This window comes from Candidatus Omnitrophota bacterium, assembly GCA_040755155.1.
Taxonomy (GTDB): Bacteria; Hinthialibacterota; Hinthialibacteria; order Hinthialibacterales; family Hinthialibacteraceae; genus JBFMBP01.
Genome location: JBFMBP010000098.1, coordinates 57,440 through 99,476, shown reverse-complemented (window position 1 = coordinate 99,476; position 42,037 = coordinate 57,440). Strand labels below are relative to the sequence as shown.

Genomic DNA, 42,037 nt, shown 5'->3' with positions numbered 1-42,037 from the left:
GATTGTCTCCTATCCATATCGTATTGCGAACGGACTTTGCCGGATCAAAGTGGAAAAACCGTTCGAACTATCTTTCCTTGGAAAGACTCTTGCTGTCAATACAAACGGGGATTTAATAATGCAAACGAACTAGGAAAATGGCGCGATGAGAGATGCGACCTTTCAGCAATGATATAGGATACGGTATAATGAGAAGCAAAATTTTTCCTTCTTTTTTACTTTAACGATGCGCTCTTGTATTATAATAATATTATAGGAGCGGAAAGGATTGATCCGTAAAGACGCATCTACAGCATGAAAAGAAGAGAAAAAACAAAACACTATGTCTTCATAAGCCATAGCGCAACCGATACTTGGGTCGCGAAGCAGATTGCGCGTGAAATTGCCCTATGCGGAGCGGAACCGTTTTTAGATGAAACCGATATCGATATCGGAGTTGATTTTGAAGAAGATATATTGGCTTTTTTGGAGAAAACCCATGAATTAGTTGTACTTTTAACGCCTTGGGCATTAGAAAGACCCTATGTCTGGGCGGAAGTCGGAGCGATATGGTTTAGACGGAAGCCCATCATCGCTCTATTGCATGGAATCAGCGCCGGGGAATTGCAATCCAAACCAAAAGTACCCGTTTTTTTGAAAAAATGCAATTTGCTTGATTTGAACGATATCGATAAATATTTGCATCAACTGGCAAATCGAATAAAAAAGAAGAAGAATCATGAAAACGTCTAATACAATGACAAAACCGCAAGTTTTTATTTCCTATTCCTATTCCGGCTCCGATCTTCAATGGCTTCAGCAATTCGTACGCTCATTGGAAGAAAATGGCGTAAAAACATGGTTCATAGACAATGAAGTACGGCCAGGAGATTCCTTTCTGGAAGCGATGGAAAAAGGAATGCGCGACAGCGATATTTTCGTTTTTCTACTAAATGAAAAGAGCCTCAATCGTAAAAACCAAAATATATTCTTCGAATTAGGCGCCGCCATTGGCATGGGAAAAAGAATTATAGGAATTGTAACAGACGATATGGATATATCCCTCCTCCCCCAACCGTTTCGAATTCGGAAGTGTTTAACGCAAAAATCTCCAGAGGAGACAGCTATGGAAGTGGCGGCGGCAACCATTGACGAAGTTCAAGAGTAGATCGAAAACAAGATATCATCGTGTTAATTTGAACGAATCGCATCAACGAAGCATGAACCGATCATCATGCTTTTTGTTGACGGATTAGTACATAATTCATCGAAAATTTTTTCGAAAATTCTTACGCGGCGTTCTCAAACATCCCATATACTCCCCTTTATTTTTTTCTATGATGTGGACGGTCGGACCAATCCATTTAGAGGAAAGGGCAAACATGATGAGTAAAACAATCATTTTCTTCTTTTCGATCGCTGCAATTATCTTAGGAACATCGGTTTCTCAAGCGGGCATGACGTTGGCGCCGGGCATCTATTCCGCTGAAGATTTGACGGCGGCGCCTGAAGCTATAAATCTGACTTCCACCGGCACGGACGACATGGACGCCAGCACATATCGCAAATCCAAAACGGAGAGTTTCAACTTGGAAGTCTACGACTTGAAGCCCGGCGTATACTATTTTGCGAACGATTCGGCGGCGAAGACCGATCCCGCCGCCATGAAGTCCGACATCAATACGCTATCGATATCCTCGCTTATCGCCGATTCCGGCGCGGAAGGAATTCTCATCCGGGGAACGGGCGCCTATCCGGGCGAATGCGTCATTAGTTTCGGTTTATTGAACGAATACCCGGAACTGCCTATCGACGCCAACGGCGAATTCGATTACGACAAAGCGGCGGCGGAGATTGGACGCAAAATGTACGAAGGCCGCCGTTTATTCGACGTAGACGGCGTCGTCGCCGCGTTTGAAAACGTCTCCATCGGCGATCACGCCAACAATAATATGGGCGTGGTTCATACATTCGGAGGCGGGCGGACTTTTATGAAAGACGTATGGATTTACAACGTGTACGATGGAGTTTTCTTCGATGATGCGGCGGAAGGATATTTCGTCAACTGCATATTTCATCAAACCTACCAACCCTGGAACCTGATCGACGACGCCCTCGCGGCGGGATATTATACGGACGATTGGAACGCGCTCGTTCAACCCAACGGCAAGAGCGGCTCTACTTATGCGGAGGGAATAGGTTTGAGCGAAGAGGATTATCCCGATCTGGCGGGAGTCATTCTCGGCAACGACACCGCCTCCGGTTATAATATCAACCTGTTCGAAACGGAAGAAGCGAATCCCCAATATGTCTACTTGAAAAACTGTACGTTGGTCAAGCATCAAATCCGCGACTCCAACCGGTTGTGGCGGCACAACACGGGCGGAGGAGAGGGTGTTTTCGTCCTCATTGAAGATTCGATGATTCTCAGCGTCGATCTCAGCCCCAACGCCCAAGTGCGCATCGATACGGACGACGCCGATTTCTTCGGCGGCATGTTCAATACGAAAATATGGAATTACGCATCCAATAACGCTCAACTGACTGGCGTAGCGGCGCCTTTTTGGAACATCGATCCCAACGATGCGCTTTCGTTAACCGATGCGCAAGTAGACCTTGCCACTCCCGGCGGGCTTGATATCTCCGACGTAAGGGATCTTTTTCGCATCGATGGACGCCTTCTAACGACATTCGCAGCGAATGCTATCGAAACGACCTTGGCTATGGATGGCGGGCCAGTTGGATATCGTCTTCCCCAAAGCGCCCCAGCAGGTCCGTTGCCCGTTAGAACGGCGGGACAGTCGCCTGTTGGAGATTGGTGTCTCTATTAAACGGAATCTAACGTTTTACTTGAAGCCGATAGAGATAATGCGCATAAGAAAATAGGCTCATTATCCCGATTTTTCATAGGGAGCAATCCGTGCTCCTTGACCGGCGGATTCCCCTCTTATAAAATTCTCTTTTTTGTGGAGAAAAATAATCCACCTTCAACGCGCATGGTAAAACATGGGAGTTATTATGAAAACGCACATCGCCACGCCGGAAGAAATTCGATCCACTCACGCCTTTCACCTTGTCGATGCGAGTGGAATGACCTTGGGCCGATTGGCCAGCCAAGTCGCCCGTTTGTTGACCGGCAAGCATAAACCAATTTACACTCCTTTTCTCGATACGGGGGATCATGTTATCGTGATCAACGCCGAGAAAATCGTTCTGACCGGCAATAAGCTGGAAAAGAAGGAAATCATCCACCACACGATGTATCCGGGTGGATTGAAGCGCAAAACCTTCCGGCACGCCCTCGAACAAGAACCGGAAAAAGTCATTATGAGAGCGGTGGGCGGCATGGTTCCCAAATCCCGATTGGGACGGAAAATGATGAAAAAACTCCGGGTGTATCGCGGCGCGAATCATCCACATCAATCCTGCAAACCGGCTCCTTACGCGGCTAAATAAAGGAGAAAGAAGAAATAGATATGGCGGCTCAACATTTATCTTATGGAACCGGCCGGCGCAAAACTTCCGTAGCGCGGGTTTATATTAAAAGCGGAACGGGCGAAATCATCGTCAACGGCAAGAAATCCTCCGATTATTTTATGCGAAAAACACTGGAAATGGTTATCCGCCAGCCTTTCGATGTTACGGACACGAAGGGAAAATTCGACGTCTACGCCAACATCGCAGGCGGCGGGCTGAGCGGTCAGGCGGGCGCTCTTCTGCATGGAATTTCCAGAGCGCTTATTTCCCTGGATGTCAAATACCGCAATTCTTTGAAGCGGTCCGGCTTCTTGCGGCGCGATCCGCGCATGGTCGAGCGGAAAAAATACGGACGGCCCGGCGCCCGGAAGCGGTTCCAATTCTCCAAACGTTAATCCTTATGGATTTTTCTGTTTTCCTAAAACAAACAGGGGACGATCGAATGACCGTCCCCTTTTAACATTTAATACCCACTTGAATTGAGATTGTTTTTTATAAAATTCCTCTATTGGATTGAATCACGAAAACGCGAAGGAAAAAGTAGGACGCAAAAAAAGGCGAAACAAAAAAACGGTTAGCGTTAGGGATAGCGCCCCAAAAGTTTTTCTCCGAGAAATCCAAATCATTCATGATATCCGTGATTCGAAAATGAAAAAGAAATAAAACGCTCCTTCTACCCTTTAATGGGGATCCTAGGGCAAGGTTTGTTTGTAAGTTATCAAGAGATGCTGAACAATCTTATATCCCGCCGCTATGGTTGGGATTTCGATTTCAAGGGCTCTTAAGTCCTTGCGGGCTTCATCGGGAAATATGGAAATCGTCGTAGCCGGAACATAGTCAATGTCCACGATTTCAATAGGAAAACCTTCTTGCGCCAATTCCTGTTGGTACAGGCTGGCAAAGGCTGGATGTTCTACAACGGTAACGACTTCGTTGGCTCCTTGGAATCCGGGCGGAGTCATCCGGCGCAAACCCCGGCCCAAAGTCTGTTCGGGAAGGATGTTCGCTTTGGAAGAATAAGGGCGTAAGGGAACAATCGTTGTCACGTAGCGCACATCCCACCCTTCGCGCAACATGAGAACGGAAACGATGCAGTAATAGGGGCTAGCGTTGGCGTCCAATTCGCGGCTTAGTTTGCGCAATTCTTTTAGGTCATCATCGCTAATGTCTTTTTCGTTTTCCACAAACTCATAAATGACATTATCCCCTTTGCCCTTCTTCTTGATTTTTCCCTTCAAGTTCGTATGCAGGTTGATGGTTTTGCCGTTCAGTTCCGCAAACGCTTCATCGGTATTTAACCGCCGGGTAATTTGATCGGCGGCTTCCGTGTCGTTGCACATAACGAACAATAAGGCTTTTTTCTTGCTTTTTTCCCATTCCGTCTTGCTTTTCTTCCATCGTTCGTAGCCAAACCGTAAATGGCGTTCGTATTTGTACGCCGCATCATCGCTAGGTTCCTCGTCCAGTTTGTCTCCGCATTTGCCAATAATGGGAGTTTTCGTAATGCCCGCGTCTACGGCTTCCCCAAGCGGCGCATCGCATACGATATGCTTGAACAATTGCCCCTTGTTGTCCTTGGGCGTAGCGGAAAAATCCAACTGCGCTACTAATCCGCCGCCTGTTCGTGCTTTGATCGCGTCATGCAAAAACCGGATCGCTTCATTCCAAGCGGAATCCGGGTCCCAAACGTGATGGGCTTCGTCGTTCAAAACCATCACCCGTTGATGGCTGGTTATGCGGTCTCGCAAGGCTTCTCCGGTATCTAGGGCGCTTGTTTTCGATACGGCTGGCCCCATGAAAGAATAGGTTTCGCCGTCCTTCTTGGATTTCCGTTTTTCCTTATCGTAAAGATGATGAATATTCGTCAGGTAAAGAATTCCGCCGGTTGCGGCTCCGGCGGCTTCATCCTGCAAAACAACGCTCATGTTCCAATCGCCCTTCCATTCCGGCGGAATAAGCGGATCGTTGTCGAATATCTTGCCGTTTCCAAAGTCTTCTTTCAGGCGTTCGTAAACCGTAAGGTTCGGAGCAATCACCACAAAATGGCGGGCCATTTCGGAATCCGATTCCCGCATGGCGTGAAAGTAGCTCCAAACAATGGCAAGGCTCATCACTTTGGTTTTGCCCGCGCCGGTCGCTAGTTTGAAGGCGTAGCGGCTCCAGGCGTCTTCTTCTTCGGTAACGCCCAAAGCCTGAATTAATGCGTCCTCGCCGCCATATTCGCCGATGATTTGGGACAAGCATTGAATCTTCCGAACCTCTTTCAAATAAATGAGGGTTTCAACCGCTTCCCGCTGGCAAAAGTAATAACGGAATTCGAATTCATCCCCGGCGGGAGTTTTCATGCGATGAGGGCGTTCGAACCAATGATTCAATAGAATCCGCGTCGTATCGCTTACGCCTGCATAAAAGGCTTCCCGCCATTGCCGAACATCGCTGCGCAAGCGTTGAACGATGGCTATCCGAGACGGTCTGCGCCCCATAACCCTTTTCGCCGCTTCGCCCTTTTTGTCGGCGCGTTCGCGGCGGGCGTTCGGCTCTTCCCACGGTTCGAACAGAGGAGCGAGAGAATCGGGATTGACGATGGGGCTTTCTGCGGTTGTCATGAGATTGTCCACTCTTTTTAGAAATATCCGTTGACGAGCAGGCTTTTTTACGGTTATACTTTAATCAATCCGGTTAACCGGATGTGGATGGTATAAAGCCATCGGGACCCGAAAGGGTCTTTTTCATTTATTGGAACTTGCTGCTAAAGAAACGTTCTCCCAGCCTATCGAATTTCCCTGGTAAAATCGCAATAGATTCGATATTTCATTCGTTTCAAATCCTTATACTTTTGCGTCAAGCTAAATGTTTTTTTAATTTCTATTGACTTTCCCTATTTTGGAGAGTAAAAATAAAGTCTAGGCGGATATGCGCAGGATTTCTTGTAGGTCGTCCGCAGGACGGCAGCGCTCAGTACGTGGGTCCCTACAACCTGGAATCTGCATCTTTTTTTTTCCGGCTATCTAACCACTCCAAAAACGAAGCCGTCATACTTTCACCTCAACCGTGATGCTTGTATCGCAGCCGAACGTATCTACAACCTTTACACAAGCGGTATAGGTTCCCTTTTTCGGATAAACATGTTCGGCGCTGCTTACGGTTTTCAAGGAACGGTCTTTGCGCGTCCGGTAGTCCTGCCAATGGTGGTTGAAGGGCTTCCCCGGCTGTCAATCGAAATTGATCGCCCAAAAGTCGATGAAGTCGAATCCGCTTTTCATCGCCCGTTCTTTGATCGCTTCCAGTTCCTTGCTGGGAATCTCGGCCAATGATGGCATGAATTGCGTCAGTTTGATATCCACGGCGCGGCCTTTCTCCGCGTTTTTATAAACCGGCGCGGCTTCCAGAACCGCATATGAATATTTCTTAGGAAATACGGGGATTATATAAACTAGTGGAAGGTAGTAAAACATGCACTTCAAGACTACGGATCAGGAGGTTGGAGGTTCGAGTCCTATCCGGCGTGTTTTGATTTTATAGGACTTACGATGATTTAACCTCTCCTCAATTTTCTCGTTTTTGCCCAAATTATTGCTCCTCATTCTTACTGTTGCTTCCTTGATAGAGGCCGTTGAAGTGAGAGCCGTCATCCGTTCCATTTCTTTTCTCGATGTATTTGCCGTATACCCGGATCAGCATCTCCGTATTTTTATGGCCTAGCGTTTTCGCGATCCATAATGGATTCTCTCCGCTGTTCAAGGCATTCGTTGCGAAACTATGCCAGGTTTGCCGTTATCCTATCCGTCTCTTCCACCTCACGAATCCCTTGCGGCTTTTTCACTGCTGCTTCTTCTTATATGATTATGGATTGCTTATGGCGTTTGCTTTTAAGAGTATGAAAACAAACAGAGAAAGATGCGGAATATGGCTTGGAAGAAGAATTTAGTATTTTGTGCAGCGCTAATTATTTGCAGTAGTCTTGCCGGATCGATAGCATCCGCCGACGATCAACCGCAGTGGGGCGAGAAGCATTCGCGGAATATGGTTTCCAGCGAGATCCAGCTGGTTGACGATTTCGATCTCGCAACCGGCAAGAATGTTAAATGGAAGGCGCCGCTTGGCGATCAGACATGGTCTACGACGATTATCGCAAAGGGAAAGGTTTTTATTGGAACTAACAATAATCCTCCGCGAAATCAACGCCAAAAGGGCGATCGAGGCATCCTATTGTGTTTGAATGAAAAGGATGGAGCCTTTTTATGGCAGCTATCGGTTCCAAAGCTTGGGCCGGATCCTTATCTCGATTGGCCGCAAACAGGGCTAGTATCGCCGGTTACCGTCGAAGGCGATCGCGTTTATATAGTGAGCAATCGCGATGAGGTTATGTGCCTCGACATTGACGGCTTGAGCAACGGCAACGATGGACCCTATCGAGACGAGGGACGTCATATGGGACTAGGAGAAGGAAACACGATTGAAGTCTCGGCTACGGACGCCGACATCATCTGGCTCTATGACATTCCAAATCAGGCGGGGACTTATCCTCACGATGGCGCTCACGGTTCGATTCTCATCGACGGCGATTTTCTCTACGTCAACACAAGCAACGGCGTCGACAATACTCACAAAAAAATCAGAGCGCCGCAGGGGCCAAGCCTCATTGCGCTCGACAAGAAAACGGGACGGCTGTTAGCTCGGGATCAGGAAGGAATCGGCCCTAACATCTTTCATTCGACCTGGTCGTCGCCGGCGTTAGGCGAGGTGAATGGGCGAAAATTGATTTTCTTCGGCGGCGGAAACGGCGTTGTTTACGCGTTTGAGGCATTAGATTCGATGCCGCCGGAGGGAACGGTCGCAACGCTCAAGAAAGTATGGAGTTTCGATTGCGATCTTACTGCGCCGAAAGAGAATATCCACGAGTATCTCAGAAATCGAAAGGAAGGGCCAAGCAATATCAAGGGAATGCCGGTATTTTATGAAAATCGCGTCTATATAGCCGTCGGAGGCGACATCTGGTGGGGGAAGAATAAAGCATGGTTGAAGTGCATCGACGCGACAAAGCGTGGAGATATTACTTCATCGGGATTGATCTGGTCGGTGGATTTGCGCCAACATTGTTGTACTACTCCCGCAATCGCCAATGGATTGGTTTTCATTGCGGATTGCGACGGCGTTGTGCATTGCTTAGATGCGAAAACAGGGGAAACTTATTGGACGCATGAGACGAGAGAGGAGATATGGGCGTCTCCGATGGTTGCCGACGGAAAGGTTTATATCGGGACCCGGCAGAGAAATTTCCTTGAGTTAACGGCGAATCGCGAGAAAAAAGTAATTAGTGAGATTCGGTTGGATAGCCCCATTGCAGGAACAGCGACGCCAGCGAATGGCGCTTTGTATGTAGCAACGATGAAAACGCTTTATGCGCTCCAAAAGCAATCTGATGGAAAATGAAAGATCCATTCGATGGCTTGGGCGCAGAATTGGAAACCTGCGGATCGCGCGTTTTAATTTTTCATCTTGCACGTAACATGCGTTAAGAATATGGACTTTAATAATTTAAGCGAGGATAGGAGAAGAATTATGTTATGGAAGAAAATTGAGAGTAAACAAGTTCTTTTTTTATGGGCGTCTTTTTGTTCGTTTTTTTTAATACTTCCGTCGGGTTTTTGCGATTCCCAATGGGATTGGCCTCAATTTCATGGATCGCATAGGGATCGCATATCGAATGAAAGCGATTGGCTGTCGAAGTGGAGCGGCAAAGAGCCGGAAATAAAATGGACGAAATCGGCAGGAATAGGTTTCTCGTCTTTTTCCGTCAAGAACGGCCGCGTATTTACGATGGGAAATGAAAAAGATCGGGACGCGGTATGGTGTTTCGACGCCGAAACTGGCCAGGAGATATGGCGATATTCCTACGATTGCGAGTTGTTCCCCAACATGCATGAAGGAGGGCCGGGCTGTACGCCAACCGTCGATGAAGAGTCCGTTTATACTATCAGCAAGGACGGACAACTTTACTGCCTGGACGTAAAATCGGGAAAAGAGAGATGGAAGAAAAACATCCAAAAAGAATACAATACTACCATGCCAACCTGGCGATTCGCCGTTTCTCCTCTGTTGGATGGAGACCGAATTATTATAGACGTTGGTCCGACGGTCGCTTTGAATAAAAAAACAGGAGATGCGGTTTGGATTACGGAAAACTATGAATCGGCCTACTCCTCTCCCATATCCTTCTCGATGAACGGCGTTCAATACGTGGCTGTTCTTCCTAAATACGGCCTGGTTATCCTCGATCTGAAAACGGGGAAAGAGTTTGGAAAGTTCCCTTGGGAAACTAGTTATGGCATTAATGCCGCCACCCCGCTGATATTTGAAAACAAAGTATTCATATCATCGGGATATAGCAAAGGCGGTTCTCTATTGGAAATCGCGCCTAGCGGCGAAATGAAGGAAATCTGGCATAACCGTCTTTTGCGAAACCATATGAACGCCTGCGTCCTGTGGAAAGGCTTTTTGTATGGATTCGACGAATCCACCCTTAAATGCGTCGATGTTAAAACCGGCAAAGACGTTTGGATGGATCGCAGCCTTGGCAAAGGTTCGCTCATGCTAGCGGACGGCAAATTGATCGTCCTTGGCGAAACCGGCGAGTTAGCCGTCGCCGAAGCCAGCGAAAAAGGATTTGCTCCGACAGGGCGAAAAAAAGTATTATCGGGACGGTGTTGGACTATTCCCGTCTTATCGAATGGCAAGATATTTTGCAGGAATGCAGCTGGCGACGTCGTCTGCCTGGATGTGAAAAAGAAATCTTAGTTCGATAGACGCTACGTTTGTAGATTATCGTATTCGAGCGTTGTTTATAAAAATCGGATTAGGTATGACGCGCTCGAGCAACTTATGGAACCATTCATACGACGCTGTTGCCAAAAGCCTCAGTAAGGAGGCTAACTATGAATACAGAGAGATCGTTATTTCCATGCGCAAATTGATTTCGATGCGACTTGTTATGAATAGAATTCATTGGTATCTAGGCGCAGCGCTGGTAATGGCGTTTTTGTGCAATGCCGGTTTCTCGTCGAACGAAGCGAGCTCGTCGAATCAGGATTGGCCTATGTATCGAGGCGGCCAGCAGCAGCTTGGAGTTTGCAACGGAACGCTCCCTGCTGAATTGGAACTTGCCTGGAAATTCAAAACCGACGGCCCGATCGCGTCCTCAGCGGCCGTCTCGGATGGAACCGCCTATATCGGTTCTGGAGATGGGAAAATTTATGCCCTTAATATCAACAATGGCGAGAAAATCTGGTCGTTTCAAACAGACGGCCCGGTGGAAGCGTCTCCCATGATTCTTAACGACTCGATTTATGCCGGTTCGACGGACGGCTTCTTTTACTCCATCGATAAAAAAAATGGCGCCATGAACTGGAAATTCGAAACCATCGACAAAATCGTTGGTTCTGCCAATTGGGCGAAGATGGCTACCGATGAGAATCCGCTCATTCTTGCCGGCAGTTATGATGGGAGGCTTTATGCGCTCGACGCCGTCTCGGGAAAAGAACGATGGCGCTACGAATCGGGAAGTTATATCAATGGCTCGCCAGCCGTTTATGACGATTGGGCTATTGTGGGCGGATGCGACGCCTGCATTCATTGCGTTTCCTTGACGGATGGAAAACCCGCTTCGGTTTTTGACACAGGCGCCTATATCGCGGCTTCCATTGCTTTCGATGGACGACGGGCGTATGTCGGCCACTATGGAAGCAAATTTATTTGCGTCGATGTTTTGAAGCGCGAAATCGCATGGGAATACATGGATCGGGAATTCCCCTATTTTTCCTCCGCAGCGGTTTCCAACGATTTTGTCGTCTTTGGCTGTAGAGACAAGCGGGTTCATTGCGCTAATCGGAAAACAGGAGAGCGAATATGGATATTTCCTACAAAAGGTCAAGTCGATTCGTCTCCAGTGATTTGCGGGGGGGACGTATTCGTCGGTTCAGAGGATGGCCGCTTCTATCGTTTGCGGTTATCGGACGGCGAAATGACATGGTCTTATGAAATCGGCTCGGCGATTATCGGTTCGCCAGCGATTGCGTCTCATAAAATCATCGTCGGGGCGGACGATGGTTTTGTGTACGCCTTCGGAAAATAATACGATATGCTCTTAGGTTTGATGCGCGAGCTGCGGAAAGGCTAGGAGGGTGAGCCTCCTGGCGAACCATTGCATCTATATGGCTCGGCGGGAGCCTCGCCCCAATGTCATTAAGTTAAGACATAACGTGACGAAATTCCATTCCCTCGCCCTCTGGGAGAGGGTTAGGGTGAGGGATTTTAAATTCAACAAATTCATGCTATTAGATTTGTTGATATTTTCGATTAAGGAATTAGTCTATCCTTAACTTAACGACATTGAGCCTCGCCCTCCCCTCAATGATGTTGGCATATACCTCAAATCAAATGGCAAACGGTATAAATGCCATTGAGGACTACTCGGAACGAAGCGCTTTTAACAGATTTTCGCTCAATGCAAGAACCGTGGAAAAATAAACGGATGCAAAGCCGCTTGCCGCAATAAAGATCAGAGTTAGGAGCAGCGAGGCAAAGGGAAATGAGGAGGATTGCAGTCGCAGCGAGGGCAGCGCCGCAATCAAACCGGCTAACAGCCCGCAACCCAGCCCAAGGGCGACGAGAACGGCGTGCTCGGAAACGATGGCGCGGCGAATCGAAGCCGGAGTAAATCCCACTGCGCGCATAAGGGCGAATTCGTATTGGCGTTCGAGGATATTGCGCGATACGACAACTCCGATGCCCGCGCATCCAAGAACCAAACCCAGGCCGCCTAGAAATTGGAAGATGGCTAAATAAGTATTTTCCACTTCCAAGAACGCCGCCAGCCTTTCGGAAGCGGGCGTCATTTCCAACCCGATATTCTGAAGGGCATTCATCAGCTCGCCGCGAACCTTGGAACGCTCGCCAGCGGGAATATCCATCAAAGCCAACCGATACCCTCCAGAGGAAGGATAACGCTGGAGAAAATGTTTTTCGGAAATCAGCACGCTTCCCTGAAAGATGGAATCGGACAGGAATCCAACGACGCGAATATCGAACGCTTCGCCTCTCTCGTCCGTATAGGTCAGCTTATCTCCAATCGATTTTCCCAACGCCCACATCGCCGTCGATTGGTCGATGACGGCGGGAATCGAACCGTCCTCCTCGCTTTCATCTAAAAGGCGCCAAGCTTTTTCCGGCGCCGTTTCTCCATTGATGATTTTCACGAATCGAAACGCTCCCAGCGAGGCGAAGCTTTCGGCGTTTACGCCAATCAGTTTGGGATTCTGGGCGCGATTGAGATTCAAGCAACTGGCGTCGTCTCCTTCGCGAAGTCGTAAAGGATATACGGCGAGGTCGGGCGCGTCCGAACGGGACAGACCGAATTCGTTGCAACCCTTTTCGGTATTGAGATCGTAAAGAATGGGAATCGTGGTTTCGCAATAATAGGCGAATCCGCCCGTTCCCGAGGAGCGCGAATCGGCGTCGGTCGACGCATCGCGCCGGTTGGCGCCTACCGCGATGATAATAAAACATCCGCTGGCCAATACTCCGATGACAGCTAGGCTGCGTCCCCGCCGCCTACCGATGTTTTTCTTTCTAAGGCTGGCTAAGGAAAAATACCTTTGATTGGCGGCCTGCGGCGTTCTAGCGAGATAGGCGTGACAGGCTCCCAGTCCGCCTATGAGCAGCAATGCTCCAATCCCGAAAAACTGTCCGGCGGAGGCAGCAGCGTCGTTTGGAGATACGAAAAATAATAGCGCGAGCGCCACGGCGAATGATGCGGCCGCAAGCCATACTCCCCAGCGGCTCTTTTTTACCGCCAGGGCGCTTTCCTCTCCGCGGACGGAGAGAAGGGCGCGAACCGGCGCTTGGGATTGCCTGCGAACCGCAAAGCCGATGGCGGCGGAAGATACCACCATTCCAATTATGAATCCTTTGAGGATGGTTATCGGCGAGTAGGTCATTACAAATTGGATGCCAGCGACGGCGCCGCTCCAAACCGTCGATAGCGCCCAGACCGCGCAGCGCGAATAAAGCAGCGCTGCGATGATTCCCAACGCGCATCCGACTGCAGAAAGGATGATTCCTTCGCCAAGTAGCAGTCTCCGAATTCGTTTTCGATTAAAACCGATTGCGAACAGAATGCCCATCTGACGAGCGCGCCGCTCGGTGGACAGAAAAAACAAGAGCGCGGCGAGCGTTACAGCCGCCGCAATCAGAAAAAAACTCAAACTGACAAACAAGGGGGCAAAATTCATGGCTTGGTCGACAGCTCTCAAGGCGATCTCGCGAACCGGCTGGAATTGCAGGCCAATAGCATCGGGCGACAGATAGCGGGAGAGATTCGCTTCGATTTGCGAAAGGCTGCTGGATTCGTCTTGGAAGCGGATGGCGGTTAATTCTCCAAACCGATTGCCCCATATCTCTTGGCCAGTTTTCAGCGAGATAAAAGCCTTGGGCGTTCCTCTATACGCGTTCCAATACTCTTCGTCTTTATCGCGTATTTTTTTTAGATCGATCAAGAAGCCGGGATCCCATTCGCGGCAATGTTCGCTTGTAGAGATTCCCGGGAAATCGGGCATGAGGGATGGATCGCAGAGCGGATGCGACATGGGAACGATAGCGTGAACGATGAAAGCGCGCTTTCTTTCGATGAGTTGTCGCATGGGGCCAAGAACGTTGTACGTCAGCGTCAGCTCGTCGCCTATGCGCGCATTGATATCGTTCGCCAGCCATTCGTTGATGACGATTTTGTCGCCGGGAAGATTCTGCAATTCAGGATAGGCAGCCTCTTTTCCGTTGCTTTCTTCGATGGCCGCAACCATAGAGTAAGGAGCGCTTCGCTCGCCTACGCGAAATTCGTTGACGAAATAGGTAAGGACTCTCGCCCAGGGGCGCATTTTCGTATTTTGTTCGATGCCTTCACTGACGCCGCGCAAAACGTTCGGCTCCAGAAAAATCCGATCCGTATGAATTTCGTAGGTTCCCTTCCGGGAAAGCGGTTGGCATTCGAGCTGGACGTCTTCCAAACTCCATTGACTTTGCAGCGCGGCGTTCAGAGAATTCGCCGTTATCTCTGTATTTTCATTTTTACCGCCTGCCAACAACATGTTTATCTGGCTATGCTTGCCGGTTTTATCCTGCAGAAATTTCAATGGGACGAACGCATTGCTGGGCGGCGTCTGATTGGCGTTCAAATCAAAACGTCCCATTTGTTCGTCGCCGAGGATTTCAGCGATGGGCAGACGGCAGGCGAGGGAAGAATCATCGACGGTCGTCAGCGGGATTTCTCTCGAAATAGAGGATGGATTTTCGATGCGAAGGATGATTTCATCATTCTCTCGAACGCCTAGACGTTGAGCGAGCGTTCGATTAATCCAAACGGACTCCTGCTTTTCGTCAAAAGCGGAAACGCCGTTTCGGCCAAAATTCCAGAAACGCCGATCGACGCCGTATACATTGACGTTATTGGCGCTAAGCGAACCGTCTCCTTTGCGGGCGATGGCTTTCAACTGAAAGACCGGAGCTGCCTGGATCGACGGGGAATCGTTAAACTCGTCCGCTAGCGCATCGCGAAACTGCCGTGAAGGATGCGACATGGCGAACCGGACGTTTCCCAGACGTTTCAACGCCGTCGAACGGAGCGTATGATCGACGCTATCTCCCACGATCAAAGCGCCGGTTAACGCCATGGCGGCAAACATCGTCCCCAGCGCTACGCTGATGTTCGTTTTCCAATAATACAGCAGGCTGTTAACGACTAAACGAAATCGATTCACGTCGATATTCCATACTGGCTCAATTCGCCGTTTTTCAACTCATACGTCCTGTCCATGTCTTTAACCAAAGCCAGCGCGTGGGTGACGATAATGGACGTCAATCCATTTTCCCGGTTGATTTCGATCAACAGTTGCATGAGCTTCCCGGCGTTTTCGCGGTCCAACGCTCCCGTCGGTTCGTCCGCCAACAGCAGAAGCGGTTGATTGACAAGCGAACGCACGTAGGCGACGCGCTGCCGTTCGCCTCCCGATAGTTGGGCGGGACGATGATTCAGGCGTTCGGCTAGACCTACGCGTTCCAATAATTCGTTCGCGCGTTGAATCGATTCTTCCGGGGCGGAAGCGTGAAAGGCTAATGCGGGCAAAAGGACGTTTTCCAAGATAGTGCATTGAGGAAGCAAGTGATGATCTTGAAAAATGAATCCAATTTTTCGATTCCTAAAACAGGCGAGTTGTTCCTCGTTAAGATTGGAAATATCTTCTTCCTCTACAAGAATGGCGCCGGAGGTAGGATGGTCCAATGCGCCCAGTAGATTCAATAGCGTGCTTTTGCCCGAACCGGAAGGACCGACGATCCCGACCGTTTCTCCCCGATTCACTTCCAAATTAATATTCTTCAAGACAGAGAGAGGGACGCCGCCTGCTACTCCTTCGTATTCCTTGCTAGCGGAAACCATCCTCACGATAGGATGCGACTGGATCATAACGGCCTCTCTTCGGCGCACGGCGTAAACGTTGAGTATCCAGCGGTCGATTGGTTCAGAATCGCCGGACTCGATTCACTCCTACGGTTTTGAGCGGGGTAGGTTTTCAATGATCTTAAGAATTTCCCGCGCCATGCGATCGACGTTAAAATGATCGCGCACGGCTTTTTTTCCAAGACGGCCCATCTCCCTCGCTTTGCCTGGATTCAGCAGAATCTCCGCTAAAGCGGATTCGTAAGCGCCCGATTCGTTGGGATCGTAAAGGACGCCCCCCCCGGACGTTTCTACGATTTCGGTAAATCCGCCATGCTGGGGTTGAACTACTGGAACTCCCGCCGCCATCGCTTCGATCGCATAAAGACCGAAAGCTTCTCCATACGTCGCCGGAACGGAAAGAACGGAAAGTGTATTCAAAAACTCGATTTTTTCTTCTCGGGCGATGTTCGGATGAAACGATGCGTCCGGCAGGACGCCTGCTTTGTCCAATAGTTTTTTCATTTCTTTAACGAACGGTTTATCGCCGCTTGTCATTACGCCTGCTATTTTTAAGCGCAAAGAATGAAATTCCGGATGCTTCTTGAGATGAATAAAAACTTCAATCAGCCGATCCAAGCCCTTTGCCGCGCACAGACGCGCCAGAAATCCTATCGTGGGAGTTTTTATTTCTTCGGCTCGCTCCCTATAACCATCCAGAGATATTCCATTCTGCACGACCGCGCATTTCTCGGCAGGAATGTTTAGCCTTTGCTTCATTACGCCATTGTAATAAAAACTAACGGGAATGAACATGTCCACATATTTCACCTTCGATTCCAGCTGACGCCACGCCGCCGTGCGATAAGGCTCGGTAAGCGCATCGAGAAAACCGTCTTCTCCTTGCAGTGTACATAGCAGCGGCAGTCCTAAAACCTGCGAAATCGATTTGCTCAATCCCAACAATAACGCGTTCGATAAAATGACGGCGTCAGGTTTTTCTTCTTGCTTCAACCATTCGATAAAACGGCGCAACTCTTTAACCTGCCGACCCTCTTCGCCCGCCAGCATGGAAAGGGTCATCTCTCCTAATTCCGAAGCTTTGGTCATTCCCGCCTGACGGGACGACAACTGAAGCAGCCAGCGAGAATCGAAAATCCGGTCGAACCATCGGGGAGTTTTTTGAAAAAAATCGGCTTTTTGTTGAAGAAAAACGTTGACGCCGCCGAAAAAAATGCGATCTCCGCTATCGGAAATGGATTCGTCCGAGCAGAGAGGAAGATATAAGGGTTGCAGGACGGCTTCGTGATCCAATCGCCGCAATGCCCGAACCAACGCCGTATCTCGGATGCAGCTTCCGCAATAAAAATTGCCCGTGCCGGGAACGATTTTGATAATTTTCACGCTGGCTTATCCTATTGAATGGATCAGGGACTGAGCGGCGTTCTATCGCCCCCAACGATGGTGATGTCGCCATCGGAAACGACGCCGTTGCTCATGTCGTACATGATCGGGTAGCCGACAAAGGCGTTGAATATTTTATTCGGCCCAAGCGAACTCAATCCAAAATTATTAGGCTTGCCGGAGTTGGCGCTCTGTCTTTGATCTCCGGCGTAGCTTCCGTAGGTCGAATAAATATACGTGTAGGGAGGATTGCCGGGAAACAGCAGTTGAATGCCCGTTTCGGGCGGGAATTCGATATAGCTCGCGTGAAATGGATCGGAGGGAAGATTCGACATAAAAGAGATGGGCGTCGTCAATACTTTGAGCCGCGCTCTCGTATCGAAATCGGCGGGATTGAAATTGAGAAAATCGTCTCCATCGGGAGGATAAGAATTGTATTGAATCCGGTACGTTTCGAGCGCCGTCGAAATCGAACGCATATCCGCCCGCGCCCGGGCGACTTTGGCTCGTACTTGAGCGTTTAGAAAATTGGGAACCGCAATCGCCGCCAAAATCCCAATGATCGCAACGACAATCAATAGTTCGATGAGCGTAAAAGCAAAAATCGTTGATGGTTTTTGGATTGTCAAGGCAAGTATGCTCCTATTCTTCATAACGATTTCTATCCCTGCGGAAATTGGGAAATAATTCTTCCATACTTTGTAAAAAAGGATTATGGCGCCGGATGACAATAGATTCAAAGGGATGAATCCGCCTTGCTGCGAATCCATCCCTTTTAAGCAATCGCGCGTTAATTATTTGATTGTCCACAGAGTGATAAAATTCTCGTCTTTGGTGAAAATCCGGTTTCCAACAATGATAGGATGCGCATAGATGGGTTTGTCGGATACTTTGTACCGGGCCAGTTCCTCGTATTTTTCATTATTGGGTTTATAAACAATCAATTCCGAAGTGCTGGGAAGAGCCAAAAGAACGGAACCGGCATCGACAATGGAGCCGAAATTATTGCTCCGTTTTTCGTCCGTCCAGGCCGATTTGCCGGTTTGAGCGTTAATGCAGAACAAATTTCCCGCGGCGGTCAATCCGTAGAGAAAACCGTCATGAAGAACCGGCGTGTTGAATCCCGATCCAAGTTCTGGGTTGCTCCACAATTCTTTAAAACCAAAACCGCCGTCCTTTTTTTCGATTTTTATGGCTTTTGTTCCTTCTCCTTGCCCGGTATAAAAAACAGTTTGCCCGTCCACAATGGGAGTGGAGGAGTTATAAAATCTTCTCTGAGGCGGAGTTGGAACTTGCCATAAGAGGCTTCCGTCTGCCGTTGAGACGCCGATGAGATTTTTCTCCGTCTGGAAAACAAGTTGCTTCACTCCATCCATTTCCGCCAAAACGGGCGAAGAGTACGCTGGGCCGTCTCCATCCCACTTCCATTTTTGCGAACCTTTTTCCAGGTCGAATGCGATGATGCTTCCGCTGTCTTTTCCGCCAAGATGCGCAATGCAAACTCCATCGATGACGATAGGCGACATCGCCGTGAAAAACTGCGGCACGGCTTTCGTGAACTCTTCTTTTCTCCATAAAACCTTGCCGCTGGACGCATCGAGGCAGGATAGTACGCCGCTGACGCCAAGAGTAACGACTTTTCCTTCCGATACGGTGGGCGTACTTCGCGGTCCGGGATGCGAACCGGCTGGGCCTGTCGCGGCATGCGCGGCGTATTTGTCCCTCCAAATCTCATCGCCATTCGCCGCATTAAGGCATAAAATCACCTCTTCTTCGCCTTGCCGTGTGAAGGCGTAGAGTTTGTCGCCTACGAGCGAGGGCGTCGCATCTCCCAAACCGACATTCATTTGCCATTGTTGCTTGAGTTCCTTTGGCCATTCCGAAGGAGCCGTAAAGCCGGTTGCTTTGTCATCGCGATTGACGCCCCTCCATTGAGGCCAATCCTGCGCGAGGACGCCATTGGCGCCGGACATGATTGCGCAAAGTACAATCCCCATAACCCATTTCATTGTTTTCTTCATGGCCGCCTCCCTTTTGCGCCCCATTGGATAGGGCGTTTCTTTCTTCTCGCTGTTTTTTTAGGATTAATAGTAAGTCGTTCGTTCCGAGCCTATTGTTCCTCCTCAATCTAGTTTTGACGACGTGTGAATAGATTCCACCGTATTTTCTAGCGCTTATTTCCTTTGGATAATTTAGGGATTTTATTTCAACAGAATTTGGTTACTATTATATGGAAGAAATGATCCGTCATGGAATCGGTTCATGGAGATCGATAGGATGCCCGCTAAAGAAAACAAGCATAATCGGCGAGAGCTGCTTCGCGCTTTAGGGCGGACAGCGGCGTTGTTCGGCCTGGCTGCGATGGGAAAAATGGCGATGAATCCTTCAAGGGCGGCTCTGCCGCAAGCGTCATGCGAAGTCGTTATTCCTTGCCGGGAGTGCAAGATTTTTGAATCTTGTTCACTTCCCCAAGCCCTTTCCTTTAAACCGCCGTCCAAGGAGCGAATTCATGAATAAAAACGCAAAAGAAGTTAGCCGGCGCAGCCTGCTTGCGGAAGGAATTCGAAGTTTTAGCCTTCTTTGCGTTGGCGGTTTCGCGGGAGGCATGATGGGACGAAGCCAAAGCCAACGGTATTGTTGGCAGATCGATCCTCACAAATGCGTTATGTGCGGAATTTGCGCGACTCATTGCGTACTGGAAGAGTCCGCCGTCAAGTGCGTTCAAGCCTACGCCATGTGCGGCTATTGCAAATTGTGCACCGGTTTTTTCGATCCTTCTCCCCAGGCGCTTAACACCGGAGCGGAAAACCAACTCTGTCCCACCGGCGCCATAGTGCGCACCTTTATTGAAGATCCTTATTACGAATACAAAATCGACGAAAACCTGTGCACCGGATGCGGGAAATGCGTTAAATGGTGCAAAGCTTTCGGAAACGGATCGTTCTATTTGCAGGTTCGTCATGACCGTTGCTTGAATTGCAACGAATGTTCGATCGCCATAGCATGCCCATCAGAAGCGTTTCAGCGAGTTCCCTATGACGAGCCGTATTTATTGAAAGGAACGACCAGCAAAGGATGATCTTTTTTGTTCGAACCGCGCCGTTCCTAATACTGCTCCTGGCTTGTCTTGGCGCTGCGGAAGATATTCAACGCTTTCCTCCCCCGGATTTCGAAAGCGGTTACGTTATGCCGGCAACAACAACGCCGCAGCCCCGGGCGGGATGGTTGAATTATCTGGATTTGGCCGTACTTTTCACCGCGCTTTCCCTCGCTTCTTATCTGGTTATCTATAAACGAAACCGTCCAGGCATTTTTGCGCTCACGATCTTTTCTCTCCTTTATTTTGGTTTTTATCGCGAAGGCTGCGTCTGTTCGATCGGCGCTATCCAAAATGTCGCTTATTCGCTCTTTCATGCGAACAGCGCCATCCCCTTCGTAGTTATTGCGTTTTTCCTTTTGCCCCTGATATTCGCGCTTTACAGCGGACGAGTATTCTGCGCCGGAGTATGCCCTTTAGGCGCTATCCAGGACGTTGTGCTCATTAAACCCATACGAATTCCCCGCTGGCTGCTGCAATCCCTCGGCTTGATCCCTTATCTATACCTTGGTTTGGCGGTGTTGTTCGCCGCTCAGGGAAGTTCCTTTATTATTTGCGAATACGATCCTTTTGTCTCATTTTTCCGGCTTTCCGGCAGGCTGAATATTATAATTGTAGGATTTTCGCTATTGGCGATCGGCGTTTTTGTTGGCAGGCCGTATTGCCTATTTTTATGTCCTTATGGCGCGATCCTTCGTCTTTTGTCTCGGCTCTCTTTATGGCAGGTTACGGTTTCTCCCGACGAGTGCCGTCAATGCCAATTATGCGAGGAAGCCTGCCCCTTCGGCGCCATTTATCCTCCTACGCCTGAAGAAACGCAACCGATTCGTAAGAATCGGAAACAACTTGCTATGATGCTTGTTTTATTGCCCATCTTGGTTGCGCTTGGAAGTTGGTCTTTTTCTCTCTTAGCGCCCACGTTCTCGCGAACGCATCCAGCGGTTCGCCTGGCCGAAGATATTTCCTTGGAGGATTCGACGCACTCGGAAACATACTCCGATGCCAGTCAGGCGTTTCGCGATCTGGGACAATCCAAAGAAGTTCTCTTCAACCAAGCTCGAAATCTACGGAACCGTTTTTCATGGGGCGCATGGATTCTGGGAGGTTTTTTTGGATTTGCGGTTGCCTTCAAACTGATAGGATTGTCTCTTCCCCAACAAAGAATGGATTATGAAATCGATAACGCCGACTGCGTTGCCTGCGGGAGATGCTTTTCGTATTGTCCCGTGGAATTGAAACGGCGGCGAGAAAAAAAATCCTCTCGCTCGGCGCCGAAGGATCAAACGATTCAAGAGCAATGAACAACGATAGGATGAAGAAAAACAATTCTAACAAACGCTATTGGGATTCCTCTTTGAAAGGAATAGCCGTCGTATCCGGCGTTTTTTCCCTATTGGTTGCGGTCTTGATGATCTTCAACCATGCCGCCATCAAAGCCGGTCTTCCCGATAAAGAAGCGCTCTATTCCGAGGAACTCGTACAAAAAAAAGCGCAGTTAACTCAAGAACCAACGAACGAACAATTAATCAAGGAAATCCGCCTCCTTGACCTCGAATTGAGACGGGATTATTTCCAGCGAAGGGATTTCGCTCGGCGAGGCAAATATCTTCTCCTGGTTGGAATTGTTATTTTCATTGCGTCCTTGAAAAGTTTGGCTTCTGCCCGGAAAAAACCAGCCAAGCCCAAATCCCGCTCGAAGGAGCCGGAATTCGAATCCCATAATCGCAAACTGGAAAGAAGAGCAGTAAGCGTTTTGGGAGCGTCGATTTTAGGAGGCGTTTTGGCGTTGAACGCCATGCAACGGAGCGAAACGCCATTTCCCGCGTCCGAATCTCAGGAATCGAGCATGGCTTCCGCCGTTCCGGCCGCCGATTATCCCAGCCCGGAAGAGATTCAAAAAAACTGGCCGAGATTTCGCGGTCCTGGGGGGTTGGGAATATCTGCTTACGATCGCGCTCCCGCGTTTTGGGACGGCAAAACCGGCGAGGGCGTTCTCTGGAAAACCGAGATTCTGCTTCCCGGGAATAACTCGCCTATCGTCTGGGGCGACCAAGTATTCATATCGGGCGCCGATGAAAATAAAAAAGAAGTCTTTTGTTATTCTATGCAATCCGGCGAACTCCTATGGCGAAGCCCCGTCGATAACATTCCCGGAAATCCGGGAGAATCGCCGGTTTTTTTTGAAGATACGGGGCGCGCCCCTTCGACGATGGCCTGCGACGGCTCGCGCGTCTACGCCATCTTCCCCGACGGCGATTTGATCGCTTTCCATTTCAACGGCCAGAGAGCCTGGGCTAAAAACCTGGGAGTTCCGGAAAATCCCTACGGAAACGCCTCATCGCTTGTCCTCTACCAGAATCTCTTGCTCGTTCAATACGATCAGGGCGGCAAAGAAGATGGAAAATCCATGCTCTACGCCTTGGAAGGAAAAACGGGCGAGATCGCATGGCGATCGAAGCGTCCGGTAGGTTCATCCTGGACGACGCCCATCGTCATCGATGTAGGAAAGGAAAAGCAACTTGTTACTTGTTCCGATCCTTGGATCATTGCCTACGAACCAGGTACAGGAGAAGAATTATGGAAAGCGAATTTGCTGGGAACGGATTTAGCGCCTTCCCCCATTTTTGCAGCAGACAAAATTTTTGCCATCAAATCCAATGAAATATTGTATGCCATTCGTCCAGACGGCCGAGGCGACGTAACGGACAGTCCCAATATCGTATGGTCGAAGGATTGCCCCGCTCCGGATATCTGTAGTCCCGTAAGCAACGGGGAACTGGTTTTTATTCTCGGCGGCGGCGGATATTTAACCTGCTACGACGTTCAAACCGGAGTAATGGTCTGGGAACACGGCTTCGATGATGCGTTTCAGTCTTCTCCCAGTCTTGCTGGAGGATGGATTTATCTGCTTAGCGAAAGCGGAAATGGCTACCGAGTCAAAGCGGCCCGCGAATATGAAGAAAGTCAAAAATCGTTTTTGGATGAGTGGCTGCGAGCATCACCCGCTTTTCTGGATGGGAAAATCGTAATTCGTGGCGATCGCAATTTATATTGCATAGGCGATAAATCGTAACTTTTATCGAAGGGGAAGCGACAAACAAATAATACTTTCTCTTCTTTCACTAAGAGTGAACTATGCAGATTCAATTATGGAGGAAATAAAGATGATGAAAAAAGCGTTGATTCTCGCACTCTGCCTAACCGCATGGACGTCCGCCGTTTCAGGCGACAATTGGCCGCAATACCTGGGACCGAACCGAAACGCAACATCGCCGGAAACAGGATTATTGAAATCGTGGCCCGAAAGCGGACCGGAAGCGTTGTGGATATTTCCTCTTGGGGAAGGATATGGCGCTCCAGCGGTCTATGAGGGTAAAGTATATATCCTCGATAAGGCGGATAAGAAAGATACGCTTCGTTGTCTCGATCTGGCCACAGGCAAAGAAGAATGGAGTTATAGCTACGACGCGTCGGGCAGCTATGGCCACCCCGGTTCTCGATCCGTTCCGACCGTTGACAAAGAAAGAATTTATACTTGCGGACCCGACGGCGATATTTATTGCATCGATAAGACGACCCATAAGCCCATTTGGAATAAGAGTCTTCGCGAAGGATTTGGGAATCCGGCTTCGCTGGGGTGGGGATTCGGCCAGAATCCTTTGCTTTATAAGAATATGTTAATCGTCGCCCCCATGACGAATGAGGTTGGCGTCGCTGCTCTCGATCCTTCCAATGGGAACATAATATGGAAATCAGCTCCGCTTCCCGGCAATCCCAGTTACGTATCGCCTGCGATATTTTCTGTCGGCGGCATGGAACAAGTAGTGATGGCCAGCGCTACCAATGAACGCCGGGGACGCCGCCGAGGCGGTTCGAGCGATCAACAAACGGAAAGCCAACCATCGCCGGAAGCCAATAAAGGCGCCATTGTTGGATTGGATCCGAAGAACGGCCAACAGTTATGGAGTTATAACGGCTGGCAGTGCATGATTCCCATTCCCAACGTAGTGGCGATCGGCGGCGACCGGTTTTTTATTACCGGCGGATATAGAGCCGGATCGGCGATATTCCGCGTGAGCCAAAAAGACGGCGCATATGTCGCGGAAGAAGTATTGAAGACCCAGGATTTCGGAACGCATTGCCATCCGCCTCTCTTCTACAAGAATCACTTGTACGGAATTTGCTCGACGAACGAAACCCGCGACGGTCTGGTTTGCATGAATCTGGAAGGCAAAGTCCAATGGAAAACCGAAAGCAATCCGTTTTTCGATAAAGGGGGGATGATTCTCGCCGATGAAATGATAATCAGCGTAGATGGACGCGATGGCTTCCTCTATCTGATCGATCCTGCGCCGGAGGGATTCAAGCCTCTCGCTAAAGCGAAGATGCTCGAACCGGGCGAAAGCTGGGCGCCGTTGACGCTCGTCGACGGCAAACTTTTAATCCGCGACCAAACGCAAATCAAATGCGTGAAGATAAAATAACAAACGATAAGGGACGAGTTTCAGAGTTCATGAAGCCATTCTCATGAAAAAAGCAGCGGCGGCGGTTTTACTCGCATTTTTGCTTGGCCTGCCAGCGTTCCTGTTTTTCTGGAATGAGAACCGCTCGCCGCAGCGGGATGACGCGAGCCGCGACAAACTGACCGAAAAACGGAAACACGACCTCCAGCAAGGGGCGGCGTGGCCCATGTTTCACGGCGGCCAGCGGCTTTTAGGATCGACCAGCGATGCGCTGCCTGATGAATTATCGCTGTATTGGAAATTCAAAACGGGCGGAGAGGTTGCATCCTCGGCGGCGCTCTGCGATGGCCGCGCGTACGTTGGATCGGAAGACGGCAATCTTTACGCTCTCGATCTTGCTTCCGGACAAGAAATATGGCGCTTCTCCGCCGAGGATGCCATCGAGAGTTCGCCTTGCGTTCTGGACGGCGCCGTATACGTCGGATCGTCCGATCATTATCTCTACGCCATTCAAGCAGCCGACGGCGCTTTGAAATGGAAATATAAAACCGGCAATCGCATTTTAGGCGGCGTGAATTGGGTTCGCTTGCAGGGCGAGAATTGCCCATACATCCTAGTTGGGAGTTACGACAAAAAACTCCATTGCGTCAACTCGGAGACGGGTAAGCCAGAGTGGATCTACGCAACGGATCACTACATCAACGGCGCGCCAGCTGTGAGAGGCGATTTTGTAGTCATTGGCGGATGCGATAACATGATCCATATTGTCTCCGACAAAAACGGCGAAGTGGTCGCGCGCGTGAATGCGGGATCGTATATCGCCGCTTCACCGGTTTTCGAAGGGAATCGTGTATACATAGGGCAGTTTGTAGGAGAGTTTCTCTGCATCGATGCGTTTACGAGAGAAATTCTTTGGCGGTATGAAGGAAAGGAACCTATCTTTTCGACTGCCGCATTGATAGGCGACCGGCTTGTATTCGGCGGTCATGACAAAAACCTCCATTGTTTGAATACCAAAACCGGCGAGCCGATATGGATGTTTCGCACGCGCGCAAAAATCGAATCCAGCCCCGCCATTGCAGAAGATAAAGTTATTGTGGGATCGGACGACGGTCGTCTTTACCTAGTGCGCCTCTCGGACGGAAAGGAACTCTGGAGTTACGAGATCGGCGCTCCGATCAGCTCGTCGCCCGCCGCGGCGTACGGACGAGTCGTCGTAGGCTCGGAGGATGGCAACGTATATGCATTCGGACCCAAAATCGATTAAAAACATCTTGGATCGAAGGTCCTTGAGCGAATCCGTTCTTGGCAAAATCATCAGCGCTAGCTTCGCCTTGGCGGGGATCGCCGCCCTCTGCCTTTGGATTGCCTCTCGTCCGCCGATGACTTTTGAGGAGCGCGTTCCCGGACAGGATAAATCCGGCGCCGCCTCCGAAGGCGGCCGAACGGGACCGGAAGGCGTGTTATTAACCTCAGGCGAAATACCTGCGAGTTTACAGCCAAGACCGGACGGCCTGCCGGCGGATCTGCGCGGCGCATGGCCTTGTTTTCGCGGTAAAGACCTGGACAACATCTGCAAGGACAATTTTAAGCCTACCCCCAAAGACAGCGGTTTTACCGAATTATGGTCGCTCGACGTCGGAGAAGGTTTTGCTGGAGCGGCGGTGTTAAATGGCCGGGTGTACATGCTGGATTACGATCGGGAAAAGAAAGCCGACGCTTTGCGCTGTCTCTCTTTAGCGGAAGGCAAGGAAATTTGGAGATATACCTATCCCGAAAACGTCAAACGCAATCATGGAATGAGCCGGACGATTCCTTATGTGACGGAAAAATACGTCGTATCCATCGGTCCTAAGTGTCAAGTAACTTGTCTGAATTCGAAGACGGGCGAAAAAAAGTGGTCGTTGGATTTGGTGAACGCTTACGACGCCGAAGTCCCTCCCTGGTACGCCGGTCAATGTCCTTTGATCGACGGCGATAGAGTTATTCTGGCGCCGGGCGGCTCCGCTCTGATGATAGCCGTCGATATCGAAACTGGCGAAACGGTATGGGAAAGCCCCAATCCAAACGACTGGAAAATGACCCATTCGTCGATCACTCCTATGGATTTCAATGGGCGGAGAATGTATGTCTATTGCGCCAGCGGGGGAGTCGCGGGCGTTTCTGCGAAGGATGGGAGCATCTTGTGGGAAACGCCGGAATGGACTATTCGCATGGCCAATGTTCCCTCTCCTTTAGCGATAGGAGATGAACGCCTCTTTCTCAGCGGCGGTTACAAAGCAGGCAGCATGATGTTAAAACTCGAAGAAAATTCAGGGCGCATCGTTCCTTCCATTCTCTTCCGATTAAAACCCGAGCGATTCGGCTCCCCTCAACATACTCCCATTCTCTATAATGGATTCATCTATGGAATCAGGCCGGACGGGATGTTAGTCTGCCTCGACCTGGACGGCAACGAGAAATGGAATAGCACTAGTGCCTATAAATTCGGCCTAGGTCCTTACACAATCGCCGGTTCTCTGATTTACGCAATGAACGACAACGGCCTGTTAAGCCGGGTGGAAGCCGCGCCGGATGGGTTTCGCCTTTGGGATCAAACTCAAGTTTTACAGGGAAGCGATTCGTGGGCGCCCATCGCCGTCGCTTCCGGCCGGTTGATTCTTCGCGATCTAACAAGAATGGTCTGCCTTCGGGCGGGGACGCCGGAATAAACTCGTTATGCGAAAGGAGAATCAATGATGTCGATTCGATTCATTTCCAGCGAGAGAGCGATAGGCGCCTTCGTTGCGGGAATCATCGTTTGCGCCAGTTTGACGCTTATTCTTATGAACAAGCCCGCCAAGAAGGACGTTGGACGGAGAATTGAAAACCAGCCCGTTCTCAATCTGCGGCAGCCGATCGATCCGGCTTTGGTTTTGTATAAAGAGACCAGCTCTCCTATCCATACGGGTTTTTCCTGGGCGCGCTCCATCGCCGTTGGGCCTGACGATAGAATCTACGTAAGCGGAGGCCAGGAAATACGAGCGTTCGAGCCATCGGGAGAAAGACTGCCTTTCGCCGTCACCTTACAAAACGAAGCGACGGCGCTGACTGTTTCCAAAGATGGAACGCTGTATGCCGGAGCCGAAGACCATATTGAGACGTACGATTCTTCCGGGCAATTGAAAGAACGTTGGAAGCCAAACAATTCAAAGTCATTTATCACTTCGATCGGCGTATGGGAGGAGAATGTCTTAGCCGCCGATTTTGGCGCCCGAACGGTCTATCGTTACGATCTTCATGGCAATGAAAAAGGAAGCTTCGGCGATTTCGTTCTGCCCAGTTACTATTTTGATCTGGCGATTTCTCCCAACGGCATTGCGCATGTCGTCAACACCGGCAAACACCGCGTCGAGTCGTACAATCCTGATGGGAATCTGACGTCGTGGTGGGGCGAGTTTTCCAATGACGATGTCAAAAAATTCTGCGGTTGCTGCAATCCAGTCAATTTTACTCTCCTCCCCAATGATGAGGGATTCGTAACCTGCGAAAAGGGAATTACGCGCGTTAAAGTATTCGATAAGGAGGGGACGTTTTTAGGCTTTGTCGCCGCTCCGGATCAATTCAGCCGGCATGATAGTCTCAGCGCCGTTCCTGATTATTGTTTCAGCGGCTTGGGATTGGATGTAGCGATAGATTCTAAGGGCAGAATATTAATCCTGGATCCCGCTCTTGCTCAAGTGCGGATATTCGCCCGGATTTGAATCGCCCGCTCATTCCTTTCAATCGAAACGATGAGTATTCCCATGAGAAATGTTATTCAACGGCCTGTATGGATTTTTCTTTTTTGCGGGATTCTTTTTGCTTGCGCGCAACAGGATGCGTTGAACGGCAATCCGGCAATCACAGTCGATCTGGGAATCCTTCCCCAAAACGCCAAGCCGTTGGAAATGGCGTTAATCAAAGCGGGCGCATTCATTATGGGGTCTGCATCCAGCGAACGAGGGCGTCACAATTGGGAATGGCCGCAGCATCGGGTAACTATTACCAACGATTTCTATTTGAGCAAATATGAAGCGACCCAAGCTCAATGGGAAGCCGTGATGGGTTCCAATCCCGCCAACGGTTATGGCGTTGGAGCAAACTACCCGGTCTATTACGTAACCTGGTACGATTGCCAGGAATTCATTAAACGATTGAATCAAACCGGCCAAGGACTTTTCCGTTTGCCTACCGAAGCGGAATGGGAATACGCCTGCCGGGCGGGAACCTCAACGAGGTTTTCCCACGGAGATGTATTGGAATGTGGGGATATATGCGAATTTTGCGAAGAGCATGATCGCTATATGTGGTGGTGCGGCAACAATCGTCCCTACGGCGCCAAAGAAGCGGGACGAAAGCGGCCTAATCCCTTTGGCTTGTACGATATGCATGGCAACGTCTACGAATGGTGCCAAGATTGGTGGGAATATCCTTATGAAAGAAAAGATGTTATAGATCCTCGAGGCCCAAAAGAAGGAACGCATCGAGTTCTACGCGGCGGCGGTTGGGAATACGACGCCGCGGGATGCCGTTCGGCGTTTCGATACGGCTACTCGCCGGACGACCGCCGCAGTTGCAGTGGATTTGGCTTGCGCGTGGCGGCGACTCGAATGATGCGCCTCGATTAAGCAAATCAGTTATGGGAATGGATAGCCTACCGTTGTAGATTGGATTCCTCATTCTTCGTTCTGACCATGAACTCCCTATACAATCCGCCCGCCGTTATCGTCGAAAAAATCACGCAACGATAAAGCCCAACCGGGTTTCAGTTGGGCTTTGCGTATTCTCATAGGCTATAGAAGAGCGGGGAACTTCGCTCCCTTTTTAACGGTTATTATACCAATCTGCGTTAAAATTGCAGCTTATAAATTCCCTCGCCCTTTGGGAGAGGGTTAGGGTGAGGGAAATATAAGCCTAATAATATCAACCCTCACCTAACCTCTCCCAATCTTGGGAGAGGAATTTTGAAAACAACAATCTCAATGCATTTTGGTATTATTCCTTGCGCATCATATTGACGATCTTCGTGGGCAAACCGAAAAGGCGGATGAAGCCTTCAGCGTCTTTTTGGTTGTAGACTTCGTCCTTTCCGAAAGTGGCGTAATCCAGCCGGTAGAGCGAATTGGGCGACTTGCGTCCTGCGAGATAGGCGTTGCCCTTGTAAAGTTTTAATCGGACGATTCCGGTGACGAAGCGTTCCGATTCCTGGAAGAAGGCGTCCAAGGCTTTGCGCAGCGGGGAGTACCATTGGCCGTAGTAGACGAGTTCGGCGTAGCGCTCGGCGAGGATGTGGCGATAATGCAGCGTGTCGCGGTCGCAAGTCAGCGACAACAAGGCGCTATGGGCGATGTGCAACAGCGTTCCGCCGGGGGTTTCGTAGACGCCGCGCGATTTCATGCCCACAAGGCGGTTTTCCACCAAATCGACGCGGCCAACGCCGTGCTTGCCGCCTAGTTCGTTGAGGCGGGTGAGGAGATCGACTAAGCCCAGGCGCTGGCCGTTTACCGCCGAGGGAACGCCTTGCTCGAATTCAATCTCAACGTATTCCGGTTCGTTGGGGGCGTCTTCCGGATTCGTCGTAAGAATGAACATGTCTTGCGGCGGTTCGCTTGCGGGGTCTTCCAGGATGCCGCCTTCGAAAGAGAGATGCCAAATATTGCGGTCCATGGAGTAGGGCTTCTTCGCCGTAACGGGCACGGGGATGTTGCGCTTTTTGGCGTATTCGACGGCGTCCTCGCGGGAGCGGATGTCCCACTCGCGCCAAGGGACGATGGCTTTCAAACCGGGAGCGAGCGCCTGGTATGTCAGTTCGAAGCGCACCTGGTCGTTGCCTTTGCCGGTGGCGCCGTGAGCGACGGCGTCCGCGCCTTCCTTGAGGGCGACGGCGACCTGGCCTTTGGCGATCAAAGGACGGGCGATGGAGGTTCCCAGAAGATAGCGGCGTTCGTAAATGGCTTCGGCGTGAAGCATGGGAACGCAGAAATCGCGCAGAAACTCTTCGCGCAGGTCTTCGATATAGATTTTGGAAGCGCCGGATTTGATGGCTTTCTCTTCCAAGGGCGCCAGTTCTTCGCCTTGCCCGATGTCCGCCGCAAAGGCGATGACTTCGCAGCCGTAGTTTTCGATGAGCCAGGGAATGATGACGGACGTGTCCAATCCCCCGGAGTACGCCAGGACGACTTTCTTAATGTCAGCCATGATCTATTCACCTCAGGATGCTGAATGCTTATGCTTTCTACTACGAACAAATCCTAAATTTATTATTATTCCCCAAGATTTTATTTTTGAGTAGTAATCCCGTTTGAATTAAAAACATTTATTTTGGAACGCTAGATCAGAAAAAAGAAGTGGAATAAGACGGTTTTGTTATTTTATTCTAAACGGACGAAGAGAAAGCAGAATGAAAATTAGCGATTAGGTTGATTCGTCTTAATTTTCCGGATCGTTCTGAGAGGCCTCCTTCTCCATCCGCATTCTCTGGGCGTAGGCGTCGACGATGGAGTAAACATAGAGGACAATGCTGGAGACGGCGAGGACAATGAGGCTGAGCATCATATCCTTGATGGGTTGGAGAGATTTCTCGATGGAATCCAGCGACTCCGAATTCAAGGCAAGATAATACCCCGCCGCCGCTAGTGTGAGCGGGATGAGAACGGCCAGCGACGCGGCGAGAAATAAAAGGCCGAGAAAAAGCCCCTTGATCCATTGGCGGTTGTACATCTGTCCGGCGCCGGGAAGCACAAGGGCGGACAATAGGGCCGCCTTGGCGGCTTCGCCTTTGAATGATGAGTTTTTATCCAACGTTTTGTCGTTTCTCATTCCACTTTCGTCTTTCACGATTTGATTGTTTTTACGCTGGCAACGAGATCGTAGGATGGGTCGCGTCGTTTGACCCATCAATTACTCTGGTATAATAGGAGATATTGTAATGCCAATTTGTTTTAACGCCAAAATGATTGAACTTTCAAATAGGTCAATGAACGCCAAATCCATTCAAAAGGCCCAAATCGGAAGTATTTCATCCAGAATAGAGATTATATTAGTTGAATAATCCATATTGTTACTACAAAAAGAAATTGTTGATAGCGCTCTAGATACCCATACCATCCTAATCCGCGCCCGAAAAAGAATAGAGTGCTCAGAACCGACTGCATTAAATAATTCGACAGCGCCATTTGTCCTGTAGTAACGTTTTAGCCTTCTGAAAATACGGCAGATTCTACCCGCCATCCGTTTTTCATTTCGACCGTTTCGGCATTTCAAAACGGCTGTAATTGATATAGGATAAATAATGATGCTGTTTGCGTGTTATTCATTTACATTCATATTCTCTAGCTTTCCGCCATTGCCTTTCACCGGAACAACAGTTGAGATAGCAGATAAAGATCGTTTTTCCATACAGCCCACGTATGTCCGCCGGTTTCTACGTGCCAGGTATGTGGAACGTTATGTTTTTTGAGATAGGCGTGGGCGTTTTGGCTGATGTTAATCAATCCATCTTCGTCTCCGCAGGAAATCCAGAGCAACTTAATCTTTTTCGCCGCGTCTTCGGGATGGGGAACGAGCGTCTCGATCGGCTTTGTGTTGGGCGCGGAGGAAAATCCACCGATCCAAGCGAAAACGTCAAGATGCTGCAGGCCGAAATTCAGCGTCTGTCCGCCGCCCATTGAAAGTCCGGCGATGGCGCGATTCTCACGGCCATCTTTCACAGAATAATGCGACTCGACATAGGGAATGACATCGCCCAACAGATCGTTCTCGAAGGCTTCAAAGGCGGGAAACTGCTCGCCCCACGGCGTTTGCGGAGTCATGCCTTTCGCCGCTCTGCCATTGGGCATAACGACGATCATGGGGACTATTTTTTTGTCGGCGATAAGATTGTCGAGAATAATATTCGCCTTACCTTTCTGGCTCCAATCCACCTCGATATCGCCGATGCCGTGTAAGAGATAAAGAACCGGGTATTTTTTGCTTTTCGAATACTTGGGCGGCAAGTAGATCACCATTTTTCGTTTGAAGCCGACGGCCTTGGAATCGTATTCAACGCCTTCGAATTGGCCGTGGTCGATATTTGCGCGCACTTGGTCGAAGCCCTCGGGCGCCGGGGGATAAGCGGGCTTGTCGTCCGGTCCCAGTTCGATTTCAGGCGCTCTTCGTTGACTTTCGTTCGCGTTGGGACGAGCAGACGAATCGGCGGATTTTTGATCTTGCGACGGAGCGGTTTCCCGCTTGGCCGTAAGTTCCTCAGTCGCGAATTCGCCGACCTGGCGCGTGAATTTGATTTCATCGCCAGCCAGTGTTCCTTTATAGTCGATGCGAAGGTCGTTGCCTTGAAATGAATATGTCTCGAAAAATGTTATTGCGTCTCCATCCATTTTGATATCCTGCAATTCCGTTTCGCGTTTCTCGTCGCCAATAATGGAATTGGCTTTTCCGATTATCTTGCCGCCGTCCTGCGTAAATGTGAAGACGTACTTTTGCAGGCCGATTTGCGTGTCGAATTCGGCTTTCCATACGCCGGAAATATCGGCGGCCTGGGCTTGGCTCATCGTTGCTATTGCGATCAAGCATAAAACGGCGTTTTTTATAGAATTCATCCTCTTCGTCTCCTGGTTCCCTCTTCGTTGAAGATAAAAATTGATGATAGATCAATCGAACGCTTTTGTGGAGACGACTTGAATGCGGTGGTTTTTAGAATCGGCGGCGAAGACCTTGCCTTTGTCTACCGCGACGCCCCAAGGTTGAGCCAATTCTCCAACGGCGCCGCCTAGGCGGCCCCAGGTTCCCAGGCTTTGCCCTGTGGGTGAAAATTTATGCAGGCGGTTGTTTCCATACTCGCAAACGTAAATGTTTCCTTCCTCGTCGGCGTCGATGCCGTAGGGAAACGACAATTCTCCTTTCCCGCTTCCTTTATGTCCGAATTGCCGGACAAATTCGCCCGCTTGGCTGCAAACCACGACGCGATCGTTTACCGAATCGGCAATATAGAGAAGGCTATCGTAAGCTTTGACAATGCCCATAGCGCGGTTGAATTGCCCTTCGCCGGAACCGTATTCTCCCCATCCCCGCAAGTAATTTCCTTCCGGCGTGAAGACTTGAATGCGGTCGATTTCGCCGTATTCGGCGATGAAGAGTTCCCCTTGATCGCCAAACGTCATATCCGTGGGAAATATAAATTTCCCTGGCTCTTTTCCATATTCGCCGAACGAGGATACGAATGTTCCATCGTTGCGGTAATGCAATATGCGGGAATTGTGAGTGTCGGGAATCCACACATCCCCCGCCGCGTCTACCGCTAGGCCCGTCGGCGTTCCGTTATCGATTTTCTCCAGCGTCCATTGCAGAATAAACGCTCCCTCTTCATCGAATTTTTGCACTCGTCCGGTGCGATCGATGACGAAGACGGCGCCTTGGCGCGCAAGAATGGCGCGCGGCGTTCCGAAGCGTCCCGGCTGTTTTCCCCGTGATCCCCATACGGATACTCCGCTTTTCGCGCCCTCTTCTCCCGAGCAATTTCCCATTAGAATCAATACAATTAGAAAGATTATCCATCGTGCGCGCAAAGCGTTCATTCTTTTCCTTCCAACCATATCGGCGCGCCTTGAAGCCGAACCTTCACCCGTTCTCCTACCGGCAATGTCGTAGAGGAAATCCCCTCGACGAGCCGGTCCCCCATTGCCGCTCTGATCCTATAACCGCGTCCGGAAAACCAGCAGGCTTGAACAACGCCTTCGCCTTCCTCGCATCGTTCCACAATGAAATCGCCGGGCAAAGCCGCCGCTAAGCCTTCCCCCTGGCGTTTTTCCGCGCATACCCACATTCCGAACGGGGAATGAATCCCGTCCTCTTTGGCATGGACAGGGAAAAAATTGCGGTAGCCCAATAATTTCGCCGCTGCGATCGATTGCGGATTCAGAAAAACCTCTTGCGTTGCGCCCTCGCGCAACAAACGGCCTTCTTGCAAAATCGCCAGGTGATCCGCCAGGGCGAACGCTTCGTCCAATTGATGGGTTACGATAAGAATGACGGTTCCGTTTCGTTTGCAGCTGTGAATCAAATCGATCAGTTCATCGCGCAATGGACCTTCAACGCTGGAGAGCGGCTCGTCCAAGAGCAGTATTTTGGGATCGTTGGCTAGAGTGCGGGCGAAGGCGAGGCGCTTTTGCTCGCCGCCCGACAGTTGCTCCGGTTTGCGTTCCGCCAGCGGCAAGAGGCTGAAGCGATCCAGCAAGGCGGCAGCCTGCTTCCGCCGTTCGTCCGCATGGAGTCCATTCTCCCTCATCGGCAATTCGACATGCTCCCTCACCCTCAGCGCAGGCCATAACGCCGGTTCCTGAAAGCAGAATCCCACTCCCCGGCGGCGGGGAGGAATCCATACGTTTTCGGCGCTGACGAGTCGTGTTCCAATGTGGATGGTTCCCGCCGACGGTTTTTCCAAACCCGCAATAAGGCGCAGACAGGTCGTTTTACCCGCGCCGGACGGACCGAAAAGCGCGGTGATTTCTCCTTGGGGCGCATGAAAACTCACGCCGCGCAGCGCTTCCGTTTTTCCATAAGAGATAAAGATGGATTTTAACGTAACGCTGGATTCATTGGTTTCATTGATAAAATCCATAATTTTACTATCTCATGTTACGCAGCCCATGTTCTTTCGCTTTCAGCGTTGGTATTTCAACGCAAATTAGAAGAACCGTTCAAAAGAGCAGGAAGGATTTCAATTTCTTGCGTTATTGAATCACGAAACCACGAAAGGGCGCGAATTCCACGAAATTTTCGAATCACAGATATCACGGATTCTTTTGGATTCCACAGAAAAAACCTTTTCACGGCGCGATTCCTTTCGCCAATTGTTTTTCCTTTTTTTCGTGTTTTTCTCTTTTATTTCGCGCCTTCGCGATTCAAAACGGCGATAATAATAAACCTCTTCTTCTTTTTACTGCGAGTAACATGAGTATCTATAATCAAATTATTTTCGCTTCTTTGTTTAAAGTTGTAGGATGGGTCACGCCGTTTGACCCATCAACTACTCCTCCAGTAATTACGATGGATTAAAATACGCGCTCCATCCTGCTTTTTCATCATTCATCATTCATCATTCCATAGATCAGTCTCCAAACGGCGAACGCCAGCAGCAATATTGTCGCAGGCGCCAACAACAATAATAAACCAGTAGCAGCGGTTCGGGGATCGTTGCCGTAGTGCAGTAAGTTGTAGTATTCCACCGCCAGCGTTTCGCCCCCCGGCGGAGAAAGCAGAATCGTTATGGAGATATCTCCCCAAAGAAACAGCGCCGCCGCCGCCATCGCCGGAATCGCTGGTACAAGGAAACTGGGCAGATAAAGTCTGCGCAGGCGCGTTAAAAATCCTGTCTTCAACAGTGCGCCCATTTCTCTTTGGCGTTCGCCGAATCGCCGCCATAGCAAGATTCCCGCGCCATATCCAATGATGAAATAATGGCTGACATAAGCGCATAACAAAGAGAAAAGAGCTGCGCCAGTTGGGATTCTTCCCGGCCAGAGCGAACGGATTTGCAGCCATCCGCCCGCGATCAATACGCTGGGAAGCGTGAAGAGAAACAACAATCCAGCAGGAATCGTCCAGCTTTGCCCCCGATAGCGGCTGGCCGTGAACCATATCCCCAATCCGACGATGACCGCGCCCCCGGCGCCGCCATAGGCAAGGCTGCGGAGCGCTTGCTCGCTTTGCTCTATTATTGCATTCAAAGTTACGCTAAGCGAAGCGCAACGCGTCCACAAACCCGCCGCCGGAACCAAGCAGGACAACGCCAGAATTAGAATCGCCGCGCCGAAGGCGCCCCAGCGGATCAACGGCGATACCGGCCCGATATGCGCTTCTCCTAATCCAGTGGAAAATTTCTCTCCGGCGCGAACAGCCAGCCACCCCAGAAATGGTAATACTAATAAATAGGGTAGACTGAGAAGCAAGGCGTCGCGTTCATTCATTAAAGCGGAATAACGGATAAAAATTTCTAGAGGATAGACGCTAATTTGCAGCAGCGAGGGAACTTCGAATTGAATCGTTCCCAAACAAAAAACCAACGCCCCGGCGATAACCGCCGGTTCTTTCCAGGCGGGAAGAATCACTTTGCGAAACCGCGTCCACGGTCTCATCATCAATACGGAAGCGTCGATGCGCGCCTGCGACGGCTCAGAAATCGTCGCCATCAGCAAAAATATGATCGGCCAGAAGCATAATCCCAAAATCCACCCCGCGCCGAGTGGACTATAGAGCCATTGTGACGCTATTCCCTGAACGCCCCATACGATGCGTCCGCGGCTGGTTTGTTCCCACAGCGCCGCCAGCGTCATCCAACCCGATGCGGCGCCGAACGGCGGGAACGATAAGGGCAGCAAGGAGAAAGCGACTGTCCAACGGCGGCATTGCGTCGATAGGCATAGCCAGGAAAAATAAATGGGTAAGGCGAGAAACAAAGAGAAGAGGACGCTAAACGCCCCCACCGCCAGCGATTGGCCCATGCGATGGAAGGCGTATCGATCGAACAACTCGCTCCAAGGCGTAGGCGCCTCCGCTTCGCCGGTCAATACATTCCAAAACAAAACGGCGATGGGGAGAAAAAGCGCTATTAGAAAGAGAATTCGCGGCGCCTCTTCCGTCCGCCGAATCAATTGAATACTTTTCGCAGAAATTCCAGGCACGGTTCCACGTTCTTGGCGAGGACTTCGTAATCGACATCCATAACCTTGATCTTGGCGAGATCGGGAACAACCGGCTGGCGCGGGACCGATGCTCGCAAGGGAATTTGCCGGGCGCGGCTTTCCGCCAGCCGCGCTTCCACTTCAGGGGAAAGCAGGTAATCGATAAAAATCTTCCCGCCTTCCGTATTAGGCGCGTCTTTGATAAGAGATACGGTATTGGGGATGAGCAGCGTACCCGCGCCGTCCTGATCCAGGAACGCCATACGCACCGGCTGGCTTTGTTCGAGAAGAGGAATCACGTCGTCGGTATCCGTCAAACCATAGGCAATAGTTCCCGCCGCCGCTTCGTCCCGAACCATCGCGTTGCCTTGCAGCAATTTGACCTGGTTCCCCTTCATTTTCATCATGAGAACGCCAAAGCGCCCTTCGCCCATAATGGTATAGAGCGCCGCCATGTGATCGCACGTCGTGCCGAACATGGGAATCGCCATTGCGGTTTTGCCGATGTATTTCGCATCGATTAGCGAAGGAACCGCGCTGGGCGTTTCCGTCTCCGGCACGAGATTATTGTTAATAATCATCACCCGCGCCCGGGCGGAAAATCCCGTCCAATACCCTTCCTTATCCTTGAATCGATCAGGAATCTCCTGTGCGGAAGGGGATTGATAAGGCTGCAAGACGCCTTGCTGCTTCAGTTGAATGGTGCGGACGATTTCGGAATTCCAAAATACGTCCGCTTGGGGATTGCTTTTTTCGTTGAGAATGAGGGTATAGAGGCCGGTTGTCTTCGTCAGTTCCGCATCGTACTTAGCGTTAACGGTTATTTCGGGATGAACTTGTTTGAAGCCCTCGATAATCGGCTCGGCGTAATCGCGGTCAACGGAAGTGTAGACGGTGATGGAGGAACTAGATTTTTTCGGAGTCGTTGTTTCTTCAGACTTATCGGAGCCGCCGCAGCCTTGGAGAGCAATGAATAACGCCGCGCACATTCCAATACCTGCGAAGAAATGAATATTTCTAACCTTCAAAAGCATGGTCTCCTTCAATTGAAATACTTTGGCAAAATTAATAAGATCATACTGGTGGGCTACGCTTCGCTTTGAGCCCACCCTACGAATCTGGAAGCCCGCACCACAAGAAATTGATTTTTTGCGGTTCCGTCATAATATTGCAGATTATCTAAAACGGCGAACGCATATCATCCGCTCTCGCCGGAAGGCGCCGCCGGCCGTTCCAGGTCTTCGGCGTGAAGCGTATTGAAATAGGCCCGCACCTGAAATTGATAGGGGATGGGAATTTTCTCCTTGGTAAGCGCGTCTTCCGCCGCTTGCTTGTATTCGAATAGCGCTTCGTTGACCAGAACCGTGGATTGGTTGTTTAACGATTCGCCATCGACGGAGATCGTTCCCAAAATCGGCCCAGGATTGAAGGGGCTTTTCGCCATCGCCTGCTGGAAGCCGGTATCCGTATCCTGGAAAGGCGCTTGTCCTCCGCGTCCTATCCCCGCTCCTCTCATTCCGCTATTGCCCATTTTGTCCGTGGGACCTGCTTTCCAGCCGCCTTTGCCTTGAACGCCGCCCAAGCCAGTCCCATTGCACATGCTGCATCCGGCGCCGTTGCAACCGGCGCATAAGCCGCAGCCGCTGGCATTACAAATATTGGGCGAACATTTCCCGAATTTGCCCGCCAATGCGAATTTGGAATTCTTAAGATCGGCCAACGCCTGATCCAGCAGCTGCATCTGCTCCAATGCATCCTGCAAGTCCTTTAAATCGGCTTCCGCCAGTTGCAGCGATTGCAGGGAAGATTTTTGATCGCCCGCCTTCATCTTTGCCGCTGCGTTTTTCAACGCTTTCGCCAGCGGAGAATCGGCGCTGAGGTTGGCCGCCAACTGATTCAATTCGTTGGATAACCGGTCGCTCTCCCCTTCGTTCATCGCTCCCATTTTCATTTTTTTCTGCAATTCCTGGAGTTTTTGCGCCGCCTTTTCGTATTCGCTGCTTTCCAGGTCTTTAGCCAATTCGCTCGTTAGTTTTTGCTGCATGGGCGCGGCGGGATTGAGAGAAGGTTGATTTTCCTTCAACTCCTCGCGTTGTTTTTCCCATTCTTCCTGCAGCGAAGAGAGTTTGGCCAGGGCGTCTCGTTTTTCGATTTTGCCTTTCAGGAGATCCGTCTCCAGTTCCTTGATCTCCTTGGCGATTTCGGCGACGTTCTTCATCTCTTTTTCTTTCGCCCGTTTTTCCAGCACCAATTGGCGATTGAAGAGATTTTGCAACTCCTTTTCGATCTCTTGTTTATCCATCGCCTTCGCCTGCGCCTTGCCGCCGCCGGTGATAAAATCCCATTGAGGCAGGACGAAGACGGTGAGAATCAATCCCAACAGCGGCGCCCATAGCCAATGGAACTCGCGGGGATTTTTCCAGGGAAACGCTTTTTTCAGATCCAACCGATGCGCTTCCCCCAACGCGTCGAATAACAAGGCGTCATGCCAGTCGGCATCGCCGGGAAAACGTCCTGCATCCGTCCCCAATTCGAGGGCGGAAGAAATTTTTTCCTTCAAACGCAAATGACGATCGGCCAATAGCGCCGTTTGCATTACGTTTCCGCGCCGCCGGTAATAAAGGTAGAGGGCGGCGGGCAAACATAAAGCCGCAATGGCCAAAGCGATAGGCAAACGGTCGATCTCTTTGGGAAGCAGCGCCAAAACCGCCGCCGCCAAACAAGCGCCGATCAAAGCGTAAAACAACGCTTGAACCAAGGATGAATAAAGGGAATGATAGCAATGCCGCCGGTGAGCGCGGCGCACTTTTTTCTGCAAATCCCGATAAGCCTCTATGCGAGTCATAGTAAGCCCCCTATGCAAAAACCGTATTGAAAGGGATTGTATCCCGCCCTTTCCGCGCCTGTCAACAAATCCTTTTATCCCGCTTCCGGCGGCGGTTCCGGTCCATCCTATTCGACGACGTTCAATTGAATAACGTATTTATCCGCCGCTTCTCCGCCCTGTATGGCGATTTCGTAGGTGAATAAGCCTTTAAAGAACCGGGCGGCGTTGCGGAAATCCATAATGCGGAAAGGCTTCGATTGGGCGGGCAAACGCCAGGTTCCTTCTTTTGGGGCTAGTTTCTTTTGCACGCCGTCCGTTTCCGTAACGATGTAAGAGTTCCGGGATAGAGTCATTTCTTGTTTGGCCGCTTCGCCCGTTCGATTTATTGCGTAAAAGAAGACGATGATTTTCGAGGAAGAATCCTCCGGCATCGCCTTGACGATTTCCATAGGAATATCGACCTTATTCTCGCCCTTTTTTATCTGTTTCGCTTCTTTTTCCTTAAAGAGACAACCCGCTTCGAAACGCTCTTTTTGCAACTGATCCAGTTCCTTGCCGCTTAATCCGTCCTTCAGCATCGCCGTCATGTCTGCTTTGTCCATCGTGAAGAGATACAAATGGATGGCGAGAGGACCTTCCTCGGCGGCGGCTGCTTCCTGCGCCATCGAACGCGGCGCGAAGACGCACGACAGCATCAAAACAGAGAAGACGATAAATCCTTTCGTGAACGAAAAACGCAGATGAATCATTGTTGATTGCTCCCTTCCTCTTTTTAAATTTCGCCCTCACTATATGGCCTGAAATCTACTATAAGTATTATACTCTATTCATTATAACGATAATTTTTTAAAATTTTAACGGTATGGCGTTTATTTTATGCGAAACGGGTAGCCAGCCCGGCTTCCTCGATATCCGGCGAGCGGAAGGAAGGCTTCATGAACGGATCGCAGGGAAAATCGGAAATCCTTAGCGATATCGGCGAGTTTGGATTGATTCAACGGATCGAGCAGATTCTTGGACCATCCTCCAGCGCCGTCTCCGTCGGTTTGGGAGATGATGCGGCGACCGTTTTTCCTCCCTCCGCTCCCCTCGTTGTTACCACGGACGCTATGGTGGAAGGCGTCCACTTTCGCCAGGAATGGACATCGCCCGGCGACTTAGCCCATAAGGCATTGGCTTCCAACTTGAGCGATCTGGCCGCCAAATGCGCCCGGCCCGCCTTCTATCTCATCGTTTTGGGTTTGCCGCCCGACGTGGAAACGGCTTGGGTAGAAGATTTTTACCGCGCTCTTGCACGCTTGCGCGAGGAATGGGATTTCGAATTGATCGGCGGCGATACCGTTCGCTCGACTGTCCGATTTCTCTCCATCGCCGCATGGGGAACGCAAACCACCCCCCGACCTATCGCTCTCTCCGGCGCGCAGCCGGGAGACCGCATTTTCGTTACCGGCTTTCCCGGCGACGCCGCTGCAGGACTAGAGATTTTATTGCATGGTAAAACCATTCCGGAAAACGAAACGGAATCGGAATTGGTTCGGCGCTTTCTTCGTCCAACTCCGAGAATTAAAGAAGCTCTCGCTATCGCCCAGCGGATTCTTCCCCATA

36 protein-coding genes and 1 pseudogene (1 of these 37 only partly in view) are annotated in these 42,037 nt (G+C 50.3%); 18 read left to right on the top strand and 19 right to left on the bottom strand.

The annotated features are described in order from the left end of the window. Positions 1-294: 294 nt before the first annotated feature. The 5 genes from AB1656_14975 (at position 295) to rpsI (ending at position 3,851) form a co-directional block, all read left to right on the top strand. The gene (locus tag AB1656_14975) at positions 295-732 is read left to right on the top strand and encodes a toll/interleukin-1 receptor domain-containing protein (protein ID MEW6236685.1); all 438 of its coding nucleotides are present in this window, start codon (positions 295-297) and stop codon (positions 730-732) included. Continuing rightward, complete coding sequence (locus tag AB1656_14970) at positions 719-1,147, top strand: toll/interleukin-1 receptor domain-containing protein (GenBank protein ID MEW6236684.1); 429 nt, start codon at positions 719-721, stop codon at positions 1,145-1,147. The genes AB1656_14975 and AB1656_14970 overlap by 14 nt, the downstream gene beginning before the upstream one ends. Positions 1,148-1,361: 214 nt before the next feature. Next, on the top strand, positions 1,362-2,810 hold the full coding sequence (locus AB1656_14965) for a hypothetical protein (protein ID MEW6236683.1): 1,449 nt from the start codon (positions 1,362-1,364) through the stop codon (positions 2,808-2,810). A gap of 187 nt (positions 2,811-2,997) precedes the next feature. Further along, a complete protein-coding gene (gene rplM, locus AB1656_14960) occupies positions 2,998-3,435 on the top strand; it encodes a 50S ribosomal protein L13 (GenBank protein ID MEW6236682.1) in 438 nt (145 codons plus the stop codon). A gap of 20 nt (positions 3,436-3,455) precedes the next feature. Continuing rightward, the gene (gene rpsI, locus AB1656_14955) at positions 3,456-3,851 is read left to right on the top strand and encodes a 30S ribosomal protein S9 (protein ID MEW6236681.1); all 396 of its coding nucleotides are present in this window, start codon (positions 3,456-3,458) and stop codon (positions 3,849-3,851) included. Between the two features lie 297 nt (positions 3,852-4,148). Here the strand turns inward: rpsI and AB1656_14950 are convergent, their stop codons facing one another. The 4 genes from AB1656_14950 to AB1656_14935 all read right to left on the bottom strand — a co-directional run bounded on the left by AB1656_14950 (position 4,149) and on the right by AB1656_14935 (position 7,197). Further along, positions 4,149-6,062, bottom strand: a complete 1,914-nt coding sequence (locus AB1656_14950) for a DEAD/DEAH box helicase family protein (GenBank protein MEW6236680.1) — start codon at positions 6,060-6,062, stop codon at positions 4,149-4,151. 426 nt (positions 6,063-6,488) lie between these two features. Beyond that, positions 6,489-6,608 carry a PKD domain-containing protein gene (locus AB1656_14945; GenBank protein ID MEW6236679.1) on the bottom strand — a complete coding sequence of 40 codons (120 nt, stop codon included), beginning with the start codon at positions 6,606-6,608 and terminating at the stop codon, positions 6,489-6,491. A gap of 60 nt (positions 6,609-6,668) precedes the next feature. Continuing rightward, the gene (locus AB1656_14940) at positions 6,669-6,911 is read right to left on the bottom strand and encodes a hypothetical protein (protein MEW6236678.1); all 243 of its coding nucleotides are present in this window, start codon (positions 6,909-6,911) and stop codon (positions 6,669-6,671) included. Between the two features lie 115 nt (positions 6,912-7,026). Continuing rightward, positions 7,027-7,197: a hypothetical protein gene (locus tag AB1656_14935; protein ID MEW6236677.1), complete on the bottom strand. Its 171-nt coding sequence runs from the start codon at positions 7,195-7,197 to the stop codon at positions 7,027-7,029. Positions 7,198-7,362: 165 nt separating this feature from the next. On the opposite strand from AB1656_14935, the gene AB1656_14930 reads away from it, so the two are divergent. The 3 genes from AB1656_14930 (at position 7,363) to AB1656_14920 (ending at position 11,587) form a co-directional block, all read left to right on the top strand. Then, positions 7,363-8,889 carry a PQQ-binding-like beta-propeller repeat protein gene (locus tag AB1656_14930; GenBank protein ID MEW6236676.1) on the top strand — a complete coding sequence of 509 codons (1,527 nt, stop codon included), beginning with the start codon at positions 7,363-7,365 and terminating at the stop codon, positions 8,887-8,889. 129 nt (positions 8,890-9,018) lie between these two features. Next, entirely contained in the window at positions 9,019-10,254 is a 1,236-nt protein-coding gene (locus AB1656_14925; protein ID MEW6236675.1) for a PQQ-binding-like beta-propeller repeat protein, read from the top strand. Positions 10,255-10,447: 193 nt separating this feature from the next. After that, complete coding sequence (locus AB1656_14920) at positions 10,448-11,587, top strand: PQQ-binding-like beta-propeller repeat protein (protein ID MEW6236674.1); 1,140 nt, start codon at positions 10,448-10,450, stop codon at positions 11,585-11,587. Between the two features lie 334 nt (positions 11,588-11,921). Here the strand turns inward: AB1656_14920 and AB1656_14915 are convergent, their stop codons facing one another. From AB1656_14915 to AB1656_14895, 5 genes are all read right to left on the bottom strand, one after another. Further along, positions 11,922-15,266, bottom strand: coding sequence for an ABC transporter permease (locus AB1656_14915; GenBank protein ID MEW6236673.1), 3,345 nt, complete (start codon positions 15,264-15,266; stop codon positions 11,922-11,924). Continuing rightward, positions 15,263-15,970: an ABC transporter ATP-binding protein gene (locus AB1656_14910; GenBank protein MEW6236672.1), complete on the bottom strand. Its 708-nt coding sequence runs from the start codon at positions 15,968-15,970 to the stop codon at positions 15,263-15,265. The genes AB1656_14915 and AB1656_14910 overlap by 4 nt, the downstream gene beginning before the upstream one ends. 81 nt (positions 15,971-16,051) lie before the next feature. Next, a complete protein-coding gene (locus tag AB1656_14905; GenBank protein ID MEW6236671.1) occupies positions 16,052-17,347 on the bottom strand; it encodes a glycosyltransferase family 4 protein in 1,296 nt (431 codons plus the stop codon). A 23-nt stretch (positions 17,348-17,370) separates the two neighbouring features. After that, positions 17,371-17,976 carry a type II secretion system protein GspG gene (locus AB1656_14900; protein MEW6236670.1) on the bottom strand — a complete coding sequence of 202 codons (606 nt, stop codon included), beginning with the start codon at positions 17,974-17,976 and terminating at the stop codon, positions 17,371-17,373. 165 nt (positions 17,977-18,141) lie between these two features. Next, on the bottom strand, positions 18,142-19,368 hold the full coding sequence (locus tag AB1656_14895; protein MEW6236669.1) for a PQQ-binding-like beta-propeller repeat protein: 1,227 nt from the start codon (positions 19,366-19,368) through the stop codon (positions 18,142-18,144). 256 nt (positions 19,369-19,624) lie between these two features. Here AB1656_14895 and AB1656_14890 point away from each other — a divergent pair, with 256 nt between their 5' ends. From AB1656_14890 to AB1656_14850, 9 genes are all read left to right on the top strand, one after another. Beyond that, positions 19,625-19,864: a hypothetical protein gene (locus AB1656_14890; protein ID MEW6236668.1), complete on the top strand. Its 240-nt coding sequence runs from the start codon at positions 19,625-19,627 to the stop codon at positions 19,862-19,864. Then, positions 19,857-20,426 (top strand): ferredoxin, encoded by a 570-nt coding sequence (locus tag AB1656_14885; GenBank protein ID MEW6236667.1) that lies wholly within the window; start codon positions 19,857-19,859, stop codon positions 20,424-20,426. The genes AB1656_14890 and AB1656_14885 overlap by 8 nt, the downstream gene beginning before the upstream one ends. Beyond that, positions 20,423-21,745: a 4Fe-4S binding protein gene (locus tag AB1656_14880; protein MEW6236666.1), complete on the top strand. Its 1,323-nt coding sequence runs from the start codon at positions 20,423-20,425 to the stop codon at positions 21,743-21,745. The genes AB1656_14885 and AB1656_14880 overlap by 4 nt, the downstream gene beginning before the upstream one ends. Then, positions 21,742-23,517 carry a PQQ-binding-like beta-propeller repeat protein gene (locus AB1656_14875; GenBank protein ID MEW6236665.1) on the top strand — a complete coding sequence of 592 codons (1,776 nt, stop codon included), beginning with the start codon at positions 21,742-21,744 and terminating at the stop codon, positions 23,515-23,517. The genes AB1656_14880 and AB1656_14875 overlap by 4 nt, the downstream gene beginning before the upstream one ends. A gap of 91 nt (positions 23,518-23,608) precedes the next feature. Continuing rightward, positions 23,609-24,928 (top strand): PQQ-binding-like beta-propeller repeat protein, encoded by a 1,320-nt coding sequence (locus tag AB1656_14870; protein ID MEW6236664.1) that lies wholly within the window; start codon positions 23,609-23,611, stop codon positions 24,926-24,928. 43 nt (positions 24,929-24,971) lie between these two features. Next, entirely contained in the window at positions 24,972-26,174 is a 1,203-nt protein-coding gene (locus AB1656_14865) for a PQQ-binding-like beta-propeller repeat protein (GenBank protein ID MEW6236663.1), read from the top strand. Positions 26,175-26,196: 22 nt separating this feature from the next. Next, positions 26,197-27,618 (top strand): PQQ-binding-like beta-propeller repeat protein, encoded by a 1,422-nt coding sequence (locus AB1656_14860; protein MEW6236662.1) that lies wholly within the window; start codon positions 26,197-26,199, stop codon positions 27,616-27,618. A gap of 24 nt (positions 27,619-27,642) precedes the next feature. Then, positions 27,643-28,650, top strand: coding sequence for a hypothetical protein (locus tag AB1656_14855; protein MEW6236661.1), 1,008 nt, complete (start codon positions 27,643-27,645; stop codon positions 28,648-28,650). Positions 28,651-28,692: 42 nt separating this feature from the next. After that, the gene (locus tag AB1656_14850; protein ID MEW6236660.1) at positions 28,693-29,556 is read left to right on the top strand and encodes a formylglycine-generating enzyme family protein; all 864 of its coding nucleotides are present in this window, start codon (positions 28,693-28,695) and stop codon (positions 29,554-29,556) included. A 367-nt stretch (positions 29,557-29,923) separates the two neighbouring features. Here AB1656_14850 and AB1656_14845 read toward each other — a convergent pair whose 3' ends face one another. The 10 genes and pseudogenes from AB1656_14845 to AB1656_14800 all read right to left on the bottom strand — a co-directional run bounded on the left by AB1656_14845 (position 29,924) and on the right by AB1656_14800 (position 41,181). Continuing rightward, positions 29,924-31,126, bottom strand: coding sequence for an argininosuccinate synthase (locus AB1656_14845; protein ID MEW6236659.1), 1,203 nt, complete (start codon positions 31,124-31,126; stop codon positions 29,924-29,926). 231 nt (positions 31,127-31,357) lie between these two features. Next, positions 31,358-31,747 (bottom strand): hypothetical protein, encoded by a 390-nt coding sequence (locus AB1656_14840; protein MEW6236658.1) that lies wholly within the window; start codon positions 31,745-31,747, stop codon positions 31,358-31,360. A gap of 122 nt (positions 31,748-31,869) precedes the next feature. Further along, positions 31,870-32,103 (bottom strand): annotated as a pseudogene (locus AB1656_14835) (DUF418 domain-containing protein). Positions 32,104-32,280: 177 nt separating this feature from the next. Beyond that, the gene (locus AB1656_14830) at positions 32,281-33,525 is read right to left on the bottom strand and encodes an alpha/beta hydrolase-fold protein (protein ID MEW6236657.1); all 1,245 of its coding nucleotides are present in this window, start codon (positions 33,523-33,525) and stop codon (positions 32,281-32,283) included. Positions 33,526-33,576: 51 nt separating this feature from the next. Further along, on the bottom strand, positions 33,577-34,500 hold the full coding sequence (locus AB1656_14825) for a 6-bladed beta-propeller (GenBank protein ID MEW6236656.1): 924 nt from the start codon (positions 34,498-34,500) through the stop codon (positions 33,577-33,579). After that, complete coding sequence (locus tag AB1656_14820; protein ID MEW6236655.1) at positions 34,497-35,543, bottom strand: ABC transporter ATP-binding protein; 1,047 nt, start codon at positions 35,541-35,543, stop codon at positions 34,497-34,499. Before AB1656_14820 ends, AB1656_14825 begins: the two co-directional genes overlap by 4 nt. 463 nt (positions 35,544-36,006) lie before the next feature. Further along, positions 36,007-37,605, bottom strand: coding sequence for a hypothetical protein (locus AB1656_14815; GenBank protein ID MEW6236654.1), 1,599 nt, complete (start codon positions 37,603-37,605; stop codon positions 36,007-36,009). Then, entirely contained in the window at positions 37,572-38,633 is a 1,062-nt protein-coding gene (locus AB1656_14810; protein ID MEW6236653.1) for an extracellular solute-binding protein, read from the bottom strand. The genes AB1656_14815 and AB1656_14810 overlap by 34 nt, the downstream gene beginning before the upstream one ends. Before the next feature lie 170 nt (positions 38,634-38,803). Then, positions 38,804-40,450 (bottom strand): hypothetical protein, encoded by a 1,647-nt coding sequence (locus tag AB1656_14805; GenBank protein ID MEW6236652.1) that lies wholly within the window; start codon positions 40,448-40,450, stop codon positions 38,804-38,806. A 107-nt stretch (positions 40,451-40,557) separates the two neighbouring features. Then, the gene (locus AB1656_14800; GenBank protein ID MEW6236651.1) at positions 40,558-41,181 is read right to left on the bottom strand and encodes a hypothetical protein; all 624 of its coding nucleotides are present in this window, start codon (positions 41,179-41,181) and stop codon (positions 40,558-40,560) included. Positions 41,182-41,367: 186 nt separating this feature from the next. On the opposite strand from AB1656_14800, the gene thiL reads away from it, so the two are divergent. Beyond that, a protein-coding gene (gene thiL, locus AB1656_14795; protein MEW6236650.1) for a thiamine-phosphate kinase crosses the window boundary here: on the top strand, positions 41,368-42,037 show its 5' portion. It continues 335 nt past the right edge of the window; the window shows 670 of its 1,005 coding nt (coding positions 1-670); it begins with the start codon at positions 41,368-41,370; the stop codon falls past the right edge of the window.

Bases quoted from the DNA above. Each gene is read 5' to 3' on its own strand.
- AB1656_14875 (MEW6236665.1), top strand. From the start codon at position 21,742: ATGAACAACGATAGGATGAAGAAAAACAATTCTAACAAACGCTATTGG.
- AB1656_14895 (MEW6236669.1), bottom strand. From the start codon at position 19,368: ATGAAGAAAACAATGAAATGGGTTATGGGGATTGTACTTTGCGCAATC.
- AB1656_14805 (MEW6236652.1), bottom strand. From the start codon at position 40,450: ATGACTCGCATAGAGGCTTATCGGGATTTGCAGAAAAAAGTGCGCCGC.
- rplM (MEW6236682.1), top strand. From the start codon at position 2,998: ATGAAAACGCACATCGCCACGCCGGAAGAAATTCGATCCACTCACGCC.
- AB1656_14885 (MEW6236667.1), top strand. From the start codon at position 19,857: ATGAATAAAAACGCAAAAGAAGTTAGCCGGCGCAGCCTGCTTGCGGAA.
- AB1656_14830 (MEW6236657.1), bottom strand. From the start codon at position 33,525: ATGAATTCTATAAAAAACGCCGTTTTATGCTTGATCGCAATAGCAACG.
- AB1656_14820 (MEW6236655.1), bottom strand. From the start codon at position 35,543: ATGGATTTTATCAATGAAACCAATGAATCCAGCGTTACGTTAAAATCC.
- AB1656_14925 (MEW6236675.1), top strand. From the start codon at position 9,019: ATGTTATGGAAGAAAATTGAGAGTAAACAAGTTCTTTTTTTATGGGCG.
- AB1656_14840 (MEW6236658.1), bottom strand. From the start codon at position 31,747: ATGAGAAACGACAAAACGTTGGATAAAAACTCATCATTCAAAGGCGAA.
- AB1656_14825 (MEW6236656.1), bottom strand. From the start codon at position 34,500: ATGAACGCTTTGCGCGCACGATGGATAATCTTTCTAATTGTATTGATT.
- AB1656_14800 (MEW6236651.1), bottom strand. From the start codon at position 41,181: ATGATTCATCTGCGTTTTTCGTTCACGAAAGGATTTATCGTCTTCTCT.
- AB1656_14880 (MEW6236666.1), top strand. From the start codon at position 20,423: ATGATCTTTTTTGTTCGAACCGCGCCGTTCCTAATACTGCTCCTGGCT.
- AB1656_14950 (MEW6236680.1), bottom strand. From the start codon at position 6,062: ATGACAACCGCAGAAAGCCCCATCGTCAATCCCGATTCTCTCGCTCCT.
- AB1656_14855 (MEW6236661.1), top strand. From the start codon at position 27,643: ATGATGTCGATTCGATTCATTTCCAGCGAGAGAGCGATAGGCGCCTTC.
- AB1656_14920 (MEW6236674.1), top strand. From the start codon at position 10,448: ATGAATAGAATTCATTGGTATCTAGGCGCAGCGCTGGTAATGGCGTTT.
- AB1656_14975 (MEW6236685.1), top strand. From the start codon at position 295: ATGAAAAGAAGAGAAAAAACAAAACACTATGTCTTCATAAGCCATAGC.
- AB1656_14870 (MEW6236664.1), top strand. From the start codon at position 23,609: ATGATGAAAAAAGCGTTGATTCTCGCACTCTGCCTAACCGCATGGACG.
- AB1656_14890 (MEW6236668.1), top strand. From the start codon at position 19,625: ATGCCCGCTAAAGAAAACAAGCATAATCGGCGAGAGCTGCTTCGCGCT.
- AB1656_14970 (MEW6236684.1), top strand. From the start codon at position 719: ATGAAAACGTCTAATACAATGACAAAACCGCAAGTTTTTATTTCCTAT.
- AB1656_14965 (MEW6236683.1), top strand. From the start codon at position 1,362: ATGATGAGTAAAACAATCATTTTCTTCTTTTCGATCGCTGCAATTATC.
- AB1656_14940 (MEW6236678.1), bottom strand. From the start codon at position 6,911: ATGTTTTACTACCTTCCACTAGTTTATATAATCCCCGTATTTCCTAAG.
- AB1656_14865 (MEW6236663.1), top strand. From the start codon at position 24,972: ATGAAAAAAGCAGCGGCGGCGGTTTTACTCGCATTTTTGCTTGGCCTG.
- AB1656_14845 (MEW6236659.1), bottom strand. From the start codon at position 31,126: ATGGCTGACATTAAGAAAGTCGTCCTGGCGTACTCCGGGGGATTGGAC.
- AB1656_14850 (MEW6236660.1), top strand. From the start codon at position 28,693: ATGAGAAATGTTATTCAACGGCCTGTATGGATTTTTCTTTTTTGCGGG.
- rpsI (MEW6236681.1), top strand. From the start codon at position 3,456: ATGGCGGCTCAACATTTATCTTATGGAACCGGCCGGCGCAAAACTTCC.
- AB1656_14930 (MEW6236676.1), top strand. From the start codon at position 7,363: ATGGCTTGGAAGAAGAATTTAGTATTTTGTGCAGCGCTAATTATTTGC.
- AB1656_14910 (MEW6236672.1), bottom strand. From the start codon at position 15,970: ATGATCCAGTCGCATCCTATCGTGAGGATGGTTTCCGCTAGCAAGGAA.